The organism is uncultured Friedmanniella sp., from assembly GCF_964244005.1.
In the GTDB taxonomy this organism is placed as follows: domain Bacteria; phylum Actinomycetota; class Actinomycetes; order Propionibacteriales; family Propionibacteriaceae; genus Microlunatus.
Genome location: NZ_CAXTHG010000036.1, coordinates 1 through 42371, shown reverse-complemented (window position 1 = coordinate 42371; position 42371 = coordinate 1). Strand labels below are relative to the sequence as shown.

41 protein-coding genes and 1 pseudogene are annotated in these 42371 nt (G+C 71.0%); 21 read left to right on the top strand and 21 right to left on the bottom strand.

Annotation, left to right across the window (positions count from 1 at the left end; translation table 11 throughout):
- The first annotated feature begins 254 nt into the window (after window positions 1–254).
- Both glgX and ACFE76_RS18220 read left to right on the top strand, forming a co-directional pair.
- The gene (glgX, locus tag ACFE76_RS18225) at window positions 255–2354 is read left to right on the top strand and encodes a glycogen debranching protein GlgX (RefSeq protein ID WP_375433204.1); all 2100 of its coding nucleotides are present in this window, start codon (window positions 255–257) and stop codon (window positions 2352–2354) included.
- A 400-nt stretch (window positions 2355–2754) separates the two neighbouring features.
- Complete coding sequence (locus tag ACFE76_RS18220; RefSeq protein ID WP_375433203.1) at window positions 2755–2988, top strand: hypothetical protein; 234 nt, start codon at window positions 2755–2757, stop codon at window positions 2986–2988.
- A 225-nt stretch (window positions 2989–3213) separates the two neighbouring features.
- On the opposite strand, the gene glgP is transcribed toward ACFE76_RS18220, so the two are convergent.
- Entirely contained in the window at window positions 3214–5796 is a 2583-nt protein-coding gene (gene glgP, locus ACFE76_RS18215; RefSeq protein WP_375433202.1) for an alpha-glucan family phosphorylase, read from the bottom strand.
- 269 nt (window positions 5797–6065) lie between these two features.
- Between glgP and ACFE76_RS18210 the strand changes: the two genes are divergently transcribed.
- Genes ACFE76_RS18210 through glgB form a run of 3 tightly spaced genes read left to right on the top strand, consistent with a single transcriptional unit; the run spans window position 6066 to window position 11974 of the window.
- Window positions 6066–8150 carry an alpha-1,4-glucan--maltose-1-phosphate maltosyltransferase gene (locus ACFE76_RS18210; RefSeq protein ID WP_375433201.1) on the top strand — a complete coding sequence of 695 codons (2085 nt, stop codon included), beginning with the start codon at window positions 6066–6068 and terminating at the stop codon, window positions 8148–8150.
- 5 nt (window positions 8151–8155) lie between these two features.
- Window positions 8156–9766: a hypothetical protein gene (locus ACFE76_RS18205; protein ID WP_375433200.1), complete on the top strand. Its 1611-nt coding sequence runs from the start codon at window positions 8156–8158 to the stop codon at window positions 9764–9766.
- 6 nt (window positions 9767–9772) lie between these two features.
- Entirely contained in the window at window positions 9773–11974 is a 2202-nt protein-coding gene (glgB, locus tag ACFE76_RS18200; RefSeq protein ID WP_375433199.1) for a 1,4-alpha-glucan branching protein GlgB, read from the top strand.
- Window positions 11975–12001: 27 nt separating this feature from the next.
- Here glgB and ACFE76_RS18195 read toward each other — a convergent pair whose 3' ends face one another.
- Window positions 12002–12946 carry a tetratricopeptide repeat protein gene (locus tag ACFE76_RS18195; RefSeq protein WP_375433198.1) on the bottom strand — a complete coding sequence of 315 codons (945 nt, stop codon included), beginning with the start codon at window positions 12944–12946 and terminating at the stop codon, window positions 12002–12004.
- Window positions 12947–13010: 64 nt separating this feature from the next.
- Here ACFE76_RS18195 and pgm point away from each other — a divergent pair, with 64 nt between their 5' ends.
- The 6 genes from pgm to ACFE76_RS18165 all read left to right on the top strand — a co-directional run bounded on the left by pgm (window position 13011) and on the right by ACFE76_RS18165 (window position 19209).
- Window positions 13011–14642, top strand: coding sequence for a phosphoglucomutase (alpha-D-glucose-1,6-bisphosphate-dependent) (gene pgm, locus ACFE76_RS18190; protein WP_375433197.1), 1632 nt, complete (start codon window positions 13011–13013; stop codon window positions 14640–14642).
- 38 nt (window positions 14643–14680) lie between these two features.
- Window positions 14681–15802, top strand: a complete 1122-nt coding sequence (locus tag ACFE76_RS18185) for a spore photoproduct lyase family protein (RefSeq protein WP_375433196.1) — start codon at window positions 14681–14683, stop codon at window positions 15800–15802.
- Window positions 15803–15910: 108 nt separating this feature from the next.
- Window positions 15911–17110, top strand: coding sequence for an anion permease (locus ACFE76_RS18180; RefSeq protein ID WP_375433195.1), 1200 nt, complete (start codon window positions 15911–15913; stop codon window positions 17108–17110).
- A 10-nt stretch (window positions 17111–17120) separates the two neighbouring features.
- Window positions 17121–17402: a hypothetical protein gene (locus ACFE76_RS18175; protein WP_375433194.1), complete on the top strand. Its 282-nt coding sequence runs from the start codon at window positions 17121–17123 to the stop codon at window positions 17400–17402.
- A gap of 10 nt (window positions 17403–17412) precedes the next feature.
- Window positions 17413–17712, top strand: a complete 300-nt coding sequence (locus ACFE76_RS18170) for a DUF3349 domain-containing protein (protein WP_375433193.1) — start codon at window positions 17413–17415, stop codon at window positions 17710–17712.
- 276 nt (window positions 17713–17988) lie between these two features.
- Entirely contained in the window at window positions 17989–19209 is a 1221-nt protein-coding gene (locus tag ACFE76_RS18165; protein WP_375433192.1) for a cytidylyltransferase domain-containing protein, read from the top strand.
- Between the two features lie 82 nt (window positions 19210–19291).
- On the opposite strand, the pseudogene ACFE76_RS18160 reads toward ACFE76_RS18165, so the two are convergent.
- The 5 genes and pseudogenes from ACFE76_RS18160 to meaB all read right to left on the bottom strand — a co-directional run.
- Window positions 19292–20326 (bottom strand): annotated as a pseudogene (locus ACFE76_RS18160) (DUF6716 putative glycosyltransferase); the annotation flags it as partial.
- A gap of 195 nt (window positions 20327–20521) precedes the next feature.
- Entirely contained in the window at window positions 20522–21028 is a 507-nt protein-coding gene (locus ACFE76_RS18155) for a MarR family winged helix-turn-helix transcriptional regulator (RefSeq protein ID WP_375433191.1), read from the bottom strand.
- Entirely contained in the window at window positions 21025–21564 is a 540-nt protein-coding gene (locus tag ACFE76_RS18150) for a PH domain-containing protein (RefSeq protein WP_375433190.1), read from the bottom strand. Before ACFE76_RS18150 ends, ACFE76_RS18155 begins: the two co-directional genes overlap by 4 nt.
- A gap of 2 nt (window positions 21565–21566) precedes the next feature.
- On the bottom strand, window positions 21567–21731 hold the full coding sequence (locus tag ACFE76_RS18145; protein ID WP_375433189.1) for a hypothetical protein: 165 nt from the start codon (window positions 21729–21731) through the stop codon (window positions 21567–21569).
- Window positions 21732–21800: 69 nt separating this feature from the next.
- Window positions 21801–22838, bottom strand: coding sequence for a methylmalonyl Co-A mutase-associated GTPase MeaB (gene meaB / locus ACFE76_RS18140; protein ID WP_375433188.1), 1038 nt, complete (start codon window positions 22836–22838; stop codon window positions 21801–21803).
- 10 nt (window positions 22839–22848) lie between these two features.
- Between meaB and mce the strand changes: the two genes are divergently transcribed.
- From mce to ACFE76_RS18125, 3 genes are read left to right on the top strand one after another with little or no spacing between them, the layout of a single operon-like run.
- Window positions 22849–23367: a methylmalonyl-CoA epimerase gene (gene mce / locus ACFE76_RS18135; protein ID WP_375433187.1), complete on the top strand. Its 519-nt coding sequence runs from the start codon at window positions 22849–22851 to the stop codon at window positions 23365–23367.
- Window positions 23364–24632: a DivIVA domain-containing protein gene (locus ACFE76_RS18130; RefSeq protein ID WP_375433186.1), complete on the top strand. Its 1269-nt coding sequence runs from the start codon at window positions 23364–23366 to the stop codon at window positions 24630–24632. The genes mce and ACFE76_RS18130 overlap by 4 nt, the downstream gene beginning before the upstream one ends.
- 18 nt (window positions 24633–24650) lie before the next feature.
- On the top strand, window positions 24651–25790 hold the full coding sequence (locus tag ACFE76_RS18125) for a hypothetical protein (protein WP_375433185.1): 1140 nt from the start codon (window positions 24651–24653) through the stop codon (window positions 25788–25790).
- Window positions 25791–25807: 17 nt separating this feature from the next.
- On the opposite strand, the gene nucS is transcribed toward ACFE76_RS18125, so the two are convergent.
- Window positions 25808–26515: an endonuclease NucS gene (gene nucS, locus ACFE76_RS18120; protein ID WP_375433184.1), complete on the bottom strand. Its 708-nt coding sequence runs from the start codon at window positions 26513–26515 to the stop codon at window positions 25808–25810.
- Window positions 26516–26650: 135 nt separating this feature from the next.
- On the opposite strand from nucS, the gene ACFE76_RS18115 reads away from it, so the two are divergent.
- The 4 genes from ACFE76_RS18115 to ACFE76_RS18100 are packed head-to-tail and all read left to right on the top strand — an operon-like array spanning window position 26651 to window position 29266.
- Complete coding sequence (locus ACFE76_RS18115) at window positions 26651–27874, top strand: 3-hydroxyacyl-CoA dehydrogenase NAD-binding domain-containing protein (protein WP_375433183.1); 1224 nt, start codon at window positions 26651–26653, stop codon at window positions 27872–27874.
- The gene (locus tag ACFE76_RS18110; RefSeq protein ID WP_375433182.1) at window positions 27874–28206 is read left to right on the top strand and encodes a hypothetical protein; all 333 of its coding nucleotides are present in this window, start codon (window positions 27874–27876) and stop codon (window positions 28204–28206) included. Before ACFE76_RS18115 ends, ACFE76_RS18110 begins: the two co-directional genes overlap by 1 nt.
- Complete coding sequence (locus ACFE76_RS18105; protein ID WP_375433181.1) at window positions 28203–29036, top strand: alpha/beta fold hydrolase; 834 nt, start codon at window positions 28203–28205, stop codon at window positions 29034–29036. The genes ACFE76_RS18110 and ACFE76_RS18105 overlap by 4 nt, the downstream gene beginning before the upstream one ends.
- Window positions 29037–29038: 2 nt before the next feature.
- A complete protein-coding gene (locus ACFE76_RS18100; protein ID WP_375433180.1) occupies window positions 29039–29266 on the top strand; it encodes a hypothetical protein in 228 nt (75 codons plus the stop codon).
- Between the two features lie 6 nt (window positions 29267–29272).
- On the opposite strand, the gene ACFE76_RS18095 is transcribed toward ACFE76_RS18100, so the two are convergent.
- Window positions 29273–30028 carry a peptidylprolyl isomerase gene (locus ACFE76_RS18095; protein WP_375433179.1) on the bottom strand — a complete coding sequence of 252 codons (756 nt, stop codon included), beginning with the start codon at window positions 30026–30028 and terminating at the stop codon, window positions 29273–29275.
- A 66-nt stretch (window positions 30029–30094) separates the two neighbouring features.
- On the opposite strand from ACFE76_RS18095, the gene ACFE76_RS18090 reads away from it, so the two are divergent.
- From ACFE76_RS18090 to ACFE76_RS18080, 3 genes are read left to right on the top strand one after another with little or no spacing between them, the layout of a single operon-like run.
- Window positions 30095–30772, top strand: coding sequence for a cob(I)yrinic acid a,c-diamide adenosyltransferase (locus ACFE76_RS18090; protein ID WP_375433178.1), 678 nt, complete (start codon window positions 30095–30097; stop codon window positions 30770–30772).
- Window positions 30769–31851, top strand: a complete 1083-nt coding sequence (locus ACFE76_RS18085; RefSeq protein ID WP_375433177.1) for a sugar phosphate isomerase/epimerase family protein — start codon at window positions 30769–30771, stop codon at window positions 31849–31851. The genes ACFE76_RS18090 and ACFE76_RS18085 overlap by 4 nt, the downstream gene beginning before the upstream one ends.
- A gap of 32 nt (window positions 31852–31883) precedes the next feature.
- The gene (locus tag ACFE76_RS18080; protein ID WP_375433176.1) at window positions 31884–32654 is read left to right on the top strand and encodes a hypothetical protein; all 771 of its coding nucleotides are present in this window, start codon (window positions 31884–31886) and stop codon (window positions 32652–32654) included.
- A gap of 16 nt (window positions 32655–32670) precedes the next feature.
- Here the strand turns inward: ACFE76_RS18080 and ACFE76_RS18075 are convergent, their stop codons facing one another.
- From ACFE76_RS18075 to ACFE76_RS18020, 12 genes are all read right to left on the bottom strand, one after another.
- Window positions 32671–33129, bottom strand: a complete 459-nt coding sequence (locus ACFE76_RS18075) for a DUF2550 domain-containing protein (RefSeq protein WP_375433175.1) — start codon at window positions 33127–33129, stop codon at window positions 32671–32673.
- Between the two features lie 60 nt (window positions 33130–33189).
- Window positions 33190–33591 carry a F0F1 ATP synthase subunit epsilon gene (locus tag ACFE76_RS18070; RefSeq protein ID WP_375433174.1) on the bottom strand — a complete coding sequence of 134 codons (402 nt, stop codon included), beginning with the start codon at window positions 33589–33591 and terminating at the stop codon, window positions 33190–33192.
- A gap of 27 nt (window positions 33592–33618) precedes the next feature.
- Window positions 33619–35076 (bottom strand): F0F1 ATP synthase subunit beta, encoded by a 1458-nt coding sequence (gene atpD, locus ACFE76_RS18065; protein ID WP_375433173.1) that lies wholly within the window; start codon window positions 35074–35076, stop codon window positions 33619–33621.
- A gap of 8 nt (window positions 35077–35084) precedes the next feature.
- The gene (locus ACFE76_RS18060) at window positions 35085–35996 is read right to left on the bottom strand and encodes a F0F1 ATP synthase subunit gamma (RefSeq protein ID WP_375433172.1); all 912 of its coding nucleotides are present in this window, start codon (window positions 35994–35996) and stop codon (window positions 35085–35087) included.
- Window position 35997: 1 nt separating this feature from the next.
- Entirely contained in the window at window positions 35998–37635 is a 1638-nt protein-coding gene (gene atpA, locus ACFE76_RS18055) for a F0F1 ATP synthase subunit alpha (protein WP_375433171.1), read from the bottom strand.
- Window positions 37636–37701: 66 nt separating this feature from the next.
- Window positions 37702–38571: a F0F1 ATP synthase subunit delta gene (locus ACFE76_RS18050; RefSeq protein WP_375433170.1), complete on the bottom strand. Its 870-nt coding sequence runs from the start codon at window positions 38569–38571 to the stop codon at window positions 37702–37704.
- Window positions 38568–39128: a F0F1 ATP synthase subunit B gene (locus ACFE76_RS18045; RefSeq protein ID WP_375433169.1), complete on the bottom strand. Its 561-nt coding sequence runs from the start codon at window positions 39126–39128 to the stop codon at window positions 38568–38570. The genes ACFE76_RS18050 and ACFE76_RS18045 overlap by 4 nt, the downstream gene beginning before the upstream one ends.
- Complete coding sequence (gene atpE, locus ACFE76_RS18040) at window positions 39128–39361, bottom strand: ATP synthase F0 subunit C (RefSeq protein ID WP_375433168.1); 234 nt, start codon at window positions 39359–39361, stop codon at window positions 39128–39130. Before atpE ends, ACFE76_RS18045 begins: the two co-directional genes overlap by 1 nt.
- Before the next feature lie 46 nt (window positions 39362–39407).
- Entirely contained in the window at window positions 39408–40199 is a 792-nt protein-coding gene (gene atpB, locus ACFE76_RS18035; RefSeq protein ID WP_375433167.1) for a F0F1 ATP synthase subunit A, read from the bottom strand.
- On the bottom strand, window positions 40196–40480 hold the full coding sequence (locus ACFE76_RS18030; protein WP_375433166.1) for a hypothetical protein: 285 nt from the start codon (window positions 40478–40480) through the stop codon (window positions 40196–40198). Before ACFE76_RS18030 ends, atpB begins: the two co-directional genes overlap by 4 nt.
- 35 nt (window positions 40481–40515) lie before the next feature.
- Window positions 40516–41013 (bottom strand): hypothetical protein, encoded by a 498-nt coding sequence (locus ACFE76_RS18025; RefSeq protein WP_375433165.1) that lies wholly within the window; start codon window positions 41011–41013, stop codon window positions 40516–40518.
- Between the two features lie 163 nt (window positions 41014–41176).
- Complete coding sequence (locus ACFE76_RS18020; protein WP_375433164.1) at window positions 41177–42304, bottom strand: glycosyltransferase family 4 protein; 1128 nt, start codon at window positions 42302–42304, stop codon at window positions 41177–41179.
- Window positions 42305–42371 lie beyond the last annotated feature (67 nt).

Sequence of the window (42371 nt, the reverse complement as noted above, 5' to 3'; positions counted from 1 at the left end):
ACGCCGAGCCAGAGCCGCCACCACCACCCCACCCCGTTCGACACCAGTCACCTAGGCCGTCGCCCGCACCGGGCGCCGGATTGCGCGAACAGGTCGTCGGCGACCGATTCTCAGGCTACGCTCAGTGCGGGCAGACATCGGTGTCATGAGGAGCGAACGCAGTCGACGGAGCACCCGGCGACGACGCGGTCGGCCGACGACGCAGCCCCACACGACCGGTGGAGACGCCGGCCCACAGAGCTGAGAGCACCCACATGACCCTCACCGCACTGCCCGTCCCAGCGGACACGTCGCTGCTCGGTGCCCACGTCCGGGCCGGCGGGACGACCTTCGGTCTCTGGGCGCCGCGGGCGACCAGGGTCGAGCTGGCGCTGGTGGACGAGGACCGCCACCAGACCAACTACGACCTCCTGCTCGGCCCGGACGGTGTCTGGACCACCCACGTCCCCGGCGTCGGCGCGGAACAGCGCTACGGCTACCGGGTGCACGGCGAGTGGAACCCGACCGCCGGCGCCCGCTTCAACCCCGCCAAGCTGCTGCTCGACCCGTACGCCCGGGCGGTCACCGGCGGCGTGGACTACTCCGGGCCGATCCTCGACCACACGCCCGAGTCGAACTACGTCCCCGACACCCTCGACTCCTTCGCCGCCGTCCCGCTGAGCGTCGTGGTGGCCGACACACCACCGCCGCGCCCGATCGCCACCCCGGTCCCGCTGGCCGACTCGGTGATCTATGAGCTGCACGTCAAGGGCTACACCCGGCTGCACCCCGCCGTCCCCGAGCACCTGCGGGGCAGCTACGCCGGGCTCGCGTACCCCGCGGTGGTGCAGCACCTGGTCGACCTGGGCGTCACCGCCGTCGAGCTGCTGCCCGTACACCAGTTCGTCTCCGAGCCGTTCCTGATCGGTCGCGGGCTCTCGAACTTCTGGGGCTACAACACCCTCGGCTACTTCGCCCCGCACTCGGCGTTCGGGTCGGTCGGCACACTCGGCCAGCAGGTGCGCGAGTTCAAGGAGATGGTGTCGACGCTGCACGACGCGGGCATCGAGGTGATCCTCGACGTCGTCTACAACCACACCGGTGAGGGCGGCCACGAGGGCCCGACGCTGGCGTTCCGCGGCCTGGACCACCTCGGCTACTACCGGTTGACCGCCGACCAGCGCAACGACTACGACGTCACCGGCTGCGGTAACTCCGTCGACACCTCCGAGCCCGGCGTGCTGCGGCTGGTGCTGGACTCACTGCGCTACTGGGTCACCGAGATGGGCGTCGACGGCTTCCGCTTCGACCTGGTGACGACCCTGCTGCGCGACGAGCGGCACCACGTCGACCAGGAGCACCCGTTCAAGGTCGCCCTCCGCGAGGACCCGGTGCTGAGCGGGGTCAAGATGATCGCCGAGCCCTGGGACATGGGGCCGTACGGGTACCAGGTGGGCGCCTTCGGCGACGGGTGGAGCGAGTGGAACGACCGGTTCCGCAACTACGTCCGGGACTTCTGGCGCGGCCACACCCACGGGGTCGCCGAGCTGGGCCAACGCCTGGTGGGCTCCCCCGATATCTTCGGCAGCCGGGCGCCGCAGGCCTCGGTCAACTTCGTCACCGCCCACGACGGCTTCACCCTGCGCGACCTGGTCACCTACGACGGCAAGCACAACGACGCCAACGGCGAGGGCAACCGCGACGGTACCGACGACAACCGTTCGTGGAACTGCGGGGTCGAGGGCGAGACCAGCGACGCCCACGTGCTGGCGCTGCGGCACCGGCAGACCCAGAACCTGATGGCGACGCTGCTGCTGTCGGCCGGGGTGCCGATGCTCACCGCCGGCGACGAGATCGGCCGCACCCAGGGCGGCAACAACAACGCCTACTGCCAGGACTCCCCCGTGTCGTGGGTGCACTGGGACACCGCCTCGGAGTGGGCCGACCTGACTGAGCTCAGTCGGCGGCTGCTGCAGCTGCGGGCCGAGCACCCGGTGCTGCGCCGGACGGAGTACCGGCACGGTGCTCAGCTGCTGGACGCCACCGGGGCGCCGAGCGGCCGCAAGAACCTCGCCTGGTTCGGCGGCCACGACGGCGAGATGACCTCCGACGACTGGACGGACGGGACGCGGCGGACGCTCGGGGTCTACCTGGCCGACGACGACCCGGACCGTACCCAGGACGAGGCGTACCTGATCTGGTTCCACGGTGGGTCCGACCCGGTCCAGGTCGACCTGCCGGCGGGTAGCTGGGCGCACACGTACACCGTCGTCGCCCACACCGGCCACGACGGCGAGATGACCACCGACAAGCTGAGCGCCGGCAGTCACCTCGAGCTCCCCGGCCGTACGGTCGTGGTGCTGCAGGTCGACTGAGGGCTGCGTCCCAGGAACGGATGCCTGCGGTGAGCCCGTGGACCGGGCTGCTGACTCACGCGTTGGGTCGAGCGCCGCGCCCCGACCCGCCGACCGCTTCGAACCCCGCCCGGGCCCTGACAACCGTCACTGAGCTCCGCTACTGTCCCCCCAAGCAGCGACCCGGCCCTCCACTCGCTCGTCCCGCTCCTCCGCTCAGTCATCCTGGGCAGAGCCCAGGCGGTCACTTCACACCCTGGAGGGCGACGTTGCGCCCTTTGCCGAGGGCGCACGGACGCCCGTAAGGGTGTGACGTCGGCGATGGAGCCATGACTCCCGGGGTTCGCGGTCAGGAGAGACATGACTGTCACCACCGCACACGTCTCGGTCTCCCTCGACGGCTTCGTCGCCGGACCAGAGCATGGAGCATCCGCCCGGCAAGGGCGGACTTGGCCGGCACCCGTGGGACTTCGATGCGGCCCTGCCCGGCCACGGGGTGGACCAGCGCTGGACCGACCGGTTGCTCCAGCCGCGCAGGGCGTCCGTGATTGGTCGCAACATGTCGGGCCCGGTCCGCGGCAGCTGGTCGTCGATGCCGGCCTGGCAGGGCTGGTGGGCTGACGAGCCCCCGTACCCGCACCGGCCGTCGTCCTGACCCGTCACCCGCACGAGCCGATCCCGACGGTCGGCGGCACCACCTTTCGCTTCGTGACCGACGGCTTGGCCGCACGCTCGAGACACTTCACACCTCTGCGGTGCTCCGTGCGCCCCTTGCCGGAGGCGCAGGAGGGCCCGTGAGTGTGTGAAGTGACCGCCCAGGTTGGGCCCAGGAGGAGGCACCGGAACGACCCCGGGTCGAGCTTGGGCCAGAAACCGGTCGTTAGGGCACGTAGTCGGCTGAAGGTGGGGTGGGCAGATCGGCGGGCAGGGTGGCCAGGCCCATCTCGGCGGGGCTGGCGAGCTGGGGGTGGTGCGGGACGACGCGGACGGTGTAGCCGATGGCGCCGGAACGCTTGGCCTCGACCCAGCCCTCGTAACGGCGGAGACCGTCGCCGAGGTCGGTACCGGTCGGGAACGGGTTGACGTGCGGCTCCCGCAGCTGGTCGTCGGAGTCGAGCCGACCGGTGACCAGCTGGACCTCGATGTCGTTCGGCGTCAGGTCACCGAGCCGGACCAGGGCGCTGACGTGCAGCTTGGCGCCGATCTCGAGCTGGTCGCCGTCCAGGCTCTCGACGTGGTCGACCTTGACGCCAGGCCAGGCGGCCCGGACGCGCCGCTTCCAGCTGGCGAGCCCCTCGGCGTCGGTCCCCCCGTCGACCGCGTGGGCGGAGGCGGCGGCAGGGCCGTAGAGGAGCGTGACGTAGTCGCGCACCATCCGGGTCGCCAGCACCTTGGGCGCGAGCCCGGCGATGGTCTCGCGGATCATCTGGATCCAGCGCTCCGGCAGCCCGCCGGAGGTGTCGTAGAAGCGGGGCACGATCTCGTTCTCGATGATGTCGTACAGCGCCCGCGCCTCGAGGTCGTCGCGCTGGTCGGCGTCGAGCCCTTCGGCGGACGGGATCTCCCAGCCGAACGCCGGGTCGAACCACTCGTCCCACCAGCCGTCGCGGATGGAGAGGTTGGCGGCGCCGTTGAGCGCGGCCTTCATCCCAGAGGTGCCGCAGGCCTCGTACGGGCGCAGCGGGTTGTTCATCCAGACGTCGCAACCGGGATAGAGCGGCTTGGCCATCGAGATGTCGTAGTCGGGCAGAAAGACGATCCGGTGGCGGACGTCCTCGTCGTCGGCGAACTGCACCATCTGCTGGATCAGCGCCTTGCCGCCCTCGTCGGCCGGGTGCGACTTGCCGGCGATGACGATCTGGATCGGCCGCTTCGGATCGGTCAGCAGGGCCTTCAGCCGCTCCGGGTCCCGCAGCATCAGGGTCAGCCGCTTGTACGAGGGCACCCGCCGTGCGAACCCGAACGTGATCACGTCCGGATCGAGCACGCCGTCGACCCAGTCGGCGCTCAGCCCGCGGTTGGCACAGCTCTCGGTGAGCCGGGTCCGGGTCATGCTCACCAGCTCGGCGCGCATCCGGCGCTTGAGTTCCCAGATGGTCTTGCTGTCCACCCGGGCCAGGCCGTTCCAGTCGTAGCCGTCGACCACCGACGGTGCTGTGCTGCCGGTCGGCGCCTCGAGCAGCTCGAGCAGGTCGCGGTGCACCCAGGTGTAGTGGTGGACGCCGTTGGTGATCGAGGTGATCGGCACCTCGGTGGTGTCGAATGACTTCCACAGTCCCTGGAACATCTCCCGCGACACCGCGCCGTGCAGCAGCGAGACGCCGTTGGCGCGTTGCCCGAGCCGAAAGCCCATCACCGCCATGTTGAACATGTTCGGGTCGCCGCCGGGGTAGTCCTCGCTGCCGAGCCCCAGCACCCGGTCCAGCGGGACGCCGAAGCTGGCGAACTGCTCGCTCATCAGCGCGTGCGCGAAGCGGTCGATCCCCGCAGGCACAGGAGTATGGGTGGTGAAGACCGTGCCGGCCCGGCACCGTTCGAGGGCGGTGTCGAAGTCCAGCCCGTCGCTCATGTACTCGCGGATGCGTTCCAGGCCGAGGAACCCCGCGTGTCCCTCGTTGGTGTGGAACACCTCGGGCGCCGCCGCGCCGGTCACCTTGCAGTACGCGCGGATGGCGCGGACGCCGCCGATGCCCAGCAGCACCTCCTGGGCCAGCCGGTGGTCGGTCCCGCCGCCGTAGAGCCGGTCGGTCGTCTCGCGTTCGGGGCCGGCGTTGCTCTCCAGGTCGGAGTCGAGCAGCAGCAGCGGCACCCGGCCCACCTGGGCCAACCAGATCTGGGCGTGCAGGGTCCGGCCGTCCAGCGGCACCTCGATCCGGACCGGGCCGTCCTCGTCGTGCAGCAGGGTCAGCGGCAGCGCGTTCGGGTCGAGCAGCGGGTAGCGCTCCTGCTGCCAGCCGGCAGCGCTGAGGGACTGGCGGAAGTAGCCCTGGCGGTAGAGCAGGCCGACGCCGATGATCGGCACGCCGAGGTCGGAGGCGGTCTTGAGGTGGTCGCCGGCGAGGATGCCGAGGCCGCCGGAGTACTGCGGCAGCACCTCGGTGATGCCGAACTCGGGCGAGAAGTAGCCGATCCCCTTCGGCGCGGTCGGGTTCTCCGCGGCGTAGGAGGAGTACCAGAGGTCGCCGCTCAGGTAGTCGGCCAGGTCGGCCTGGACCACCCGCAGGCTCTTGAGGAACTTCTTGTCCTTGGACAGCATCTGCAGCCGCTCGCCCGGTACGTCGGCCAGCAGCCGGATCGGGTCGCCACCGCTGGCGGCCCACAGCTCCGGATCGACGGAGCGGAAAAGGTCCTCGGTGTCGGAGTGCCAGGCCCAACGCAGGTTGCGGGCGAGGTCCCCCAGAGGCTTGAGCACCTCCGGCAGGACGGGACGGACGGTGAACCGACGGATAGCGCGCACCGGCATAACCTAGCGGTTACCTCCGGAAGTTCGTCGAGGATCCAGCGTCGTCCAGGTGGATGGCTCGCAAGGCCGACGAAGGAGCGATACCGGGGTTGGACGGCGACTGGGGGGAACGTGTTGGCGCGGAGCGCCGCCTCCGGCGGACAGGCGAGGCACCGCCTGGGCGGGGCTGGTCCCGTACGGACTTCCGGAGGTGACCGCTCAGGTCGATCGGCTGCGGCGCGGGACTCCCTACTGACCGACTGTCAGTCCACACCGCTAGGTTTAGGCAGGTGACCAGCCTCAGCGCCGGAGCCTCTGCCCCGACCTCCTCGACCGGTACGCCCTTCGGCCGCATCCCGGTGACCAAGGTGTCGCCGGTGGTCGAAGGTGGCGCCTACCCCGCCAAGGCCGCCGTCGGCGAGCCGATCCCGATCCGCGCCACCGTCTTCCGCGAGGGCCACGACGCCGTGAACGCCACCGTCGTGCTCACCGACCCGACGGGCGCGGAGCGGCGCGAGCCGATGCACCCCAGCACCCCGGCCGGTTTTGACTGGTGGGCGGCCGAGGTGACGCTCGAGACCGAGGGCCGCTGGAGCTTCCGGGTCGAGGGCTGGGACGACCCGTGGGCCACCTGGGTGCACACGGCCGAGATCAAGATCCCGGCCGGCATCGACGTCACCCTGGTCTGCACCGAGGGCAAGGCGCTGTTCGCCACCTCGGCCGCGAGCGCGACGACGGCCGGCGACGAGGCCGCGGCCCGGCTGCTGCGCGAGGCGCACGCCGCGCTCGACTCCGACCAGCAGGTCGAGGACCGGCTCGAGGTGGTCCTCAGCGACGAGGTGCGGGCCGCGATGGCCGCGTACGGTCCGCGGCTGCTCACCTCCCCCAGCCCGGACTACCCGATCTTCGTCGACCGGCGCGCCGCCCTGTACGCGTCGTGGTACGAGTTCTTCCCGCGCTCTCAGGGCGCCCGGTTCGACTCCGACACCCAGCGATGGGTCTCGGGCACCTTCGACTCCTCCTACGAGCGGGTCGAGGCCGCGGCCGCGATGGGCTTCGACGTCATCTACCTGCCGCCGGTGCACCCGATCGGCACCTCGTTCCGCAAGGGGCCGAACAACACGCTGACCCCCGGACCGGCCGACCCGGGCTCGCCCTGGGCGATCGGCAACGTCGAGGGCGGCCACGACGCCATCCACCCCGACCTCGGCGACCTCGAGTCGTTCGACCGCTTCGTGGCCAAGGTGCGCTCGCACGGGATGGAGGTCGCGATGGACTTCGCCCTGCAGGCCTCCCCCGACCACCCGTGGGTGACCGACCACCCGGAGTGGTTCTCCGAGCGGGCCGACGGCTCGATCGCCTACGCGGAGAACCCGCCGAAGAAGTACCAGGACATCTACCCGATCAACTTCGACCGGGACCGGGAGGGCATCTACGCCGAGAGCCTGCGCCTCCTGAGGTTCTGGATGAGCCACGGGGTCCGGATCTTCCGCGTCGACAACCCGCACACCAAGCCGGTGAACTTCTGGGCCTGGCTGCTGGCCGAGGTGCGCCGCACCGACCCAGACGTGTTCTTCCTGGCCGAGGCATTCACCCGACCGGCGATGATGCACGCACTCGGCAAGGCCGGCTTCCAGCAGGGCTACACCTACTTCACCTGGCGCAACGAGAAGTGGGAGATCGAGGAGTACCTGACCGAGCTCAGCACCTCCTCCGACAGCTTCTTCCGGCCCAACTTCTTCGTCAACACCCCCGACATCCTGCCGATGTTCCTGCAGCTGGGCGGCAAGACCGCGTTCACCATCCGGGCAGTCCTGGCCGCGACGCTGGCCCCCACCTGGGGCGTCTACTCCGGCTTCGAGCTCTTCGAGAACGCCCCCCTCGGTCACGGGCGCGAGGAGTACCTGGACTCGGAGAAGTTCCAGTACCGCCCGCGCGACTGGCAGGGCGCCGAGGCCAGCGGGGAGCACCTCAACCTGTTGCTCGGCACGCTCAACGCGATCCGCCGCGAGCACCCGGCGCTGCAGCAGCTGCGCAACCTGCACTTCCACACCGCGGCCAACCCCGAGGTGGTCGTCTACTCCAAGCGAGTCGAGGACGACGTGGTCATCGTGGTCACCAGCGTCGACCCGCTCAACTCCCACGAGAGCGAGATCGTGCTGGACATGGCCGAGCTCGGGCTCGAGACCGCGGACGTCTTCCTGGTCCACGACGAGCTCACCGGGCAGACCTGGCGCTGGGGCCAGCGGGCGTTCGTCCGGCTCACCGTCGACGACCCGGCCCACGTCCTCACCCTGGTCCGACCGGGCACCCGGTACCCGGGCCAGGCCCCACTGGCGAACGACACAGCTCCGACCACCGCCGCGGAGCAGTGACCCCGGTGCCGATCGCCCCCGCACTCGCCCCCGAGGTCGCCGAGCTGCTGCTCGGCCACCTCACCGCCGCCCGCTGGTTCGGCGGCAAGGGTCGCCGCGTCAGCGTCGTCGGAGTGACCCCGCTGCCGTGGTTGACGTCCCTGCCGGACTACCTCGACTCCCCGCACGGCCTCGCCGTCCGGCCCGAGGTGCTCGAGGTGGCCTACTCCGCTCCTGAGGACCCGACCCCCGTGGACGACCCGGACGAGGTCGACGACGACCGCGAGCCGGAGGCGCCCGAGGCACCCGAGGCCGTGGCCCGGACCAGCGGACCCCGCGAGCTCTACCAGCTGGTCCTCGGCTACCGACCCGCGCCGCACCCCGACCTCCAGCACGCCGAGATCGGCCGCTGGAACGACCCCGAGCTCGGGCCGGTCGTGGCCTACGACGCCCTCCAGGACCCGGAGGCGTGCGCGGTGCTGCTGCGGGCGCTGCTGGACGAGCAGGCGCAGCAGACGGCGGAGACCCGGCTGGTCTTCCACCTGAGCGCCGCCCGCGGTTTGAGCCCGGACCTGCCGGCGGCGGTGTTCACCGGCCAGCAGAGCAACACCTCGGTGATGTTCGGCGAGGTCGCGATGCTCAAGGTCTTCCGGCGGCTCGAGCTGGGCCGCAACCTCGACATCGAGGTCCACGACGCCCTGTCGCGTACCGCGATGGCCGACGTAGCCACGCTCTACGGGTGGATCAACGCGACCTGGACCGGCACCCACCCGACCACCGGCCGGGTCGAGACCCTCGACGCCGACCTCGGCATGGTGGTGGAAAAGCTCGCCGAGGCCACCGACGGCTGGGGGCTGGCGCTGGACGCGCTGCGCCAGGGAGAGAGCTTCGCTGGTCCGGCGCACGACCTCGGCCACGCCCTGGCCGAAACCCACACCGCCCTGCGCAGCGCCTTCCCCACCGGCCGACAGTCCGGCGCGGCCGTGGCGACGGTCATGCGGGACCGGCTGACCACTGCCGCTGGCATCGCCCCGGCGCTCGAGCCGTACGTCGCCCCGCTCGGCGAGGTCTTCGACACCGTGGCGGCGTCCGAGCTCGACACCCAGCGGGTGCACGGCGACTTCCACCTCGGCCAGACCCTGCACACCCCGGCCGGCTGGAAGATCATCGACTTCGAGGGCGAGCCGGTCAAGACCCTCGTCGAGCGGGCGGCGCCAGACAGCGTCTGGCGCGACATCGCCGGCATGCTGCGCTCCTTCGACTACGCCGCGGCGAGCGTGCCGGGGCCCGACAGCCGCGACTGGGCGCTGGAGTGCCGCCAGGCGTTCCTCTCCGGTTACGCCGGCGACGGGCTGTCCGCGGCCGACGCGTCGACCCTGCAGGCGTACGAGGCCGACAAGGCGGTGTACGAGGTGGTCTACGAGGTCCGTAACCGGCCCGACTGGGTGTCCATCCCGCTCGGCGCCGTCGCCACGATCACCGCGAGCAGGACCGAGCACGGAGAGCACGACCAGGCGCGGAACGCAGGGCACGACCAGGCGCGGAACGCGACGCACGACCAGGCGCGGAACGCGACGCACGACCAGGCGCGGAACGCGACGACGCGTTCTGGAGCGAGCAACCAGGTGAAGGAGTAGCGGGCTATGGCGTTCGATCTCAGCGGCGGGCTCACCGGATGGGACCTCACCGGTTTCCACGCCGGCCACGACACCGAGTGCTGGCGCCGGCTGGGGGCGCAGGAGACGACGGTCATCGACTCCGAGCGCGGCGAGCTCTTCGGCACCCGCTTCTCGGTCTGGGCCCCGAACGCGCAGACCGTGCGGCTGGTCGGTGACTTCAACTCCTGGAACGGCGACTCCGGCCAGATGCACCTGGTGCCCGGGTCCGGAGTCTGGGCGCTCTTCGTGGAGGGTGTCAGCACCGGTTCGCTGTACAAGTTCGAGGTGCTCGGCGTCGACGGCGTCTGGCGGCTCAAGGCCGACCCGATGGCCCGCTTCTGCGAGGCTGCACCGCACACGGCCTCGATCGTGCACCAGAGCCAGTACACCTGGGGCGACGACGCGTGGCTCTGGTACCGCGGCCAGAAGACCCAGCACGCCGAGCCCGTCAGCATCTATGAGGTGCACCTGGGCTCGTGGCGGCACGGGCTGACCTACACCGAGCTCGCCGAGCAGCTGGTCGAGTACGTCACCTGGCAGGGCTACACCCACGTCGAGCTGATGCCGGTGGCCGAGCACCCGTACGAGGGTTCCTGGGGCTACCACGTCACCGGTTACTTCGCGCCGGCGTCGCGCTTCGGCTCCCCCGATGAGTTCCGGCACCTGGTCGACGCGCTGCACCAGGCCGGCGTCGGCGTGATCGTAGACTGGGTCCCCGGCCACTTCGCCACCGACCCGTGGGCGCTGCAGCGCTTCGACGGCACGGCGCTCTACGAGCACGAGGACCCCAAGCTCGGCTGGCACCCCGACTGGGGCTCCTACATCTTCAACTTCGGCCGCAACGAGGTGCAGAGCTTCCTCATCTCCAACGCCTACTACTGGCTGGAGGAGTTCCACATCGACGGGCTGCGGATCGACGCCGTCGCCTCGATGCTCTACCTGGACTACTCCCGCAACGAGGGTCAGTGGATCCCGAACAGGTACGGCAGCAACGAGAACCTCGAGGCCGTGTCGCTGCTGCAGCGGGTCAACCAGCACAACTACGCCCGCAAGCCGGGGATCATGATGATCGCCGAGGAGTCCACGTCGTGGCCCGGGGTGACCCGAGCGGTCGACGCCGGCGGTCTCGGCTTCGGCTTCAAGTGGAACATGGGCTGGATGAACGACTCGCTGCGCTACATCGGCCGCGAACCGGTCTACCGGCAGTACCACCACCACGAGATGACGTTCGCGATGGCGTACGCCTACTCCGAGAACTTCATCCTGCCGATCAGCCACGACGAGGTCGTCCACGGCAAGGGCTCGATGTTCGAGCGGGTGCCCGAGGACGAGTGGCGTAAGTTCGGCACGCTACGGGCCTTCTACTCCTTCATGTGGTCCCACCCGGGCAAGCAGCTGCTGTTCATGGGCACCGAGTTCGGCCAGCGCCGCGAGTTCTCCGAGCAGCGCAGCCTCGACTGGGACGAGTCGGCCCACTGGGGTCATCGCGGGGTGCAGCGGCTGGTCAAGGACATGAACGCGATCCAACGGGCCAACCCGGCGCTCTACGCAGCTGACAGCGACCCGGCCGGCTTCGCCTGGATCAGCGCCGACGACCAGGGCGGCAACGTCTTCTCGTTCCTGCGCTTCGACGGCCAGGGCCAGATGATCGCCTGCGTCACCAACTTCGCCGCCGATCCCCGGGCCGACTACCGGATCGGGCTCCCGTCCGAAGGCATCTGGGAAGAGATCCTGAACACCGACGCCGCGGAGTACGACGGCTCCGGCACGTTCGGCAACCTCGGCCAGGTCGTAGCCGGCGCCGTGCCCTCCCACGGGTACGCCGCCTCGGCCGCGGTCACCATCCCGCCGCTCGGTTCGGTCTGGCTGCGCTTCCTGCCCGTGACGTCGGAGGAACAGTCCGACAGCGCCTCGGTCGACCGTGGCGTCCGGGCCGCCGCCAAGCAGGCGTCGCCGGCCTGGTCGAAGGTCAAGCCCGCTCCGACGGCCACCGACGACGCCTCCGCCGCGCCGAAGGTCTCACCGAAACCAAAGGCCGACGCCAAGCCCTCGCAACCGGCCGCCACCGCCGGTACGGCGTCGGCCGCCCGACCCGACGCCCGCCTCAAGGGCGCCGCCACCCCGGCGGAAACCCCCTCCGCCCCCGACGAGGCCGCCGCCACCGGAGACCCGCCCCTCACTGCCTAGGCGGGTAGGTACTGCCTGGCGGGTGGGTCAGAACAGGGCGGCCATCAGCTGACGGCGGCCCTTCAGGACGCGGTCGTCGGTGTTGCCGAGGGTCTCGAAAAGCTCGAGCAGGCGCACGCGGGCGGTGTCGCGCTCGGCGCCGGCCCGGGTGCGGACCAGGCCGAGCAGCCGGCCGAAGGCCTCCTCCACCAGGCCGCTGAGCATCTCGACGTCGGCGGCGTCGAGCTGGGCGGCAAGGGCGTCGCTGGACGCGGCCGCGGCGATCGCGGCCTGCGGGTCCAGGGCGGCGGCCCGCGCGAACAGGCCCGCCTGCGCCCTGCCGGCCTTCGCCTCGGCGTCGTTGGGGTCGAGGGCGAGCAGCTGGTCGAACTCCTCGACGGCACCGGCGAAGTCGCCCCGTTCGAGGGCCTCGTCGGCGGCGGCGAAGCGGGGGTCGGCGACCGGCTCGTCGTCCACCTCGCCCGTCGCCGGCCCACCGACGGGCTCAGCCCGGCCGACGATGCCGTTGCTGAGCGCCGCGGCGAGCAGCTGGTCGATCGCGGCCTGCACCTCGGCCTGGGGAAGAACCCCCTGGAACAGCGGCGCCACCCGGCCGCCGATCAGCGCGAGGACCGTCGGTACCGCCTCGAGCTGGAGCGCCTGGACGATGCCGGGCGCGGTGTCGATGTTCAACCGGGCGAGGAGGAACTTGCCGCCGGCGGCGTTGGCGATGGCAGCCAGCGCGTCACTGAGCTGCTGGCCGCTGGCGACCCGCGGTGAGTAGAGCTCCACCACCACGGGGTGCTTGAGCGAACGCCGGATGGTCTCGGCCTCGAAGGTCTGCTCGGTGACCTCGAGCACGTACGAGCTGCCCGAGCCCAGCCGAGCAGCTCCACCGGAACCGCGTCCGGGGACCGCAGGTGGCGTCTTGGCTCGGGCCGCGAGCGCGGACAGGTCGATGGCACCGGCACGGGAAAAGCTGGACGAGCTCATGACTCCATCCTGCCGCACCAGCCCGGCCGTCCCTGACAAGCCCCGTGTGGGCAGAATGGCGGGCATGGCCCACAGTCGCGCCGGACAGCCGGCTCTCCCCGAAGACCTCATCGACGTCGACGCGGTCGTGTCCGCGTACTACGACCTCCTGCCCGACCCGACGAATCCCGACCAGCAGGTCGTCTTCGGCACCTCGGGTCACCGCGGCTCGAGCCTGGACGCGGCGTTCAACGACCCGCACATCGCCGCCACGACCCAGGCGATCGTGGAGTACCGGGCGAGCCAGGGCATCCGCGGTCCGCTCTACCTCGGCAAGGACACCCACGCGTTGTCCGGGCCGGCCTGGCGGACCGCGATCGAGGTGCTGCTCGCCAACGGCGTGATGGTCCGCTGCGAGGGTGACGACGACTACACCCCCACCCCGGCGGTGTCGCGGGCGATCGTGGTGCACAACGCGACCGCCTCCCCCGCCCAGCAGGCGGACGGGATCGTGGTGACGCCCTCGCACAACCCGCCGCGGGACGGCGGCTTCAAGTACAACCCGCCGCACGGCGGTCCGGCCGACTCCGACGCCACCAGCGTGATCGCCGCCCGCGCCAACGCTCTGCTCGCCGACCCGACGGCGATCAAGCGGCGACCGTTCGCGGCGGTCAAGAACGACCTGCACCGGTTCGACTACCTGAGTGCCTACTGCCAGGACCTCGGGAACGCCCTCGACCTCGACGCCGTCCGCGAGGCCGGCGTCCGGATCGGGGCCGACCCGATGGGCGGCGCCGCCGTCCAGTACTGGGGCTACATCGCCGAGCACCTGGGCCTGGACCTGACCGTCGTGAACGACAAGGTCGATCCCCAGTGGGCGTTCATGACCCTCGACACCGACGGCAAGATCCGAATGGACTGCTCGTCACCGAACGCGATGGCCAGCCTGATCGGCAACAAGGACGCGTACGCGATCTCCACCGGTAACGACGCCGACGCCGACCGGCACGGCATCGTCACCCCTGACGCCGGCCTGATGAACCCCAACCACTACCTCGCGGTGGCCATCCAGTACCTCTACGGCCATCGGCCGGGCTGGAAGCCCGGTGCCGCCGTCGGCAAGACGCTGGTCTCGTCCTCGATGATCGACCGGGTGGCCGCCGACCTCGGCCGGACGCTGCTCGAGGTGCCGGTGGGCTTCAAGTGGTTCGTCCCGGGCCTGCGCAGCGGCGACATCGCCTTCGGCGGCGAGGAGTCGGCGGGCGCGTCGTTCCTGGCGCTGGACGGCAGCACCTGGACCACCGACAAGGACGGCATCCTGCTCGCCCTGCTGGCCAGTGAGATCACCGCCGTCACGCAGCTGACACCGAGCGAGCACTACGCCGCGCTCGAGGCCGTCCACGGCTCCGCCGCGTACGCCCGGGTCGACGCCCCGGCCAACCGCGAGCAGAAGGCCAAGCTGGCCAAGCTCGACCCGTCGGCCGTGGCGGCCACCGAGCTCGCCGGCGAGCCGATCACGGCCAAGCTGACCTCGGCGCCGGGCAACGGCGCGGCGATCGGCGGCCTCAAGGTGACCACCGAGTCGGCCTGGTTCGCAGCCCGACCCTCCGGCACCGAGGACGTCTACAAGATCTACGCGGAGTCCTTCCGCGGGGCCGACCACCTGCGCCAGGTGCAGGAGGAAGCCCGCGCCGTGGTGTCGGCGACCCTCGGGTAAGCGGAAGAACGGGCGTACGGCGGGGGTTGTACCTCCCGATGAGCAACGCACTCCTGCCCGAGCTCGGCACCCTGCCCCTCACCCCGGCTCCGACGCGGATCTGGACGCCCAAGCGCGTCCAGGTCACGCGCGCCGCGGCCGAGCTGCCGCACACCGCGGAGATCCTGCGCCGCTGCGAGGCGGCGGGCGTCACCGACATCATGATGCTGACGAACGACCGGTTGAGCGGGCTGCGAGGGGAGACCGAGCGGGAGACGTACGCCCGGGCCAAGACCACGCTCGCGGTCGTGGTCGCGCCACCGAGCCAGCTCAAGCCGCAGCCCATCCCGCCGAGTGCGGACTGGCGGATCGACCTCGCCAAGGGCTGCCCGGCCCACTGTCAGTACTGCTACCTCGCCGGATCGCTCGGGGGGCCGCCGGTCACCCGCGTCTACGCCAACCTGGACGAGGTGCTGGCCCCGATCCGCACCCACGCCGGCCGCGGCACGATCACCACCGGCACGGATCTCCGCGGGCACGAGGGCACCACGTTCGAGCTCTCCTGCTACACCGACCCGCTCGGCATCGAGCACGTCACCGGCTCGCTCACCGAGGCCGTCCGCCGGGTCGGCGCCGGCGCGTACGGGGACGACGTGGCGCTGCGCTTCACCACCAAGTTCGACGACGTCACCGAGCTGCTCACCCTCGACCACCAGCGCCGGACCCGGGTCAGGTTCTCGGTCAACGCCCCGGAGGTGGCCCGCCGCTTCGACGGCGGTACTGCCCCGCTCACGGCCCGGTTGACCGCCCTACGCGCCCTCGCGCTGGCCGGCTATCCCGTGGGGCTGACCATCGCGCCGGTGATGGCCTACCCCGGCTGGCAGCAGGGCTACGGGGCGTTGCTCGACCAGGTGACGACGGCCGTCGCCGGCGTACCCGACCTCGACCTGACCGCCGAGATCATCACCCACCGCTTCACCCCGGCCAGCAAGGACGTGCTGCTCGGCTGGTACCCGCAGACCAAGCTCGAGATGGACGAGGACGTGCGCACCCAGAAGCGGTCCAAGTTCGGCGGCGTCAAGTACGTCTACCCGCGCGCCACCATGGCCGAGATGCGGCAGTGGTTCACCAGCGAGCTCGCGGCCCGGCTGCCCGCTGCGCCGCTCCTCTACTGGACCTGAGCCCCTCAGGCGTGGCCCGGCAGAGCCAGATGAACTCTTCGTGAACCTATGCGTCAAGGGGCCTTCTGCGTTGGACCGGGCGGGCGCCGGGGGACGAGCATCGTCCTCGTGACCGAACCTCTCTTCATCTTGGCCATCGTCATCGTGACGGCTCTGGCCTTCGACTTCACCAACGGCTTCCACGACACCGCCAACGCGATGGCCACGTCCATCGCCACCGGTGCCATCAAGCCCAAGGCAGCCGTCGCGCTGTCCGCCGTCCTCAACCTGGTGGGCGCCTTCTTGTCGATCGAGGTCGCGCTGACCGTGAGCAACAAGGTGGTCGCCATCCAGGGCGCGAACGGGGCCCCGATCCCCGAGCTGATGGGGACACCGATCCTCACCATCGTCTTCGCCGGTCTGGTCGGCGGGATCCTCTGGAACCTGGCGACCTGGCTGCTCGGGCTGCCGTCCTCGTCCTCCCACGCCCTGTTCGGCGGCCTGATCGGAGCGGCCATCGCGAGCCTCGGCTTCAGCGGCGTGAAGTGGGACGGTGTGGTCTCCTCGATCGTCATCCCGGCCGTCGCTGCCCCGATCGTCGCCGCGCTCGTCGCCGCCATCGGCACCCGCGTCATCTTCGCGCTGGTCTCCAAGGTGCCCGAAGAGCGCCGGGACAGCTCCTTCCGGTGGGGCCAGATCGGCTCCGCCTCGCTGGTCTCTCTGGCCCACGGCACCAACGACGCCCAGAAGACGATGGGTGTGATCACCCTCGCCCTGATCGCCTACGGCAGCTGGACCGACCTGGACGCGATCCCCTTCTGGGTCAAGGCGGCCTGCGCGCTCGCCATCGCGGGTGGCACCTACATCGGCGGCTGGCGCGTCATCCGCACGCTGGGCAAGGGTCTCGTCGAGATCTCCTCCCCTCAGGGCATGGCCGCCGAGACGGCTTCGGCCGCCGCGATCCTGTCCTCCAGCCACCTGGGTCTGGCGCTGTCGACCACGCACGTGGCCACCGGTTCGATCCTGGGTACCGGGCTCGGCCGCAAGGGCGCCGTCGTCCGCTGGGCCGTCGCCGGCCGGATGGTCATCGCCTGGCTGATCACGCTGCCCGCGGCCGCCCTGGTCGGCGCGCTGTGCTGGGAGCTGTCCCACGTGATCAGCGGCTCGGCCGGCGTCGGCGTCGTCTTCGCCATCCTGGTCGTCGCGGCAGGCGCCATGTTCCGGCACTCCCGCAAGACCGCCATCACCGCCGACAACGTCAACCACGAGTGGAAGGGTGGTCTGGCTCCGGCCGACGAGCCCACCGCCCGCCAGACCGTGAACGCCTGAGGAGCCCAGCATGGTCGACATCCTGATCAAGTCCCTCGACGCCCTCTGGCAGGTGGCCCTCGTCGGGCTGGTGCTCGGCGCCGGCCTGCCCGCCCTGTTCGCCCTCGGCGTCCGGTCGCTCAACACCGGCCGGGTGGTCACGGCCGGCGGTCCCCAGTCCTCCGGCGCCGACACCAGCACCCCCTCCGCCGCCGGAAGGGCGGGCGCCTACGTCTGCTTCGGCATCTGCATCCTCGCGGTCGCCTTCGGTATCGTGGTCATCGTCTTTGGCAAGCAGCTGTTCGGAGTCTGAGCCCATGTCGATGCCTACGTTTCTGACCTCAGTGGTCGGCTGGCTACGTGCCGGCTATCCCGAAGGTGTTCCCGAGAACGACTACATCCCCCTCGTCGCGGTGCTGGCTCGGCGGCTGTCGCACGATGAGGTGCTCGCCGTGGCGGCGGCGCTGTCCGAAGCGGGCGACACCCCGATCGGCAACGTCGACATCGGGACCATCATCACGAAGGTCACCCACGAGCTCCCGCGCGAAGAGGACGTCGACCGCGTCCGCGCCAGGCTCGCCCTCGGCGGCTGGCCGTTGGCCGACCCGCGACCGGCTTTGTGAAAGCTCCGCAAGGCTTTTTCCAGAATCTGTAATGAGTGGGCCGCCGCGAGCGATATCACCAGTGGAGCCGGACGACTTACCTGAACCCCCGAGCAGGCAAGTCGTCCGGCTTTGCTATGTCCGGAACCGGTCTCGTCGGTTTGTCGGCCAGCCGCCGAGGGCAGCCGCGGCGCCGTCAGGGCGGACGGACGGGACGAGCCAGGGCCCGGACAGGCGTCGCCGACCTGACACCTGGCGTTCACGGACCCGACAGCCCCTCGCCCTAGCGTCGCCCACGTGACCTCTGCTGAGCGCCGTGTCGTTGCCGTCATCCCGGCCCGTGGCGGGTCCAAGGGCGTTCCGGGCAAGAACCTGCGTACCGTCGGCGGCGTGCCGCTGGTGGTCCGGGCCGTCCGGTCGTGCCGGGCGGCGCTGCGGATCGACGAGGTGGTCGTCTCCACCGACGACGACGCCATCGCCGCCGCGGCGGCCGGCGCCGGCGCCCGAGTGGTCCAGCGGCCCGACGCCTTGGCCGGGGACACGGCGAGCTCGGAGTCGGCCCTGCTGCACGCCCTGGACAGCCTTGGGGCGGACCCGGCCGTCGTGCTACTGGTCCAGTGCACCAGCCCGTTCCTCGACCCGGCTGACCTCGACACCGCCGTCGACCTGGTGGCGGGGGGGAGGGCGGACTGCGCGTTCGCCGCGGTCGCGACGTATGAGTTCCTGTGGCGTCGGGTCGGCGCGCAGGCCGCGGGCGTCAACCACGACGCCGCGTACCGGCCTCGCCGGCAGGACCGCGACCCCGACCACCGCGAGACCGGCGCCTTCTACGCGATGGACACCGACGGCTTCCGGCGGGCCCGGCACCGCTTCTTTGGCCGGACGACCGTGGTCGAGGTCGCCGAGCAGACCGCGCTCGAGATCGACACCCTGCTGGAGCTCGCGATGGCGAACGCGCTGGCGCCGCTGGTGGACCACGGTGCCCAGGACAGTGCGATCGACGTCGACGCCGTCGTGACGGACTTCGACGGGGTGCACACCGACGACGCGGCGTACTTGGACGCGGCGGGTGCTGAGCTGGTCCGGGTCAGCCGCGCGGACGGGCTGGGCGTCGCAGCGCTGCGCGAGGCCGGGTACCCCTTGCTCATCCTGTCCAGGGAACGCAACCCCGTCGTCTCGGCGCGGGCGGCCAAGCTGGGTGTCGACGTGCTGCAGGGCGTGGACGACAAGGCAACGGCCCTGACCAGCTGGCTGGCCGCGCACGGCCTCGACGCCGCGCGGGTGGCCTACCTGGGCAACGACGTCAACGACCTGGCCCCGATGGCGGTGGTGGGCTGGCCGCTGGCGGTGGCGGACGCCCGGCCGGAGGTGCGGGCGGCCGCTCGGCTGGTGTTGCAGCGCCGGGGCGGGGACGGAGCCGTGCGCGAGCTCTGCGACCGAGTGCTCGAGCTCGGCCGGTCCCGGCCAGCGCCCGACGCCGCTGCTCGGCCGAGAGCGACAGTCTCAGGTACTGCCTGACGGCCGCCCGAACGGGCACCCGCTCCGGCGCGGCCGCGGGAGGCAGCTCACCCGCGGTCCGCTGCTCGACCAGCTGGCGCAGCCGGACCAGCCAGTCGGAGTCCTCGGTGGGGTGGAAGTAGTTGTCCGCCAGCCATTCAGGAGTCGGTCGGCGAAGGTCACCGGTGGCCAACCCGGACATGGGTCCGGTACAGCCGGAGTCGGCGAAGACCAGGTTGATCAGCTCGGCCGAGATCCCGAAGTCCTCGATCACCAGCACCGGCACGCCGAGCCCGATCGCCTCCAGGGCGGCCGTGGAGGACACGGTGGCCAGCCCGCGCGCGCCGGCGAGCGCCTCGCTCATCGCGCCGGTGGTGAAGGTGACCGCGTCGGCGGCCACCTCGCCGCGCGCCACCAGCCCGGCCCACAGCTGGTCGTAGGGATAGGTCTCCCGGTGGGTCTGCTGCTCCCCCGCCCCGGCCCGCAGCTTGACCAGCGCCGGCGCGGCGGCCACGAGCGCGTGCAGGACGGACTCCCGGTCCTTCCTGCTCGTCGGCACCTGCGCCTGCGGGGCGAAGACGAGGGGTCCGCCGGTGCCGTGTGGCGGCGCGACGGTGTCGTGTGGCGGCGCGACGGTGTCGTGTGGCGGCGCGCCGGTGTTGTATTGCGGCGCGCCGACGTCGTCCGGCAGGAACGGCAGCCGGGCCAGCGCGTAGGCCGGCCCACCACCGTCGGTCGGCAGCCGGCCGAACGCCACCCGCTCCCGGTGGCTGTGCACGAGGAAGAGGTCGCAGCCCCGGCGCAGCCGGACCGCCCGAGCGGACGCCGGATAGCTGATGCCGGGCAGTCCGGTGAGCAGCACCGGTCGGCGGCGGTCGCGCAACGGGGGCAGCCGGGTCAGCGTCCGCACGACGGGACCGGTGCAGGCCAGCAGCAACACGTCGGGCCGTTCCCGGACCAGCAGCCGCAGCAGCCCGGGCAGGGTGACGACAGTCGCCTCGGGCCCGCCGGCGGCGGCGACCTGACCGGTCGACGGCATCACCGCGTTGCGCAGCACCAGCTGACGGCTCGACCAGTCCGCCGGCAGCCCGGCCAGGGTGGCGACGCTCCACTTGAGGTAGGAGTCGGTGTCGGCCACGGCCAGGACCTGCACCCTCCTAGGAGGGTGGTGTCGAACGGCGGCCGTAGCGAGCAGGTGCCCGGGTACGTGCCGGGCAAGGCGCCGGAGGAGTCGGATAGCGGGGTTCTCTCCGCGACGACGGCAACGAAGACCGGTGCGTGCCCGGGTGCCGCGCAGCAGGTCGGCGTTTGACACCACCCTCCTAGCGTCGTCTCAGGAGAAGTCACCGGCCGCGGCGCGCGGGGTGGTGAACAGGGTCGACAGCTGGTCGCACTGCTCCTCGCTCAGCGATCCGAGCCCGAACTGGGCGCCCACGATCAGCTCCGTCGCCTGCTCCATCACGGCCCGGCCCTTGGCGGTGATCGAGGCGAGCACGGCACGCCCGTCCTCGGGATGGGGCGTGCGTCTCAGCAGCTCGGCGGCTTCCAGCCGCTTGACCAGCGGGGTCACCGACGTGGCGTGCACCTGCAGCCGCTCGCCGATCCGGCCGAGCGGCAGTGAGCCGCGGCGGGAGAACGACAGCAACACCAGCACCTCGTACCGGGCGAAGGTCAGTCCGAGCGGGCGGAGCAGCTCGTCGAGCTCGCTCAGGACGAGCTGGTGGACCCGCATCAACGACGTCACCGCGCGCATCCGGGGGGTCTCGTCCCAGCGTTCAGCCCAGAGCCGGGACGCCTCCGCCACGGGGTCGAAGGCGAGCGGCCGCCGCTCGGTGCTCACGTGCCGTCGTCGGCCAGCTGGGGCGCGGTGGCGCGCAGGCCGGCGCGCTGCATCGTCTCCTGCAGGGTGCGGTCCCGGGCGTCGATGTCGCGGACGAAGCGCACCTCGCTCAGCCCCTGCACCTGGGCGGCGGACTCGAACACGAAGTGACCATAGTTGAAGATCCGGCCCACCAGCGGCTTCTTGACCGTGATGTCGAGGATGCGGCCGAGCGGCACGCTGGCGCGCTGGACGGCGAAGGTGCCGTGCACCCGGAAGACCCGCTGGTTGGTGATCACGAACCGGTCCCGGTACTCGTCAGCGATCGAGTAGAGCGCCTGGACGGTGACGCCGACCGAGAGAACCAGCAGCACCCAGAACAGCGGCGGCTGGAACGCCCACGAGCTGAGCAGGACGGGGACGGCGATGATCAGCCGGACCCAGGCGGCCGCGCTGGCCATCCAGTGCTTGTAGACCTCGAGCACGATGTACTCCTGCTCGCTGAGCAGCAGGTAGCGGTCGACGTGCGGGTCGAGCCACTCGACCAGCCCGGGCACGGTCAGGCGGCCAACGAGGTGAAGAACGTGACAACGGCCTGGAACACCCGGACGAGCGCGCCGAAGACCGTACGGACGGCCTGCGCCGCCCCCTCGGGCTGCTGGATCAGGTAGAACAGGCAGAAGCCCACGACCAGGATGAAGATGACCTTCTTGGTCCACTTCACGTCGGACGACCCCCTTCTGCTCGTGCGGTACACGGGTGCGCACAGCTCCTCGAGCGTGCGGGATCCTGTCTACCCCACCACACCGTCAGCGGCCGCGAGCCACGCCGCCGCGGCCGCGTACGGGTCGGTGCGGCCGTCGCGGACCTGCTCGGCCAGCTCGTCGAGCCGTGCGCCGGCGACGGTCCGCCACCGCTCGAGCAGAGCGGCGACCGCCAGCCCTTCGATCTCGCGCCGCGCCCGGTCAGCCCGCCGGCGGTCCGCCTCCCCAGTGGTCCCTGCGTGGGCGGCGAACCGGTCGAGCTCCACCAGCAGCTCGTCCATGCCGGTGCCCTCGCTCGCCACCGTGGTCAGCACGGGCGGCACCCAGGCACCCTGCGGACGGGCGGCCAGGCTCGTCGCCGTCCGCAGCTCCCGGACCAGCGCCGAGGCGCCGTCCCGGTCGGCCTTGTTGACCACGAGCAGGTCCGCGACCTCGAGGATGCCGGCCTTGGCGGCCTGCACCCCGTCGCCCATCCCGGGCGCCCACAACACCACGGTCACGTCCGCGAGGGCGGCCACCTCGATCTCGGACTGACCGACGCCTACGGTCTCCACCACCACGGTGGCGCAGCCGGCCGCGGCGAGCACCCGGAGCGACTGCGCCGCGGCGACCGCCAGCCCGCCGAGGTGGCCGCGGGTGGCCATCGACCGGATGTGCACCTCCGGGTCGAGCGCGTGCTGCTGCATCCGGACCCGGTCGCCCAGCAGCGCGCCGCCGGTGAAGGGCGAGGTCGGGTCAACGGCCAGCACGCCCACCCGCTGGCCGCGCGCCCGCAGCGCGGTGACCAGGGCTGCCGTGGTGGTGGACTTCCCCGCGCCCGGCGGCCCCGTCACGCCCACCACGTACGCGTGGCCGGGCGTGCGGGCCAGGCCGGCCATGATCTGCGGCAGGGCCGGCGACGAGTTCTCGATCAGGGTGACCAGCCGGCCGACCGCCCGTGGCTGGCCGGCGCGGACGCCCGCCAGCAGGGTCTCCAGCGCGTCGCTCAGCGGGCTGCCCGCCCGCCGACCACCACTGGTCTCATCGAGTTCCCTTCCGCCGCCGCCCGTGGCGGACCAGTCTGGCACCCTGGTCCCCATGAACGCCGCAGGCTCAGAACCCGCCGCAGGCTCAGGACCCGCCGCCGACCTCGGGCTCGCCGACGGCGGCCTGCTGCGGGCCGTCGACCACGTCGGCCTGGCCGTGGCCGACCTCGACGCGGCGATCGCCTTCCACACCGAGGTGCTCGGCCTGGTGCTGGTGCACCGGGAGGAGAACGCCGACGCCGACGTGGCCGAGGCGATGCTCGCCGTCCCTGGCGTCGAAGGCGGCACCCAGGTGCAGCTGCTGGCGGCGCTGACGCCGGAGTCGCCGATCGCGCGGTTCCTGGACCGTTCCGGCCCGGGACTGCAACAGCTCGCGTACGAGGTCTCCGACGTCGTTCTCGCGGCGTCTCGGCTACGAGAGCGCGGCCTGCGTCTGCTCTATGATCAGCCGAGGCCGGGAACCCGTGGTTCGTTGGTCAACTTTGTCCATCCGCACGACACCGGCGGGGTGCTGGTCGAGCTGGTCGAACCGGCTCCGGTCCCGGTCGCCGCAGGAGAGGATTCCCCGTGAGCTCAGCTGACGACACCGGCCTGGGTCTGTTCGACGACACCGCCAGCGCGGCGGGAAGCTTCCCAGCGGCGCTGCGGGGCTACGAGCGGTCCGCGGTCGATGAGTACGTGCGCACCCTGGAGGGCCGGCTCGTCGCCACCCGGCGCCAGGCGGCCGAGCTCCACGAGCAGGTCGGCTCGCTGGGCCAGCAGCTGGCCGACGCGGGCCGGGTCGACCCCTCCGACATCGACTACGCCAACCTGGGCGGTCGGGCGAGTGACATCCTCCGGCTGGCCCAGGAGCAGGCTCGCGAGCTGACCGAGCAGGCCAACCTCGAGGCCGAGCGGGTCAAGGAGCGGGCCCGGCGCGAGGCCGACAGCATCCGCGGCCAGGCCGTCCGCGAGGGCGACGGCCTGAAGCAGTCCGGCGCCGCCGAGGTCGACCAGCTGCGTGCTCAGCTGCAGGACCAGGTCCGGGTGCAGGTCGAGAGGGCCGGCGCCGAGGCCCAGGCGCTGGTCGACGCCGCCCGTCGGCAGGCCGACGCGCTGCGCCGGGAGAGCGAGCACGAGGCCCAGACCGTACGCCAGGCGGCGTACCTGGACACCGAGAGCCTGCGACGCACCGTCGAGCACGAGGCGGCTGTGGCCCGCGAGCAGATCACCGCCGAACGCGAACGGGCTGTGGTCGAGCTGCGGCGGGTGCACGACGAAGCCGCCGGGCAGACGGCCGCCGTCCTCCGCGACGCCACCGAGCACCAGGCCGAGGCCGCCGCGCGGCTGGAGGCCGACCTCGCCGAGGCGGCCCGGGTGCGCGCTGACGCCCTGGCCGAGGCCGAGACCATCCGGGTCCGGGCGGCCGAGGACGCCGAGGCCCGCGTCCGCGCCGCCCAGCAGGAGGCGGCCGAGCTGCGGCAGCGTACCCAGCAGGAGTTCTCCTGGCGCAAGCAGCAGCTGCGGCGCGAGACCGAGCTGCTGGGCCAGCGCAAGCAGGCCGTGCTCAGCCAGCTGGCCAGCCTGTCCGCCCTCGCCGAGCAGACGGCTTCGTCCTTCCCCGAGCTGGAGGACATCGACGAGCCGGAAGGCATCGACGAGCCGGAAGCGGTGACAGCCGAGCCCGAGGTCGAGTCGACCACGGACGACGCGGGCGACGGGGACGACGGGGACCTGACGGTCGCCCGCCCGGCCGTCGCCCCGCAGGCGATGGAAGAGCCGGAGATCGACGGCGACGCCACCATCATGATCTCGACCGCGGACCTGCCTCCGGCCGGTCCCGAGCGCCAGCGCTGATTCCAGGAGTCCGAACTCGTGAGTACCGTCCCTTCCCACGCTGCCGAACGCCCGAACGGAGCTGCCGACTACGGCTTCCCGCTCGTCCGCCGCGGCTACGACCGGGCGGCGGTCGATGAGTTCGCTCGCAGCGCCCACGCCGAGATCAACGAGCTGCGGCAGTCCTACGAGGTCCTGGCCGCGCACTACTCCGAGCTCCAGGCGGCCCCGCCCGAGACGCCCGCCCCGGCCGACTTCCATGCTCTCGGCGGTCGGGCGCGCGAGATCCTGCGGATCGCCGAGGAGCAGGCCCGTGACATCAGCGGCCGGGCCACCGCCGACGCCGACCGGCTGACCGAGCAGACCGAGCACGAGGTCCAGCTGCTGCGAGACTCCACGGCCGCCGAGCTGGCCGAGCTACGTGCGGTCGAGCTGGGCCGGCTGGAGACGCTCCGCTCGCAGAGCGAGCGCGAGGCGGCTGCCGCGGTCGGCGGCGCCACCGCCGAGGCCGCGCAGCTGCTCGGTGCCGCGCGGTTGCAGGCCGGTGCCGTGATGACCGAGGCGGAGAACAACGCGCGGGTGGCGCTCGAGGCGGCCCGGCTGCAGGCGACCACCGTGCTCGCCGACGCCGAGCGGGACGCGTTGCGGGTCCGGCAGGAGGTCGCGGCCCAGCGCGAGGAGGTCCTCGCCGAGCTGACCATCGAGGCCGACGACCTGCGGGGACGGATCCAGCAGACCCTCGCCGACTCCACCCGGATGCACGCCGAGTCCGCCGCGCACCTCACCGCCCAGGCCGACGAGGCCGGACGCGTGCGGGCGGAGTCGCTGGCCGAGGCCGAACGGAGAAGCCAAGAAGCGGCCGCGGAGGCCGAGCAGCTCGTCGCGCGGGCCCGGCAGCAGGCGGCCACCCTGGAGGAGCGTTCCCGGCAGGAGTTCGCCTGGCGCCGCCGCCAGCTGCGGCAGGAGCAGGACCTGCTCACCCGTCGGAAGCAGGCGATGCTGAGCCAGCTCGCCTCGCTCAGCGCGCTGGCCGTCGAGACCGCCGAGAGCATGCCCGAGGTCCCGGCGCTCGAGCTCGACGACAGCGAGCACGCCTCCGCTGCCGAGCCGGCCCCCGACAAGCCGGAGCTGAAGCAGACCGACGACAAGCAGACCGAGCAGCGGGTCGCCGCCGGCTGAGCAGCCGATCTGGACCGTCAGAAGAGGCGCAGCGTGTTGTCGTCCATACCGCGCAGCAGGTCGTAGTCGACCGTCACGCAGGTGATCCCGCGGTCGACCGCCAGCACCCGGGCCTGCGGCTTGATCTGCTGGGCGGCGAAGACGCCGCGGACCGACCCGAGCAGCGGGTCGCGGCGCATCAGGTCGAGGTAGCGCGTCAGCTGCTCGACGCCGTCGATCTCGCCGCGCCGCTTGATCTCGACCGCGACATAGCTGCCGGAGTCGTCGCGGCAGAGCAGGTCGACGGGGCCGATCGGCGTCATGTGCTCGCGGCGGACCAGCGACCAGCCCGCGCCGAAGGTTTCCGGGTGCTCGGCGAGCAACGCCTGCAGGTGCGCCTCGACGCCGTCCTTCTGCAGCCCGGGGTCGACCCCCAGCTCGTGGGAGGAGTCGTGCAGCACCTCAGCGATCGAGATCTGCAGCGTGTCGCCGTCGCGGCCCCGGACCTCCCAGCGCGCGGTCAGCGGCTCCGGACCAGGGACGGCGTCGTCCGCCGGCGCGGGGGGCGCCAGCTCGACCAGGGTGCAGGGCGGGCTCATCCAGTTCAACGGCTTGTACGCCCGGTCGTCGGCGTGCACCGACACCGAGCCGTCGGCCTTGACCAGGATCAGCCTCGTGGCCATCGGGAGGTGAGCCGTCAGCCGTCCGGCGTAGTCCACCTGGCACCGGGCCACCACCAATCGCACCGGGTCAACCTACCGGGCCGCCTCTGCCGAGGGCGAACCGCTGACGGATGCTCCGGCGTGTGGCCGGGAGGACCGTACCGACGGTCTTCCGGGCGACTGCGGAGCAGATGTCAGCGCCTCTGGCAGACTCGCGCTGTGGCAGGAACAGGTGGGACGAGCGGACGGGCCGGTGTGGTCGGTCTCGGCACGATGGGTGCCGGGATCGCCGAGGTGCTGGCCCGCGGTGGCTGGTCGGTGACCGGCGTCGAGGAACAGCCTGACGCCCTGACGCGGGCCGAGGGCCGCATCATGGCCTCCACCGCGTACGCGGAGTCGCGCGGCAAGCTCGCCGAGGGCGAGGGAGCGGCGGTCCGGGCCCGGCTGTCCTACGAGACGAGCATCGACGCGTTGGCCGACTGCGACCTCGTCGTCGAGGCCGTACCGGAGCTGCCCGAGCTCAAGCAGCGCGTCTTCGCCCGCCTGGACGCGGTCGTCGGCGCGAACGCACTCCTGGCCACCAACACCTCCTCGCTGTCGGTGACCTCCCTCGCCGCGTCGACGTCGGACCCGAGCCGCGTGGTCGGACTCCACTTCTTCAACCCCGCGCCGGTCCAGCCGTTGGTCGAGGTCATCTCCACGGTGCTCACCTCCGCCGGCACGCTCGACCGCGTCCGTGAGATCCTGGCCGGCCTCGGCAAGACCACCATCGCGTGTCGCGACCGAGCCGGCTTCGTGGTCAACGGCCTGCTGATCGGCTACCTGAACTCCGCCGCCACCTGGTATGAACGCGGCTACGCCACCCGCGAGGAGATCGACGACGCCCTGGTGTCGGCCGGGATGCCGATGGGTCCCCTGGCGCTGCTCGACCTGGTGGGCCTCGACGTCACCGTGGCGGTGCTGCAGCGGATGTACCTCCAGTTCGGCGACCGCCGCTACCTGCCTGCCCCGCTGCTCACCTCCCTGGTCGAGGCCGGGCTGCTCGGCCGCAAGACGGGCCGTGGCCTCTACACCTACGACGGCTCGACCCCGACCGCGACCACCACGGGGGCGCCGGGGGTCGTGCCGCCGCCTCCTGCCTCGCGGGCCGGCGAGCTGCCCGAGGCCCTGCTGGTGCCCTACCTCAACGACGCCCTCACCATGGTCGGGGTCGGCTACGCCAGTCCCGCGACGGTCGACACGGGGATGTCCCTCGGCTGCCGGATGCCGCCGCCGTTCGACCAGCTGGCGGCGATCGGCCCGGAGCGGGCGCTCGCGGTCCAGCGCCAGGTCTTCGACGAGACCGCTGACCCCGGCTACCGGCCCGCCCTGCTGCTCGAGCAGCTCGCCGCCGCCGACGACCCCGACCTCGCGCTGCACGTGCTGCGCCGCGCAGACCGCTGATGGTGAGGCAGAGCGGACCGAGCAAGCAGGGCGGACCGAGCAAGCAGGGCGGACCGAGCAAGCAGGGCCGACCGAGCAAGCACACTCGGCCGGCACGTCCGCTCGGCTCCGGCCACGCCTCGGCGGCCACCAAGCGGGACGGACGCTGGCTGGTCCGCAGTGTCCCCGGCGCCTCGGCGGTGAAGGCCTACCGCTGCCCCGGCTGCGACCAGGTGGTGGCCGTCGGCGTCCCGCACGTGGTCGTCTGGCCGGCGGAACCATCCTGGCACTCGGCCAGCGGCCTCGACGAGCGCCGGCACTGGCACACCGCCTGCTGGCAGCGCCGCCCGTGACCGCCCTCGCTACCGCCGGTCCGCTCTACGCCACCACCCTCGGAACGAGCGGGCCGCGGGTCGTCCTGCTGCACGGCCTGTTCGGCCAGGGCAAGAACTTTACCTCCCTCGGCCGCAGCCTGAGCGACGTGGCGCGGGTGACCCTGCTGGACCTGCCCGACCACGGACGTTCGCCCTGGTCCGCCTCGTTCTCCTACCCCCAGATGGCCGCGACCGTGGCGGCCCAGCTCGAGGCGCCTCAGTCCGAGGGAACCGGCGAGCCCGTCACGGTGGTCGGGCACTCGATGGGCGGCAAGGTCGCGATGGCCCTGGCCCTGCTGCACCCCGCGCTGGTGGCACGGCTGTGCGTCGTCGACGTCGCACCCGTCGACACCGAGGCGATGACCGACTTCGGCCGCTACGTGGACGGGATGCGGTCGGTCGACCTCGAGACCCTGCGCGACCGGTCCAGCGCCGACGCCGCCCTGGTGCCGGCGGTGCCCGACCCGGTGATCCGCGGCTTCCTGCTGCAGAACCTGCGTCGCGAAGCCGGCGGCTGGCGTTGGCAGATGAACCTCTCGCTGCTCGGTGACCAGCTGCCCGCGATCGCCGGCTGGCCCGACCTGACGGCCCCGCCGTACGGGGCGGATCCGTTCACCGGACCCGTGCTCTGGCTGGCCGGCAGCGAGTCGGGCTACGTCCGCCCGGCGTACGCTCCGGCTATGCGGGCCTTGTTCCCCCGGGTGCGGACCGTCACGGTCAAGGGCGCCGGGCACTGGGTGCACGCCGACCAGCCCGCCGTCGTCGCCGACCTGCTTCGTCGCTTCCTCGACCCCACAGCAAGGAGCTGACCATGGCCCTGGTGCCACACGTCGTGGGGTGGTTCGTGGGCACGCTGCTGCCGCTGGTGATGCCGGCCGACGCCACCGCCTCGCCCGCGCCGGTCTACCCGCCGGAGAGCTCCGGCATCGCCTCGGACCTGGTCGGCGGCTTCTTCGCCGTCGGGCTCTTGATGCTGCTGTACTACCTGCTCAACCTCAAGCCCAAGCGGCGGGAGCCGTACGAGGGTCCCAACGACTGAGCCTGCTCAGCCCTTGGTGACCTTGGTGATCTCGGACGGGTTGTTCGGCTTGCCGTCGCCGGCGCCGTTGCTGCCGTCCTCGCCCTCACCGGCCATCTGGGCCACGACGTCGCGGGACGCCGTGTCCATCTGACCGAAGATCGTGTAGCTCGGCGGCAGCCCCGTGGAGTCGCTCCAGACCAGGAAGAACTGCGAGCCGTTGGTGTCGGGGCCCGCGTTCGCCATCGCCACCACCCCCGTGGTGTAGGACTCCTTGCCGGTCGTCTCGTCGGCGAAGGAGTAGCCGGGCCCGCCCGACCCGGTGCCCGAGGGGTCACCGCACTGCAGCACGAAGAACCCTGAGTCGGTCAGTCGGTGACAACGCGTGCCGTCGAAGTAGCCCTGGTCGGCCAGCGAGGCGAACGAGTTCACCGTGCAGGGGGCCTTGGCGCGGTCCATCGTGATGGTCACCGGACCGCCGGTGAGGGCGAGGGTGTAGCGGAGCGTCCCGGTGGTCGGGACGTCGGCGGTGGGTGGCGGTGTGGCCGCCTTGGCCGCTTCGCCCGCCGCCGGGTAGTCACAGGTCGTGGTGGCGGCGTTGCTCGCCGAACCGCCCGCCTCCGGGGTGCTCGGGACGGCGGTGACCGTCGGGGCGGGGGCGGTGGAGGCGGGGGCCGTCGAGGCGGGAGCGGCCGGCGCCAGCGGGCCGGCGCCGCAGCCGGCGAGGCCGAGGGTGAGCAGCAGGGCCAGCACGGCCGGGCCGACAGTGGGGGGTCGTCGCACCGCACCAGCCTTGCACAGCGCGCTGTCGGTCCGGGGACGCGCGCAGCGTTGCGTAGGGTGGACGCCATGGTCCGCCTCACTCGCATCTACACCCGCACCGGCGACGGCGGCTCGACCCGGCTCTCCGACATGTCGCTCGTCCGCAAGACCGACCCACGGCTCGAGGCCTACGGGGACGTCGACGAGGCGAACTCGGTCTTGGGTGTCGCACTCGCGACCGGGCAGCTGCCCGCGCCGGTCGCCGAGCTGCTCCGGACGATCCAGAACGAGATGTTCGACCTCGGCGCCGACCTGTCCACCCCGTTGCGGCCCGACCCGCCCTGGGAGCCGCTGCGGATCACCCAGGACTACGTCGACCGGCTGGAGCACTGGTGCGACGAGTTCTCCGACCCGCTGCCCGCCCTCACCTCCTTCATCCTGCCCGGCGGCTCGATGGCCGCGGCCCAGCTGCACGTGGCCCGGACCGTCGTTCGTCGCGGTGAACGCGCCGCCTGGGCGGCGGTCGAGCAGTACGGCTCGGAGAGCCTGACCGAGGAGCAGGGTTCCGGCGGTATCAACCCGCTGGCCATCACCTACCTCAACCGGCTGTCCGACCTGCTCTTCATCCTCATCCGCGTGGTGAACGGGCCCGAGGGCGACGTGCTCTGGGTGCCGGGCGGACAGCGCAACCAGGCCAGGCAAGCCGATGTCGAGTCCGGCCGACGCCGCCGGCGACCCCAACCCCAGCAGGAGGATCAGGCATGACCACCGACGCTCCCAGGCCGGTCAACCCCAACCCGGGACTGCGTGAGGCCACCGGAGGCAAGGAACCCCAGCAGGATCGGCCGGTGACGCTGTTCACCGGCCAGTGGGCCGACCTGCCGTTCGACCAGATGTGCCAGCTCGCGGCCGACTGGGGCTACGACGGTCTCGAGATCGCCTGCTGGGGCGACCACTTCGACGTCCTCCAGGCCGCCGAGGACCCGGCGTACGTGCAGGCGAAGAAGGACACGTTGGCCCAGTACGGCCTCGGCTGCTGGGCGATCAGCAACCACCTCAACGGCCAGGCGGTCTGCGAGGCGATCATCGACGAGCGCTACCACAACATGGTCAACCCACGGGTCTGGGGCGACGGCGAGCCCGAGGGCGTCCGGCGGCGGGCCGCGGAGGAGATGAAGCTGACCGCCCGGGCGGCGGCCAACTTCGGGGTGGACACCGTGGTCGGGTTCACCGGATCGGCGATCTGGCACTACGTGGCCATGTTCCCGCCCGTCGGCGACGACGTGATCAGGGCCGGCTACGCCGACTTCGCGGAGCGTTGGCACCCGATCCTCGACGTCTTCGAGGAGGTGGGCGTCCGGTTCGCGCACGAGGTCCACCCCAGCGAGATCGCCTACGACTACTGGTCGACCGTCGCCACCCTGGAGGCCATCGGCCACCGGAGGTCGTTCGGGCTCAACTTCGACCCCTCGCACATGGTCTGGCAGGGTCTGGACTACGTCGGCTTCCTCGACGACTTCTCCGAGCTGATCTACCACGTGGACTGCAAGGACACCAAGATCAGGATGAACAACGGCCGGAACGGCATGCTGGGCAGTCACCTGCCCTGGGCCGACCCGCGGCGCGGCTGGGACTTCATCTCCACCGGCCATGGCGACACCCGCTGGGAGGACATCTTCCGGATGCTCAACCACATCGGCTACGCCGGCCCGATCTCGATCGAGTGGGAGGACGCGGGGATGGACCGGCTCGCCGGCGCTCCCGAGGCGCTGGCCTTCATCCGCGGGCTGAACGGCATCACCCCGCCGACCGCGGCCTTCGACGCCGCGTTCGCCACCCGCTGAGCGGTCTGCGAGAGCCGGACTAGTCTGCGAGCGTGACGACGTCTGAGGTGGAGGAGAGCCCGGACGTCATGGCCTTCGCGCCGCGGCCGGTCAACCGCAGGCTGGTCAAGGTCCTCGCGCTCCTGGTGGTGCTCGCGGTGGTCGCGGCCGCTGGAGTGGCGGTGTGGCACCGGTTACGGCCACCGCCAGACTTCACCCTCGAGCAGCTGCAGGAGGCCTACACCGGCATGGCCCGCTCGGACGGGACCAACGACGTGTCGACCATCGACGCGTCCAAGTTCCCCGACCCGCCGCTCACCTTCACCCCGGCAGCGTGCACGCCGCTCTTCGACAGCACCGTGTCCAACCAGTGGCCGGCCGGGGCGTTGGACGGCGTCTCCACCTACTGGCTCAACGACGGCACGGCGTCGATCTCGCTGTTCACCGTGCGCTACCCCGACGACGAGGCCGCGTCGGCGGCGTACGCGCGCGTGGTGGACGCCATGCCGAAATGCCAGCAGGGCACCGATATCACCTTCACGGCCTCGGCGGCCCTGGACCGGCGACTGCCCGAGTCCGGCGGCACCCTGTACCCCGTGCCGCTGGTCACGCCGAAGGACGCCGGCGACCAGCTGGCCTACCGGCTTGAACGGGCCGGCAGCCAGGGACGCTACGTCGTGCACCTGCTGCGGCTCAGCAACACCGTCAGCTGGCAGTACCGCTACGACTTCGGTACCGCTACCTACGACAACACCGCCGACCAGCAGCTGATGGACGGGCTCGTGACGCAGCTGACCAGCATCCAGACGGCGGCCCGGCCGTAGCCTCCTGAGGACCGCCTCAGGGCAGCCGGTGAACACCGGGTGGGGCGGCTTCGAGCCAGCTCAGCAGGCCGGTGAGAGAGTCCGGGCTCATGGCCAGGTCCCACCGCCGCGCCAGCTCGGCCTCACCTGCCAGCTCGAACCGCACGATCCGCTGGTCGTCGTAGAGCGAGACAGCTTCGACCGCGTTGGGGTCCCGAGTCTCGAGCACGCGGACCGCGCTGCGCAGGAACTCCTTGCGGGGCCGCCAAGAGTAGGAGAAGAACCGGAACCACTGCAACATGCCGTCGTGGTACCGCGCCACCCCGAGCACCCAGCCGGTACTGGGTGAACTGGTGTCCAGCCGCAGGCTGCACTCGAAGGTGCCACCCTGGCGGGCCAACCAGCGACGTCGCACGGCGAGCAGCACGAGGCTGAAGACGGCGAGCCCCAGGAGCGCGACGAACAGCTCGACGAGCTCCAGAGCGCCGCGCATCATGAACCCCAAGCACCTCGCCAGTTCCGCGACGATCGGGTGTCACGTCGCCTAGCAGCGACCCTACTGCGCTTTCTCTGCCGCACGAAGTTGAGCGGTGGCGCGGTCGAACTGCTGCTTCTCGGCGTCGCTGAAGTCACCGCTGTCGAGCGTCCGCTGCGCTTCGGCCAGCTGCTGCTCGGCGTCCCGGACGGTGATCTCGCTCGCCAGGCTGGCGTACTCGCTGAGGATCGAGACCCGACCCTGGGCGACGGAGATGAAACCGCCGTCAACGGCCACGACCTCACGGTTGCCGTCGGTACCGAAGATCACCACCGCGCTGGGCTGGAGGACGCCCAGCACAGGCGCGTGTCCGGCCAAGATGCCAATCTCGCCGTTGACCGTCTTGGCGATGATGTTGGTGGCCTGCCCCGACCACACCACGCGGTCGGCAGAGACCACCTCGACCTGCATCGGCTCAGCCATGCTGCCTCCAGCTCACAAGTGACACGCCTACTGCTCCTTCTGCAGCTCGGCCCAGCGCTCTTCGACCATGTCCATACCGCCGACGTTGAAGAAGGCCTGCTCCGCGATGTGGTCGACGTCGCCGCGGCAGATCGCCTGGAACGCCTCGATGGTGTCGCTGAGCGGGACGGTCGAGCCCGGGATGTTGGTGAACTTCTCGGCCATGTAGGTGTTCTGGCTGAGGAACTGCTGGATCCGGCGGGCCCGGTTGACGACGATCTTGTCCTCCTCGGACAGCTCGTCGACGCCGAGGATCGCGATGATGTCCTGCAGCTCCTTGTTGCGCTGCAGGATCTGCTTCACCTGCACCGCGGTGTCGTAGTGGGTCTGCCCGATGTACTGCGGGTCGAGGATCCGCGAGGTCGAGGTCAGCGGGTCCACGGCTGGGTAGAGACCGCGCGAGGCGATGTCACGGGACAGCTCGGTGGTCGCGTCGAGGTGGGCGAACGTCGTGGCCGGCGCCGGGTCGGTGTAGTCGTCGGCGGGCACGTAGATCGCCTGCATCGAGGTGATCGAGTGGCCGCGGGTCGAGGTGATCCGCTCCTGCAGCTGGCCCATCTCATCAGCCAGGTTGGGCTGGTAGCCCACCGCGGACGGCATCCGGCCGAGCAGGGTGGAGACCTCCGAGCCGGCCTGGGTGAACCGGAAGATGTTGTCGATGAACAGCAGCACGTCCTGGTTGAGGACGTCGCGGAAGTACTCGGCCATGGTCAGCGCGCTCAGCGCCACCCGCAGCCGGGTGCCCGGCGGCTCGTCCATCTGGCCGAAGACGAGAGCGGTGTCCTTGAAGACGCCGGCCTCTTCCATCTCGTTGATCAGGTCGTTGCCCTCACGGGTCCGCTCCCCCACGCCGGCGAACACCGAGGTGCCACCGAAGTTGTGGGCGATCCGGTAGATCATCTCCTGGATCATCACCGTCTTGCCCACGCCGGCGCCGCCGAACAGGCCGATCTTGCCGCCCTGGACGTACGGGGTGAGCAGGTCCAGCACCTTGATACCGGTCTCCAGCATCTCGGTCTTGGACTCCAGCGCGTCGAACTTCGGCGCGGAGCGGTGGATCGGCCAGCGCTCGGTGATGGTCAGGGTCGACGGGTCGACGTCGAGGACGTCACCGGTCACGTTCCAGACGTGGCCCTTGGTCACGTCGCCGACGGGCACCGAGATGGGGGCGCCGGTGTCACGGACCTCGGCCCCGCGCTGCATGCCGTCGGTCGGCTTGAGCGCGATGCAGCGGACCATGTTGTCGCCGATGTGCAGGGCGACCTCCATGGTCATCGTCGTGGTGGTGCCGCTGACGGTGGTGTCGACCAGCACGGCGTTCTGCAGGTCGGGCATGGTGTCGACCGGGAACTCGACGTCGACGACCGGGCCGATGACGCGTGCGACGCGGCCGACACCGCCCGAGGAGTGCTTGGTGCCGGGGTGATCGGAAATGGTGGTTGACATGGGTTCCCTCACTCGCTCGTTGCGCTCGCGTCGGCGAGCGCGCTGGCGCCACCGACGATCTCGCTGATTTCCTGGGTGATCTCGGCCTGCCGGGCCTGGTTGGCCTCCCGGGTCAAGCGCTCGATCAACGACTGGGCGTTGTCCGTGGCGGACTTCATCGCCTTCTGCCGGCTGGCCAGCTCCGAAGCGGCCGCCTGCAGCAGGCAGTACTGGATCCGGCTGGCCACGTACAGCGGTAGCAGCTCGTCCAGCACCGTCTCGGCGTCGGGCTCGAACTCGTACAGCGGCAGCAGGTCGTCCGGCTCGGGCGTCTCGTCGCTCTCGACGACCTCCAGCGGCAGCAGCCGGATGACCTCCGGCGACTGGGTCAGCATGGAGACGAAGCGGGTGTAGACGACGTGGATCTCGTCCACGCCTCCCTCCTCGGTCGGCGTCCGGAAGGCACCGATCAGGGCGTCGGCGACCTCCTTCGCGTTGGCGTAGGTCGGCGCGTCGGAGAAGCCCGCCCACTGGGCGGTGACCTCGCGACGACGGAACTGGTAGAAGGCGATCGCCTTCCGGCCGGCGAGGAAGGGCAGCACCTCTTTGCCCTCGTCCCGCAGCAGCGAGCTGAGCTGCTCCCCCGCCTTGATCACCGAGGACGAGTACGCCCCGGCCAGACCGCGGTCGGAGGTGATCAGCAGCACCGCGGCGCGGCTGGGGTTCTCCTTCTCGGTGGTCAGCGGGTGCTCGACGTTGGAGGACGTGGCCACCGCCGAGACCGCGCGGGTGAGCTCACGGGAGAACGGCGCCGCCTCCCGCGCCCGCGCCTGGGCCTTGATGATCCGCGACGCCGCGATGAGCTCCATCGCGCGGGTGATCTTCTTCGTCGTCGAGACCGAGTTCTTGCGCGACCGGAGCTCTCTGAGACTGGCTGGCATCTCAGCCCCGCTTCTGCTTGACGATCTGCTCCTGGTCGACCTCGTCAGCCTCCATCGACTGGTGCTCCTCGCGGCCGGCGAGCAGCTTGCCGTCGGAGGTCTGGAAGCTCTGCTTGAACCGAGCGATCTCACTCGTCAGCGCGGCCTCGGTGTCACCGTCGAAGACCTTGGTCTCACGGATGTTCTGCAGCACCGAGCCGTTGCGCCGCAGGTGCTCCAGCAGCTCTTGCTCGAAGCGCAGCACGTCGTTGGTGGGCACGTCGTCGAACTGGCCGTTGATGCCGCCCCAGACGCTGACGACCTGCTCCTCGATCGGGTACGGGCTGTACTGCGGCTGCTTGAGCAGCTCGACGAGCTTCTCCCCACGGTCGAGCTGGCGCCGCGAGGTCGCGTCCAGGTCCGAGGCGAACATCGCGAACGCCTGCATGTCGCGGTACTGCGCCAAGTTGATCTTGAGCGAGCCGGAGACGTTCTTCATCGCCTTGATCTGCGCCGCGCCACCGACCCGGGAGACCGAGACACCGACGTCGATGGCCGGTCGCTGGTTGGCGTTGAACAGGTCCGACTGCAGGAAGATCTGACCGTCGGTGATCGAGATGACGTTGGTCGGGATGTAGGCCGACACGTCGTTGGCCTTGGTCTCGATGATCGGCAGTCCGGTCATCGAGCCCCCACCCAGCTCCTTGCTGAGCTTGGCGCACCGCTCGAGCAGCCGGCTGTGCAGGTAGAAGACGTCACCGGGATAGGCCTCGCGGCCCGGCGGACGACGCAGCAGCAGCGACATGGCGCGGTACGCTTCGGCCTGCTTGGTCAGGTCGTCGAAGACGATCAGGACGTGCTTGCCCTGGTACATCCAGTGCTGGCCGATGGCCGAGCCGGTGTAGGGCGCCACGTACTTGAAGCCGGCCGGGTCGGAGGCGGGCGCGTGCACGATGGTCGTGTACGGCAGGGCCCCGGCCTCCTCGAGCGCGCCTCGGATGCCCGCGACGGTCGAGCCCTTCTGGCCGATGGCGACGTAGATGCAGCGGACCTGCTGCTCCGGGTCGCCGGACTCCCAGTTGGCCTTCTGGTTGATGATCGTGTCGAGCGCGATGGCTGACTTGCCGGTCTTGCGGTCACCGATGATCAGCTGCCGCTGGCCGCGGCCGATCGGGATCATGGCGTCGATCGCCTTGATTCCGGTCTGCATCGGCTGCCGGACTTCCTGGCGGTCCATCACGCCGGCGGCCTGCAGCTCGAGCGCGCGACGCTCGGTGGTGCCCGCGATGTCGCCCAGACCGTCGATCGGGACGCCCATCGCGTTCACGGTGCGGCCGAGGTACCCGTCGCCGACGGGCACGGACAGGATGTCCCCGGTCCGGCGGACGACCTGACCCTCCTCGATGCCCTCGGAGTCACCGAGGACGACGACGCCGATCTCGCGGACGTCGAGGTTCAGGGCGATGCCCTGGACGCCGTTCTCGAACTCGAGCAGCTCGTTGGCCATCGCCGACGGCAGCCCCTCGACGCGCGCGATGCCGTCGCCGGAGGTGACGACCGTGCCGACCTCTTCGCGGCTGGAGGTCTCCGGCGTGTAGTTCTGGACGAAACGGTCCAGAGCGTCCCGGATCTCTTCGGGGCGGATCGTCAGTTCTGCCATCGCTGTGCCTGCTCTCGTGTTCGTATCGCGTACGTGGTTTGCGTGTGAGTCAAGGAAAAGAGGTCGTCAGCCGAACAGCCGGCGGGCCGACTCGAGCCGGCCGGCGACCGTGCCCTCGATGACCTCGTCGCCGAGCTCGACCCGGACCCCGCCGAGGACGCCTGCGTCCAGGACCTCCTGCAGCGCGACCTCCCGGCCGACCTGACGGGCCAACGAGGTCTGCAGCCGGGACCGCTGCTCGGCCGTGAGTGGCCGAGCCACCCGGACCGTCGCGATCACCCGGTTCTTCTGAGCCGCGGCGAGGGCCACGAACCCTTCGATCGTGTGGGCGAACGTACGCTCGCGCGCCGCCACGGCCCGCGAGGCCAGCGCGATCGTCGACGCGTTCGCGCGCCCGGTGAGCAGGTCCGTGACGAGCTGCCGACGACCGACCAGGTCGATCCCGCGGTCGCTCAGGGCGTCCCGGACGTCCGGAGTCGCCTCGACCAGCCGGGCGAACCGGAACAGCTCGTCCTCGGTCTCCTCCAGGGCACCGTCCCGGTCGGCCAACAACAGCTGGGCCCGCACCGCCTGGCGCTCCAGCGCAGCGGCCAACGCACGGCCGCCACCCCAGCGCATCCCGACGGCCTCGGCGACCACCTGGACCGCGAGCTTGGACACCCGGCCGTCGAGCAGGCCGTGCACCAGCTGCTGCCGTCCCTGCTCGGACGTGGCCGGGTCGGTCAGTGTCCGCCGCAGGGTGACGGAGGAGTCAAGCGCGTCGACCACCGCGAACAGGTCGCTCGGCAGGCTGCCGAGGTCACCCGCGCTGGGCGCTCGCGTGACCACCGAGGCGATCGTGGACAGGATGCCACCGTCGCCCGAACGAGCCGTAGCGGCGGCGCGGTCGAGGACCTCGTCGAGCGCCTCCAGCCGGGCTTCGCTGGCGACGCTCATGGTCGGCCTGCTGGCTGACTGTCCTCGGAGCCCTCGAGATCGGCCCCCTCCAGATCAGCCAGGAAGCGGTCGACCGTACGGCGGGCCCGCTCGTCGTCGTCGAGGGACTCCCCGACGATCCGGCTGGCGAGCGTGGTGGCCAGACCACCGACCTCGCTGCGCAGCGAGAGCAGCACCTGGGCGCGCTCGGCCTCGAGCTGGGCCTGCGCCGACTCCTTGATCCGGGCCGCCTCGCTCTGCGCCTGCTCCCGCATCTCGGCCAGGATCTGCGAGCCCTGGGTCTTGGCGTCCTCGCGGATGCGGGCCGCCTCGGTCCGGGCCTCGGCCAGCTGGTCGGTGTACTGCGCCAGAGCAGCCGCCGCCGCCTCCTGGGCACGCTCGGCCTTCTCGATGCCGCCTTGGATCGCCTCGGTCCGGGCGGCGTAGGTCGCCTCGAACTGCGGGACCACGTACTTGGTGATGAGGAACGTCAGGATGCCCACGAAGACAACTGCCGCGATGATCTCGGGCAGCTCCGGGAGCAGCGGGTTCTCGGCCAGCGGGATGATGACAGGCATTACTGGCCGGTGAAGCCGAAGACGAAGGCGAGAGCGATGCCGATAATGGCCAGCGCCTCGGTCAGGGCGAAGCCGATGAACGCGGTGCTGAGCAGAGCGCCGCGCGCCTCGGGCTGGCGGGCGGTGCCCTCGATCACGGCCGCGAAGATCAGGCCGACGCCGATACCGGGGCCGATGGCGCCGAGACCGTAGCCGACGATACCGAGCGAGCCGACGAGCTCCATGGGAGTCATCTGGTGGTTCCTTTCGTGTCCCGCAGAACTGCGGATCTGGTGCGGATCAGTGCTCTTCGGCGGTCGCCGAGGAGATGTACTGGGCGGTCAGGACGGTGAAGATGTAGGCCTGCAGGATCTGGACGAAGAGCTCGAGCCCGAAGATCGCCATGCTGAAGATCCAGGACGCGAACCCGGCCACCTTGTTGACCAGCGGCTCGCTCTCCAGCACCAGGTACTCCCCGCCGAGCACGAACACCAGCACCAGCAGGTGGCCGGCGAACATGTTGGCGAAGAGCCGCAGCGACAGGGTCAGTGGTCGGACCAAGATGTTGGAGAGGAACTCCAGCGGGATGATCAGCGGCAGCATCCACCCCGGGACGCCCGAGGGGATCGTGGCCCGCTGAAGGTAGCCGCCCAGGCCGAACTTCTTGATCCCGATCGCGTTGTAGAGAATCCACACCATCCCGGTGAGCCCGTAGGCCCAGCCCACGTGCGAGGCCGTCGGCAGCAGCGTGAGCGGGAAGATCCCCCACAGGTTGTTGACCAGGATGAAGGAGAACAGCGCGATCAGGAACGGGAGGTACTTGCGGTAGTCGTGGCCGATCATGTCGCGGCCCACGCTGTTGCGCAGGAACATGTAGGCGGCCTCGCCCACGAACTGCCCCTTGCTCGGGACCAGCGCTCGCTTGCGCGCCATCACGAGCCAGAAGACCAACACGAGGCCAAAACCGACCACCGCCTGCAGCAGGTACCGGTCGAACCACGGCAGTCCGGGAAACAGAGCCGGAAACTCGAAGCTCTCCGTGCTCGGCGGCGTGTAGCCCTCCATCGGGATCAAGCCGATCACGCCGCTCACACTCTCCCCTTATCGGTCGTTCCGGCTACCGCTCCGCGTTCTGCTGCTGGCGGGACTCCGAAGCGCTTGATGATCATGTACATCGCCAGGGCCGCACCAGCCACGAGGCCGATCGGCAGCAGGAAGACCGTGCCCAACAGGTGGTCCGCGCCCCAGCCGATGCCGCCGTAGAGGGCGACCCCGGCGATCAGGTACGACAGCACCCGCATGCCCTGGTTCATCCCGGCCGAGGCGGCCTCACCGGCCGGTGTCGTCATCTCCGGTTCGCGACTCTGGCTCATGGTCCTGCTCACGCTAGCAGTCCGGCTCGCCGCACTCACGTCTCGTCGTCCGCTCCGGCGGGCGCCTGGTAGTCCGCGTCGTAGGCCGCGATCCGCAGCCGCGAGAACACCCACACCTCGGCGACGAGCCAGCCCACGACGACCGCCACGGTGGTCAGGAAGACCACGTTCGGGATCAGGGCCGACAGCGCGTCGGCGTGGCGCTGGTAGACCAGCAGCACGAGGCCGAGCACCAGCACCCGGGTGGTGTAGCTCAGCAGGGCCACGCTCAGCAGCAGCCGGGCGCCCGCGTCAGCGAAGCGCACCATCACGTACTGACCGCCGGCGTAGAAGAAGAGGACCATCGCGGCGGCGAGTGCCGCCGACAGCAGGCCCGCCGTGCCGTAGCCGATCCCGAAGCCGACCAGCGCCAGCACCGTGGCGACCGCGCCGCCGGTCGCGCCACCGGCAAGCAGCTTGCGCGCGTGCCGGACCTGGCTGCTGGTGCCCTCGGCAGGCGTCGCTGCGTGCTCGGGGCGGCTGTCCACGGTCATCGGGGTGCGCGTCCTTGCTCGTGATCGGTCGGTTGGCCAGGTCACCTGCCCCAGAAGACCCAGGGAGGAAATGGGATCCAGGAGGGACGTGTTGCGTGAGAAAACTAGCACAGCGGGCCGGTTTCAGGCGTGATCGCCACCCCGGGGCGGACCCGCCCGACGGCTACGGCAGGTCGCCCGGTACGGGTCGACGGGCGGTCGGCGGCCGGCTCAACGTCACCAGTCCGAGGACCACGGCGAGCACGGCGACGACCGCCACGACGGTCCACTGGGCGTCGCTGCGGACCAGGCCCAGCACGATCACCCCGAACGAGACCAGGGCCGACCAGATGTACATCAGCAGCACGGCGCGGCGCTGGCTGTGGCCCCGCTCGAGCAGCCGGTGGTGCAGGTGCTGCTTGTCGGCGACGAACCACCACCGTCCTGCGTACGTCCGGCGAACAAAAGCCAGCACGAGGTCGAGAAACGGCAGTGCCAGCACGGCCAGGGGCAGCACCAGGGGCAGCACGGTCGGCACCAGGCCGCCGGCGGAGTCCTGCAGCTGCGAGGTGTCGATCTGGCCGGTCAGGCTGATGGTGGAGGTGGCGAGCAGCAGCCCGAGCAGCAGGGCGCCCGAGTCCCCCATGAACATCCGGGCGGGGAAGAAGTTGTGCGGCAGGAACCCCAGGCACGCCCCCGCGATGGCCACCGTGATCAGGCTCGCCGTGGTGGCCCGGGTCAGGCCCTCGTTCACGGTCAGCACGTAGGAGTACGCGAAGAAGGCGAGCGCACCGATCCCGACGACCCCGGTGGCCAGGCCGTCGAGGCCGTCGACGAAGTTGACCGCGTTGGAGCAGAGCACGATGAAGAACACAGTGATCGCCACCGAGGACGGCGCGTCGAGCAGGATCGGCTGGCCCGGCAGTGGAATCCAGAGCATCTTCACCCCGAGCGCCACCGCGAGGCCGGCGGCCAGCACCTGACCGGCGAACTTGGTCAGCGCCGACAGGTCGTAGATGTCGTCCAGCACGCCGACGATGCAGATCACCAGCGCCGCCAGGAGGACGCCCCGGGAGTCGTGCTGCAGGGTGGCCTCGCGGCCGAGGAACGGCAGCTGCAGGGCCAGCAGCACCGCCGCCGACACCCCGGCCAGCATCGCCACCCCCCCGAAGTAGGGCATCTCGATCGTGTGCACGTCGCGGTCGCGCACCTTGGCCATCGCCCCCATGCGCAGGGCCAGTCGGCGGCACAGCCCGCTGCTCAGGTAGGTGACCGAGGCCGCGACCAGCAGCACCAGGAGGTACTCGCGCACTCAGTGACGCTCGGGCTCGGGTTCGGCGGGAGGCTCGGGTTCGGCGGCGGGCTCGGGCTCGGCGGGA

Excerpts from the sequence above, each read along its gene's own strand:
- atpE (WP_375433168.1), bottom strand. The coding sequence starts at position 39,361 with ATGACTCCCATGGAGCTCGTCGGCTCGCTCGGTATCGTCGGCTACGGT.
- ACFE76_RS18100 (WP_375433180.1), top strand. The coding sequence starts at position 29,039 with ATGGCCCTGGTGCCACACGTCGTGGGGTGGTTCGTGGGCACGCTGCTG.
- ACFE76_RS18170 (WP_375433193.1), top strand. The coding sequence starts at position 17,413 with ATGCCTACGTTTCTGACCTCAGTGGTCGGCTGGCTACGTGCCGGCTAT.
- ACFE76_RS18175 (WP_375433194.1), top strand. The coding sequence starts at position 17,121 with ATGGTCGACATCCTGATCAAGTCCCTCGACGCCCTCTGGCAGGTGGCC.
- ACFE76_RS18090 (WP_375433178.1), top strand. The coding sequence starts at position 30,095 with ATGGTCCGCCTCACTCGCATCTACACCCGCACCGGCGACGGCGGCTCG.
- pgm (WP_375433197.1), top strand. The coding sequence starts at position 13,011 with ATGGCCCACAGTCGCGCCGGACAGCCGGCTCTCCCCGAAGACCTCATC.
- ACFE76_RS18110 (WP_375433182.1), top strand. The coding sequence starts at position 27,874 with ATGGTGAGGCAGAGCGGACCGAGCAAGCAGGGCGGACCGAGCAAGCAG.
- ACFE76_RS18030 (WP_375433166.1), bottom strand. The coding sequence starts at position 40,480 with ATGAGCCAGAGTCGCGAACCGGAGATGACGACACCGGCCGGTGAGGCC.
- glgB (WP_375433199.1), top strand. The coding sequence starts at position 9,773 with ATGGCGTTCGATCTCAGCGGCGGGCTCACCGGATGGGACCTCACCGGT.
- atpD (WP_375433173.1), bottom strand. The coding sequence starts at position 35,076 with ATGTCAACCACCATTTCCGATCACCCCGGCACCAAGCACTCCTCGGGC.
- ACFE76_RS18025 (WP_375433165.1), bottom strand. The coding sequence starts at position 41,013 with ATGACCGTGGACAGCCGCCCCGAGCACGCAGCGACGCCTGCCGAGGGC.
- ACFE76_RS18045 (WP_375433169.1), bottom strand. The coding sequence starts at position 39,128 with ATGCCTGTCATCATCCCGCTGGCCGAGAACCCGCTGCTCCCGGAGCTG.
- ACFE76_RS18070 (WP_375433174.1), bottom strand. The coding sequence starts at position 33,591 with ATGGCTGAGCCGATGCAGGTCGAGGTGGTCTCTGCCGACCGCGTGGTG.
- ACFE76_RS18075 (WP_375433175.1), bottom strand. The coding sequence starts at position 33,129 with ATGATGCGCGGCGCTCTGGAGCTCGTCGAGCTGTTCGTCGCGCTCCTG.
- ACFE76_RS18085 (WP_375433177.1), top strand. The coding sequence starts at position 30,769 with ATGACCACCGACGCTCCCAGGCCGGTCAACCCCAACCCGGGACTGCGT.
- ACFE76_RS18195 (WP_375433198.1), bottom strand. The coding sequence starts at position 12,946 with ATGAGCTCGTCCAGCTTTTCCCGTGCCGGTGCCATCGACCTGTCCGCG.
- mce (WP_375433187.1), top strand. The coding sequence starts at position 22,849 with ATGAACGCCGCAGGCTCAGAACCCGCCGCAGGCTCAGGACCCGCCGCC.
- ACFE76_RS18220 (WP_375433203.1), top strand. The coding sequence starts at position 2,755 with ATGGAGCATCCGCCCGGCAAGGGCGGACTTGGCCGGCACCCGTGGGAC.
- glgP (WP_375433202.1), bottom strand. The coding sequence starts at position 5,796 with ATGCCGGTGCGCGCTATCCGTCGGTTCACCGTCCGTCCCGTCCTGCCG.
- atpA (WP_375433171.1), bottom strand. The coding sequence starts at position 37,635 with ATGGCAGAACTGACGATCCGCCCCGAAGAGATCCGGGACGCTCTGGAC.
- glgX (WP_375433204.1), top strand. The coding sequence starts at position 255 with ATGACCCTCACCGCACTGCCCGTCCCAGCGGACACGTCGCTGCTCGGT.
- ACFE76_RS18050 (WP_375433170.1), bottom strand. The coding sequence starts at position 38,571 with ATGAGCGTCGCCAGCGAAGCCCGGCTGGAGGCGCTCGACGAGGTCCTC.
- ACFE76_RS18060 (WP_375433172.1), bottom strand. The coding sequence starts at position 35,996 with ATGCCAGCCAGTCTCAGAGAGCTCCGGTCGCGCAAGAACTCGGTCTCG.
- ACFE76_RS18185 (WP_375433196.1), top strand. The coding sequence starts at position 14,681 with ATGAGCAACGCACTCCTGCCCGAGCTCGGCACCCTGCCCCTCACCCCG.